Source organism: Micromonospora sp. BQ32 (assembly GCF_059358895.1).
The window spans coordinates 1-57,671 of record NZ_JCADBI010000024.1; the positions used below are offsets into that span (position 1 = coordinate 1).

Sequence of the window (57,671 nt, forward strand, 5' to 3'; positions counted from 1 at the left end):
AGCAGGTCATCGACATGCACCGGGAACGCTTCGGCGACGAGTACCGCATCGAAACCGAGGGCCCGCACCCGATCGAGGCGCTACGCGCCGAGGGAGGCAAGATCACTCGCCGAGTGAGTGTCAGCGCCGCGATTGAGGCGGCGCTGACAACACGCCCGATACACCGACGCGCAGTGGGCCACCCTGACCTTGCGCGGTCTGTAGCTGTGAGACAGCCCCCGAAGGTTCCTAGATTCGTTGGAGTTTGAATCGCTGGTTGGCGCCGGTGCCGGGTGTCCACTGGGAGATGCGGGCACCGTCGGCGGTCGAAGCCTGCCAAACGTCCATTGCCAGACCGCTTTGCCGGTTGATGAGCCTGACTACCCCCGCGCCCTGGTCGTCGACCCGCCATTGCTGGCTAGCGGCGTTGGATGTGTCGGGTTGCTGGGTGATGTCGGCACCAGTGCTGTTGCTGGCGGCCTGTAGGAACAGGCCGCTGTGCCGCGCCCTGATCCGGAAGTGGCCCCCGTCCGCCGGCACAAACTCGAACTGCTGGTTCTGTCCGCTGGAGCTCTGCCACTGGATCAGCAACCCACCGGCGGCGGTGGACGCACCGTTGATGTCGGCGGCCTTGCCGCTGTGCTGGGCCACGAGCCGGTAGTACGCGCCAGCCTCGACCGGCCCCGAGTTGACCCCGGACGCGCGGTAGGTGTGGCCGGCCTGGCCGGTGAACTCCACGAGATCGGCCTCGATCCGCGTCGGCTGGACGGCGCTGCCGCTCGTCTCGTCGCGCAGTTCGAAGGTGCCGGCGAAGATCCGGTTGCGAACGCGGATGGGTCCGGAGCGGTCGGGAGTGACGACGAGCTCGATTCGGCTGCTGCTCCAGGCGGCGCCGACGGTGTATCCGCCGCGGCCCCGGAGCCCGGTGACCTGCCCGGTCGGCCAGGCCGATGGTAGTGCGGGCAGGAGGTGTAGTTCGCCGGTGTGGCTGTGTAGCAGCATTTCGGCGATGCCGGAGGTGGCGCCGAAGTTGCCGTCGATCTGGAAGGGCGGGTGCAGGTCGAACATGTTCGGTGCGAGCCGGTCGGTGCGTACCAGGTCGCCGAGGAGCTTGTGGGCGCGGGTGGCGTCTTCCAGTCGAGCCCAATAGTTGATCTTCCACGCGAGTGACCAGCCGGTGCCGTCGTCGCCGCGCAGTTCCAGGGTCTGTCGTGCGGCCTGGTGCAGTTGTGGTGTGCCGCGTTTGGTGATCTGGTTGCTGGGGTGCAGCCCGTACAGGTGGGAGACGTGCCGGTGAGTCCGCTCGGTCTCCACCCAGTCGGCGAGCCATTCCTGGATGTTGCCGCGGGACCCGACCCGCGTCGGCGGTAGCCGGTCCCGGGCAGTCAGTACCTGGGCGCGGTAGGTGGCATCCACGTTGAGGACTTCGGCGGCCCGTGCGACGCCGTTGAACAGGTCACGCAGGATCTGGTTGTCCATCGTCGGTCCCGCGCACACGCTGGCGTTCGTGTGATGACGCAGCTCAGGCGAGTTCGACGGATTGGTGACGAGGTAGCCGAGCGTCGGGTGGCTGACCAGTGTGTCGAGGAAGAACTGGGCGGCGCCTTTCATGGCCGAGTAGTTGGCGCGCAGGAACTCGACGTCTCCGGTGAACTGGTAGTGGTCCCAGATCATGGTGGCCAGCCAGGCGCCGCCGGTTTGCCACATTCCCCACAGGGCTTCGTCGACCACCGACGAGCCGCGCCACGCGTCGGTGTTGTGGTGGGTGACCCAACCCCCCGCGCCGTACTGCACCTGAGCGGTGCGGGCGCCGGTCACCGTCAGATCTTTGATCATGTCGAAGACCGGCAGGTAACACTCGGCCAGGTTGGTGGTGTCGGCCGGCCAGTAGTTCATCGGCAGGTTCGCGTTGATGGTGTACTTCGAGTCCCAGGACGGGGCCATCTGGTCATTCCAGATTCCCTGCAGGTTCGCCGGCTGGCTGCCCGGCCGCGAGGAGGAGATCAGCAGGTAGCGACCGTACTGGAACAGCAGCGCGGAAAACTGCGGGTCGTTGACGCTCGCGTGCTGGGCGATCCGCACGTCGGTGGTTTGGTCGGCCGCCGTCGTGCGTCCCAGATCGATCGACACCCGGTTGAACAGCGCCTGATAGTCGGCCACATGGCGACCGCGCAACTGGTCGAAGCCGATGGTGCGGGCCGCGTCGAGGTGCCGCCGCGCGATGCCCTGGTAGTCGCCGTTGACGGTCCGGTAGTTGACGTAACTGGAACCGATCGACACCAACAGGGTGACGCTGGTCGCGCCGGAGACCCGCAGCGTGCCACCGGAGCTGCTGACCGTACCGCCGCTCACGGCGGCATTGGCCAGAGCGAGGAACCGAACCTGCCCGGTGATGCCCTCCATGTTGGCGGAGACACCGTCGAGGCCGATCGTGGCGGCGTCCGGGCTGGACACGGTCGTCCGTTGCGGGCTGCCGAACGTGGCGGTAAACGTGATCGCGTTTGCCCGGTCAGCGGTCAACCGGATCACGATCACCTGGTCCGGTGCGCTGGCGAACATCTCACGCTGAAACCGCACCCCGTTGAGCACGTAGGTGGTGGTAGCGGTGGCCGTGGTCAGATCGAGGGTCCGCTGGTACTGCGAGGCCCCGCTGGCACTGCCGAAAGCGAGCCGCAGGTCGCCGACCGGCTGGTAGGCCAACTGCCCGACCGGACTGCCCAGCATGGTCTGGTTGATCAGATCCTGCGCCTGCGTCCACTGATCGGCGAAGACCCGCCGCCGAATCTCCGCCAGGTTGGCCGCACCACGGGTGTTGGCCGAGTCGTACGGGCCACCGGCCCACACGGTGTCCTCGTTGAGCTGCAGCCGCTCGGTGTCGACATTCCCGAACACCATCGCGCCCAACCGGCCGTTACCGATCGGCAGAGCCCGTAACCAATCCGTACCCGCCGGCTCGTCGTACCACAACGCCATGTCGTTGGCTGCCAACACCTGTGGGGGTGCAGTCGACCCGGCCCGAGCGGCTGCCGTCCAACCCCCCGGCAGCAGCATGACACCAGCCCCAGCCGCCCCGGCTCCGAGCAGTCCCCGTCGTGTCACTTCAGACATCTTGGCTCCTTCATCCAGCCGAGCGGCGCAGCGGCGGCCCCAGCCGCCCCGGTCGTGACGACCGCAGGGCGGAAGAAGCGGAACGTCGACGAGGACGTCGCCTGAGTCCTTCGAGGGTGTCGCGGCATCCAACATTCATCAGACGTCACATGTTAACTACACAAATCAGAGATGGTCAATGCGTAACCACGGGACCACACGCGATGCTGTCGTCCCGACCGTCCACGCAGGCCACACCGTTCGCGCCATCGCCCTGAGGAGTCGGCGCGCACGAGGCGATCGACTGACGGGTGCTTCCCTAAAGGTCGGACGTACCCTCCAGGCCGGGCCCCGCAGCCGACCCGGCGCCGCCGCCGTACGCGGCACCACGCACGCCGGTGGCCGAGACCCACCCGGCGTAGCGGCGCCTGCCGTGGCGCAGGTCCTGGCGGCCCATCGCCCGGAGCCGCCGCGACCAGTGCCTCTGACCTTCCGCCTCAGGCATCAAGGATCTGCCATTCCTGGCTGATCTCGCCGCTGACCGGTTGCTGGACCACCCTGGCGCCGTCCGCGGTGGAGCCGCCTTCGACCCCGACACACCAGCCATTGCTCACATTGACGAACCGGTGGTATCCGCTGGTCGTCGCCGGTACGAGATTCCACCACTGGTTACGTCCGCCGTTGTCGGCCCATTGAACGAGTGCCGCGCCCTGGCCCGAGCCAACTGGACTGTCCAGGACCTTCCCGCTTTTGACCCCGGCCAGCCGGAATGAGCCATCGCTGTTGGGCAGCAGCCGCCACTGCTGGTTGGTCGCGCCGGTCCACGGCCACTGGATGACAGTTGCCCCGTCCGTGGTGGAGCCGCCGTTGACGTCCAGCACCTTTGCGCTGCGCCGGTTGACCAGTCGAACGTTGCCGCCGCCGGCGGCGGCTGGCAGGCCTACGACGACCTGTATCTGTTGCCCGGCCGTCAACGAGATCACCCGGGCCTGCGGCCCGAGCGGCGAGGGGGCGACCGTCGCGGACGTGGTGATGGATGCCATCCCGCGCCGGCTGATCAGGGTGATCGCCTGGGTGATCGTCGAGGTGAGTGCCACGGTCACCGAGCGACCAGGAAGATCCCAGGAGAGGCTGTGGATGCGGACCTGGTTGCGTCCGCGTACGCCGGTGATGGTGCCCCTGGCGAGCTGGCCGGGCACGGCGGGCAGCAACTCGATGATGCCGGGCCTGGTGTACACGAGCGCTTCGCTGAGCACGGCCGGCAGCGTGTTGGCGGCATCGGCGTTGTAGGTCTCCAGATTCGGGTTGTGTGCGGTCATCAGCGACCGGAAGATCATGTTGTTACCGATGATCTTCCGGAGGTTGCTGTAGACGCCGGCACCGTCCTTCAGCCGAGCGGAGGCGAGGGCTCGATGCAGGCTGCCGTGCGCCGAGGTGTTCTCGTCACCGCGCAGCGCCAGGGCCCTGAGCGCGGCGGTGACCAGCCCGGGAGCCTCCTCGGGATTGATCTCGTGCAGGGGCCACGCGCCGTACAGGTGGTGGACGTGCCGATGGTTGTAGCGGTCCGTGAGTCCCGGCCATGACCATTCGGCGAGGGCGCCGCTGCCGTTGACCGTGTAGGGCGGGAGCTTCGCCAGCAGGGCCGTCCATCGTGCGACACCCTGGCCGGCGCCCTGCTCGACACCGAGCGCGTTGGCAGCCTCGACGGCCGCCCGCAGGGCGTGTCTGCCGGCCTGGATGTCGCCGGTGGCGTTGATCGCCAGCAGGACGTTCGTGCTGGCAGGTGAGTTCTCCATCGAGAACGACGGCACGAACACCACACGGCCGGCCGAGTCGGTGCGGGTCAGGAAGTCCTCGTAGAACAGCGCCAGCTCCATCAGCGCCGGTCCCAGCTTCTCAGCCAGAAACGTCCGGTCCCCGGTGACCTGGTAATACTCCAGCAGCGGGTAGAGCAACCAGTCCGCGCCACCGGTCCAGCACTGGCCGGGGAAGCCGGGGTCGAAGTGCAGCATGTACCCGTACTCGCCGTCGGTTCGCGACGGGGCCAGGAAGCCGCGGGCGCCGTACAGGTTGCGAGCGTTCGTGCGCCAGTGCGCGAGCTGACCGAGGATCAGGTTGAAGTAGCCCTGCATGGCATCGGTGAGGTCGAGAATGTTGCCGCCGGCGACCTGCAGGTTGATGTTGGCATCGGTGGTGAAATCGTCGGCCCAGGCGCCATTCCAGGTGCCGGCCCAGATTCCGGTCAACCGCGGCGGCAGTACGCCGCTGGAGCTGATGAACAGGTAACGGCCGCTGTCGTATAGGCGCTCCAGTAGGGCCACATCGATGGTGTTGCGGTTGGCGTTCTGCCGGGCGATCAGCGCGGTGGTCGACAGCTGCCGGTCGGCGGCGGAGACGTTCAGGTCCAGGCGGGAGCGATCGAACATCGCCGAGTGCAGGGTGACGTGCCGGGTCCGCAGCTCGGCATAGTCGGCGCGAACCGCGGCCAGCGCCGCGTGCAACGGCTTGCTGTCCCAGGCCGTCGACGACTCGTACCTGTCGAGTTTGGTCAGCAGGAGGAGCCTGGTCGCGCCGGTGACGACGATGCTCGACCCGTTCGCGGCTACCGTGCCACCGGTGGCGACGACCCGGGTGACGCCCTCGAAGCCGAACGCGCCCTGCCCGGACGGGTAGGTGCCGCGCAGGTTCAGGTAGCCGGAGCCGTCGATGACGCTGGCCAGGGTGGTGAAACGGACCGAGGCGGGGACGCCCGCGAGGGAAGTGTTGACGCTCAGCGTCGCGTCGATCGATCGGCCGGATGCCGGGGTCAGTTCGTGTACGACGACCTTGTCGGCTCGGGAGGCGAAGGCGCGACGAGTCCAGGTGCCGTTGCTGTCGGTCCAGGTGGAGGTGACCTCCCCGGTCCGGAAGTCGGTGACGCGGGCGTACCCGTTGGCGGTGGTCATGCCGGGCGTGCTGATCTGCAACTCGAAGCCGGGGTGGTAGGTCTGGGTCCAGCGCAGGCTCCAGCCGGCCGCGAAGTCCGCGTTGGCTCCGGCGTAGTTCCCGGCCAGCGCCTTGTCTCGTACGCCGGCCAGCCGCCCGGAGATCACTGGCGGGGTAACACCCCGGCTGCCGTTGGGCATCACGAAGCGGTGGTGATTGAAGATCACCTTCTCGAGGGTCGGCGTTCCGTACAGGACGGCGCCGTACTCGCCGTTGCCGGTGAGGAACCCGTCCGTCCAGGTTGTCGCCGCGGTCGCGTCGTAGATCCCGCGCTCGGGCAGCGTGACCAGAGGCGCGGCGGCCGCGGCCCGTCCGGCGCCTACGGCTGGGATCAGGGCCGCCGATCCGGCGGTCAGCGCGGCGGTGGCGAGCAGGCGCCTACGGCTCACGGGCAGGTCTGACATCCGAAGTTCCTCTCGACACCGAGGCTGAAGGGTTGTCCGTCAAATCGTTCGGCACCCGCAGCCCGTCGGTTCTGGGCTACGGACAACGGTCCGCACTCTCGAAGCGATTCGGCAAGAACACGGGTCACATTGATGTGCGTCATCTGCTGACGTCGTTGACCACCCGGGAGGGTAAACACGGCCGACACGTAGATGTGATTAACCGGCAACACGGGTGCCGAGTCAAGGATTTCGGCTCATCTATCTCGTGCCGAAGCCTGAAATGCTGCCAATTCTGGCAAACGCCGCAGCAAAGGTAGGATGAAAGACCCGACGGCACCACCGTCGACGCACCGGCCTCCGGCTGAGGCGCCTGCGGGACGATCAGCCTGCGGCGTTCGTCGGTTGGCCGGAACTTCTTCGGCGCCGGCGTCGACTACAGTGCGCGACCCGGAGTGGCCGGGCGGCGCCGCACTCCTGACGGGTGAGCACGGAGAGAGAAGTGGCGATGCCAGCGGCAGGCAGGCGGGCCGCGACGGTCAGCGTGGCCCCGCCGCCGTCGTACGAGTCGAGGGGGTCAGTTCTCAGCCACGGCGTGAAGGCCGGCCGCGACGTAGCTGGCAGCAGCGGCTGGTCCGGTGGAGGGGGCGTGTCCGGCGTCTGCTCGGGTGAGGGCAGGTCCGCTCCGTCGGCGGCAACCGCGAAGCGTCCGACTTCGCGGCATCCCGTCGATCGATGCAGCACCACAGGTATCGGCCGCTGGCAGGTCTTCGAGCGTGGCCGACCTGAGGCCCGAGGCGGTCGGGCCGCCGACCGAGGTTGCGCGCCCCAGGCCGCGCCCGCTCAGGTTGGACGGCGCCTGCTGCCGGCCTGCAGGTCGCCAAGGCGCGGGCGGGCGCATGGAACCCGTCGCCGCCCCGTGCTGATCGTGACGACCTCGGCGCCGAGTTTCCGCATCGCGGCGAACGCCTGTTCGCACAGCACGGGTGCCTGCGCCGAGCGGGCGGTGCTCCGCAGAGACGTCGAGGATCGTGACGCTGTTTGCGTGCGCCCCGCGCCGCAGAGTGCCCGGCGTCCTACGGGGGCACGGAGGCTCGGCGCGTTCCACCTATACGCCCACCTTGACCCGCAAACATAATACGAATTATTTTGAAGGGCGTCTATGTTGCGTGCTCAGCGCTCCGCCACCACCGCTAAGGATCGCGATGAAACCGATTTCTGGCTCGGCCGTTGACCGCCGCACCCTCCTGCGAGCAGCCGGTGCCGTTCCGGCGGCAATGGTAGGAGGATCGGTCGCGGCGACTGTGATGCCGACGAGCGCCGTTGCCGCGCCCGTCCGCTCGGACTTTGGCGTCTCAGCGTTTCCGTTCGCACTCGGTCAGGCGCGGCTCACCGCCGGCCGATGGCTCGACAACCAGAACCGGACGCTCGCTTACCTGCGGTTCATCGACGCGGACCGGATGCTGCACACGTTTCGTACCAACGTCGGGCTGGCCAGCTCCGCGCAGCCGGTTGGGGGTTGGGAAGCCCCGGGCGTGGAGCTGCGCGGGCACACGATGGGGCACCTGCTGACCGCCCTGGCGCAAACGTACGCGATCACCGGCGACTCCACGTACAAAACAAAGGGCGACTATCTGGTCAACGCCCTCGCGGCCTGCCAGGCGGCCTCGCCGAGTAAGGGGTACCGCACCGGCTATCTCTCGGCCTACCCGGAGACCTTCTTCGATCGGCTGGAGAGAGGCCAGCAGGTCTGGGCGCCCTGGTACACCCTGCACAAGATCATCGCGGGTCTGCTCGACCAGTACCAACTCACCGGCAACAGTCAGGCGCTCACCGTCCTCACCAACAAGGCCGGCTGGGTGGACTGGCGCACCGGACGACTGAGCTACGCCCAGATGCAGTCGGTCCTCGGCAATGAGTTCGGCGGCATGAACGCCGCGCTGACGGACCTGTACCAGCAGACCGGCGACTCCCGGTGGCTGACGGTGGCACAGCGCTTCGACCACGCCGCCGTGTTCAATCCGCTCGCGGCCAACTCCGACCAGCTCAACGGCCTGCACGCCAACACGCAGGTCCCGAAGTGGATCGGCGCGGCCCGGGAGTTCAAGGCGACGGGCACCACCCGTTACCGGGACATCGCAACGAACGCCTGGAACATGACGGTCAACGCCCACACCTACGTTATCGGCGGCAACAGCCTGGCCGAGCACTTCAAAGCCCCGAACGCGATCGCCGGTTACCTGGGCACCGACACCTGCGAGAACTGCAACACCTACAACATGCTCAAGCTCACCCGAGAGCTGTTCACGCTCTACCCCGAGCGCGCGGACCTGTTCGACTACTTCGAGCGGGCGCTGCTCAATCAGATGATCGGCGAGCAGAACCCGGCCGACAGTCACGGCCACGTCTGCTACTTCACTCCGCTCAACCCCGGGGGTCGCCGCGGGGTCGCGTCCATGAATGGCGGCTACAGCACCGACTACATCACCTTTTGGTGTTGCCAGGGCACGGGCCTGGAGATGCAGACCAAGCTGGCCGACTCCATTTACTTTTATGCCGACACCACCCTGATCGTGAACCTGTTCGCCCCGTCGGTGCTCAACTGGTCCCAGCGCGGCATCACCGTCACCCAGACCACCTCCTATCCGGTCAGCGACACCACGACCCTGCAGGTCAGCGGGAATGTCAGCGGCTCGTGGTCCATGCGCATCCGCATTCCGAGCTGGGCCACCGGGGCCACGATCAACGTCAACGGCGCTGCACAAGCCGTCGCCACCACCCCGGGTAGCTACGCAAGCCTCACCCGGACGTGGGCCTCCGGCGACACCGTCACCGTCCGCCTGCCAATGCAGGCCAACCTCCGACCCACCACCGACAGCCCGAACATCGCCGCGATCACGTACGGTCCGGTCGTCCTCGCCGGCAACTACGGCAACACCGCCCTGTCAGCACCGCCGAGCCTGACCACAACGTCGATCACCCGGACCAGCACCAACTCGTTGGCATTCACCGCGACCGCCAACGGGGCCTCCGTCAGTCTGCTGCCGTTCTACGACGCGCACGCCATCAACTACAGCGTCTACTGGAATACCGGCGGCGGGACCATCCCCACCGGCTACCTGCGCATCGCCAACGTCGCCACCGGCCTCGTCCTGGACAGCGGTGGAAACGCCGCCTCCGGATCGGTGCTCCGGCAGCGGAACTGGGACGGCAGCACCAACCTGCAGTGGCAGCTCGTCGACCTCGGCGGCGGCTTCTACCGGATCGTCAACCGCACCAACGGCATGGTCATCGACAGCTGGGGCAACACCACCAACGGCGCCAACGCCCTCCAGGGGCCCTGGAATGGTGGCAACAATCAGCAGTGGCGGCTGAACAGCCTGGGCAACAACCGCTACCAGCTCATCAACCGAGGCACCGGCACCGCACTCGACGGGATGGGACGGACCACCGCCGGCTCCGCCGTGGGCATGTGGACCGCCAATTCGAGCACCAACAACCAGTGGACGATCATCAGCCTCTGACGGAAGCCCACGAGTCGGCGGCCGGCAGTCTGGTTCGGGGCCTGTGGAGCTGGTATCAACAATGATTCACGCGGCAGCACAATCCGATGAATCACTTGTGACATCAACTCCACAGCGTCCCGACCAGACGGCGCTCCAACTGGAGCGCCCGCCCGGGTGGACCGGGCGTCAGGGGTTACGGGCGACGCCGCTGTGACCGGTAGGGTCGACCTCCGGATCCTCCACTGACCGGTACTCGGCCGATTCGATCTGGTACGTCCATGTACGTATCGCCCGCTACACAGGGCGATCGTCAGTCGTCCGCTCCTGCTTGCAAAGCCAGGCCAACCAACGGATCCTCACCGACCACAGCCGTAGCAGACCGTCGACACGCACCCGGTATTCACGGAAAGTCTTCATCGCGGCGGGCGAGCGAGCTACCAGCTGCTGTCGCGCCGTAGCCTGGCGGGTCGAGCTGGCCCACCCTTGTCCGCGCCTTCGTCGCGGTTCTCGACGAGCCGTCGCATCGGCACTGGGGGCCTGACGGCCAGTGGCGTCGCGGGCTGCGGCAGGAACCTGTGCAGGTGCAGGACCGTAGCGGGTTAGGGAAACTTCTACTGGCCCCGCTTGGGCTTCGGCACAGCCAGCGGCCCAGTGGGTCGTCGCTGCGAGGTCACGCCCTGGCTGCCACCCATGGCACCGTTGCCCGCCAACACCGACGTCGGCGACGGCGCTTCACGACCCGCCTAGCGGTGAGTTCCACCGCGGCGTGAGGTTGCCCCTCCGCGCCCCTGGCGGGGAACCGCTGCTCGCTCTCGGCGGCGGCCAGCGGGTGGGGTTGGCCGGTGAGGGCCGGTGGCGATGCCGCACAGGTGTCGGACGGCGGCCGGTAGGGGCAGCTCCTCGCGAGTGCCCACGACGTGCGCGCCGTCGGCGGCCGGGGTGATCAGGATCGCGCCGGTCACGACGTCGACGTGCAGCGTGAGGCCCGGTGTCCAGCCCAACGCCCGCAGCAGCGCCCGAGCGGTGACCCGGCCGGCGGCGTCGGGGCGGCCCACCTCGACAGCACGCCATCACTCGTGCGGGCGGTGGGCGCGAGCAATGTCGGCCTCCTTCGCCGGGTCGCCGCCGGCCTGGATCCGGGTGGCCCCGATCGCCGCCGAGGTGGACAGCTGACTCGCCGTCAGTGAGATTTCGCTGTGCGCCGACTTCGCGCCCGTCTCGCCTACCTCGCGTGGCGCGATGACTGCACTACCTGCTCGACATAGGCCCGTCGCAGATGGTGCCGGCGAATGGCTTCGTTGATCAACTTGTTCTCGACGAAGGTCTGGTGCACTCCGCCGTGCACGGTGCCGCCGGTGCCCTCCACCCGGGCCTCCACTTCGACGAAGTGGTCCGGGTGCAGACCGGAGTAACCAGCACTGATCACGTCGTTGAAGATCCATCGGCCGTCAACCTGATCTTCCGCTCAACGACGGCGGAGTCTGAATCTAACGGCACCTCTCTTGTCAACCCGCAGGCGGGGTGATCAGGATTGCGCCAGTCACGACGTCGACGTGCAGGGTGAGGCCCGGTGCCCAGCCCAAGGCCCGCAGCAGTGCACGAGCGGTAACGCGGCCGGCAGCGTCGGGTCGGCCCACGTCGAACAGCACGCCATCACTCATGCGGGCGGCAGGCGCGGGCAATGTCGGCAGCGGCGCCGGCTCCGGCGACGCGACCGGCAGCGGGATGGGTACGAGCGCCTCGACGAGCTGCTCGTCGTCCCGGAGAGGGCGCGGCCTGCCGGGGCTCACCTACGCCCCCACCAGCGCGGATGCGGCGGTGTCAGTGCAGGTGGCAGCGACTCTCGAAGGCTCGCTATGCACACAAGGGACAGGTGGACTCGATGATCCACACGAGAGGAGTTGATCTCGCGTGGATCTCCACACGTACTGGTGTCCGAGGGGGGACTTGAACCCCCACACCCTATACGGGTACTAGCACCTCAAGCTAGCGCGTCTGCCATTCCGCCACCCGGACCTACACGTTCAGCCTACCTCGCCGACCAGATGATCTTTCATCCAGTGGTCGGCACAGCGGGCCGCACGGGGAGTTACTGTACACGCCACTCGTGGATCATGCACATCGCCTTCCGGTGCCTCTCTCCTGGCGCTTCCGCCGCTGCTCAAGCCGCCTCAAAACGGCCGCACCGACACACCATCGGGGCGTGTCCGGGTAGCGTCCGGCGGCCCTCTGACGGCAGCATTGCCACGTGTCCCATCCCTCCCCCCTGGCAGCCGCCCAGCACCGAGCCCTCGCCCTGCGCGCCGCGGGCGACCTCAGCGCCGCCCGGCAACTGCTCGCGGAGGCCGTCGAATCCGCTCCCCCGCCGTACGGTGTCGACCACCCCGAAATGCTGCACACCGCGCATCTGCTGGCGCGGCTGCACCGGGAAGGGGACGACCCGCTGGCCGCCCGCCGGGTGTTGGAGGAGGCGTTCGCGGCGGGCGAGCGGCGCTGGGAGCATTCCGACCCGCTGATGCTCGCGCTCGCCTTCGAACTCGCCGAGGTAGCGGAGGAGTTGGGCAACCGGCACGAGGCCCGCCGCAACTACACCCGCGTCGCCACCGCCGGGCCCGCCGCGCTCGGGGAGAACCACCCGGCGGTCCGCGCGGCCCGCGACTACCTCGGCCCACCCGCGTCGACGCCGGGCGAGCAGCACCCCGCGCCGATGCCCGGCCCGGCCCCGGCCGCCCCGGTGACCGAGCCGAGCGCCCGGTCGGCGCTGTCCGGCCCGACCCTGTCGCTGGCGACCCTCGCCGCGATGCGGCCCTCCGCCGGCGGCACGCCGCCCGCCGTCTCACCCTGGGCGCCGCCGCAACCGCCGGCCGCGCGCCCACCAACCCCTTCAGCGGTACGCACACCAGCCGCGCCCCCATCGCCCAGCAACGCCACCGCGGCTCCGGTCCCAGCCCCTCGGGCAACGCCCGTTCAGCCGACGGCTTCCTCGATCGCGGCGGCGCAGCCCGGCCCGCAGGCGGCCGCACCCCGACCCGCGACGGTGGCGCGCCCGCGCGCCGACGCGCCTCCGTCGGCGGATGCGATGTCGCTCGGCTCACACGTCAGGGGGCAACCTCCCACGAATGCCCAACCGCCGCTTCAGCGCCTCGACGACCGACCACCCGAGCGTGCGATGCCGCCCCGTCAACGCGCCAACGCGCAACCATCCGGACCAACGCGCCCGAGCCTCGGCCAGCAGTCGCCCGAGCCCGCGACGCCGCCTCGCCAACGCCCCGACGAGCAACCGTCCAGACCGTCCCGGCCAGCGGTCGGCCCGATGCCCCGGCCGAGGGCTGAAGGCCCACCGACAACACCGGCCGGGCAGCGACCGCCGTCCGGGCCAGCCGTGGCCCCACATCAGCGGGTGGGTGACCGGGCGATCCCTCCGGTGGTCGAAGCGCCACCCTCGCCGTCGACCTCGACCGCCCCGACCCCAGCCGCCCCGGCTTCGACCGCCCCGGCGGCAACACCGGCGGTGCCGGCACCTCGCTGGGACACCCCCACGATCCGGGTACGGCAGATCGAGCCGCTGCTCGCCGAGGAGGCCGCCCGAGCCGCCGCCCGGCCACCCGCGCCGAGCGAGTCGCACAATGTGTCCGACACCGAGGCGGCATCACCGGGCAGGTCCTCCCCGCCCGCTGACCAGCCAGGGCCGGCGTACCCCGTGAGCGGACCACCGGCCCAGCCCATCAGCGCACCGCCGGTGACCCCGCATCCGATCTCCGCACCACCCCACCAGCCGTACCCGGTCTCCGGCCCACCGGCCCAGCCGTACCCGGTCTCCGCACCACCCGGATACAACGCACCCGCCTCCGGATCGCCCACCTACGGCCAGCCCGACTCCGCACCACCCGATTATGGCCAACCCATCTCCGCACCACCCGGGCACACCTACCCGGTGTCCGCACCACCCGGTTTCGGGCCACCTGTCTCCGGGCCGCCCTACGGACCACCCGTCTCCGCGCCTCCGGTGAGCGCACCACCCGTGCCACCGTGGGGGCTGACCGCACCGCCCTGGAGCAGCAGCGCCCCACCGCAGCCCCTGCCAGCTCCCGGCGCCGACTCCCCCGCCCAGGCCACGACGCCTACGCAGACCACGGCGGCTGCGCAGGCCGTCACCGTTGGGCAGAGCACGCCCGCTGGGCAGACCATGATGGACGCGGGTGGCACCGGTGCGGACGGTGACTCCGGGCTGGGCATCCTCGACGCCCCGGTAGTGCCGACTCAGCGGGCCCGGAGCACGCTGTCCGACCCGACCGTGGTGTTGCCGTCCGTTCCGGCGGATGACGGCCCGGCCGGGGACACGGCCAGTCCGGGCTGGCGAGCCGCCGCCCAGCCCGCCCCGACATCCGCCCAGGCGAACCCCGCCCCCGCGCAGGCGAGCCCTCTTGCCGCTCAGGCGCACCTCACCGCCCAGGCGAACCCGAGCATCGCTCAGGCAGGCCCCAGCGCCGCGCAGCCGGGCCCCGCGGCGCAGCCGGCCTGGTCACCGAACGCCGACCCCACGTTGGCATCCTCAGCCGCACCGCCACCGGTCCAGCAGTACCACCATCAGCCACTACAGACGCCGTACCCGACCCAGGACCAGCACTCGATCCAGGCGCCGTACCCGGGTCAGCAGTACCGCCCGGACGCGTACCGGCCGGCGTACGCCGATGAGGGTGGGTCGACGGGCCGCAACCGGGCGGCGCTGATCGGCGCGGTCGTGGCGGCCGGGGTGGCCGTCGTGGCGGTGGCGGGCCTGGGTGCGGTGGTGCTGACCCGCGACGACCCGCCGCCGACCGGGACCGCGCCGACGGCGGCGGCACCGGCACCGACGGCGGCCGGGCTTCCACCGGGCGACCTGAAGCTGCGGGACGATTCGGCCACGATCACGTTGACCTGGACGGACCCGAGCGGCGGTGCGGTGCCGTTCATGGTCGCCGCGGGTAGGGCTGGGCAGGCGTTGGGCGTGATCGCCACCGTGGACCCGGGCCGGACCAGCTACACCGTCAACGGGTTGAACTCCCGAGTGGATCACTGCTTCACCGTGTTGGCGGTCTACTCCACTGACAGCTTTGCGACTTCCGGGCAGGTCTGCACCGCGCGGGAACGCGAAGCCACGTCGAGCGGAGGGCCGTCCGGTCGACCGTCGCCGCGCTGAGGCGAGCCGAAACCGCGCTGAGCCGAGTGAGAACCGCCCTGAGTGGAGCTGAATCCGGGCTGAGCTGGACGTCCACAACGCACACGCTCGGTATCCACAGGGGTGACCGTGCGGGTTCCCCCGCCACCACCAGCGCCATATGATGGCACCCGGCTCAGGGGAGGGGTCGCCGGAAGGCGCGCCACCTGCCACGACTCAGGGGAGGCAGCCGGCTGTGGCCAGCATCGACGACGCCGTACAGACCGAGGCCCCCCGCTCCCGGTCCCGGCTGCGCGGTGGGCTGGTGACCGTCGGCACGGTGTCCGCGCTGCTGGCCGCCATGGGGCTGACCGTCCTCGGGTTGGGCGCGGCGGACAACGCGGTGGCCAACTACGACGCGAGTTCCTGGCTGTGGAGCGCGGCGCGCAGCGAGCTGGCCCGGGTCAACGGGGTCACCGCCCGGGTGGACACTCGCACCGAGATCCCCGGCGCCCGGCAGCATCCGATGCAGATCACCCAGACCGACCGGCTGCTGCTCCTGCGTGACCTGCAGACGGGGCAGGTCAGCTCCCTGGACCTGGCCACCCTCCAGCTCAGCGCGACCACCCGGACCACCCCCGGCCTGGGCGTCAGTGTGGCCCTGCACGAGGACGCGGCGTTCGTCGTCGACGCCGTGCAGGGCATCGTCCGCCAGCTCGACCCGCGATCATTGACCCCGGTCGGTGAGCCGGTGCGCTATCCGCCGGGCATCACCGGCGGCACCTTCGACGGTAAGGGTCGACTCTGGATCGCGGTGCCCAGCGAGGGCACCGTCTCGGCGATCACCGCCGCCAAGCTGCCGTCCGCGCCCGCATCGGCTCCGCCGGCGGGCGCGGGGCTCAGCCCGCAGCGGGTCGAGTCGTACGACGTCGCCGACGCCAGCCACGAACTGGTCGTCTCCACCCTGGACGACGGGGTGGCGGTGCTCGACCGCACGGCCGGGAAGCTGGTGCGGGTGCAGCACGGTGAGGTGCACCCGACGCCGCTGACGCTCTCCGGGCCGGCGGCGCTGCCCGCACGCACCAGCGGCCCCCGGGTGCCGGTCACGGTGACCGCCGACCGGCGGGTGCTGCTGGTGGGTGACGGTGGGCAGGAGAGCGGGTTCACCGTGCCGGGTGAGGGGGATCGGCTCAGCCCGGCGGTGGCCTGGGCCAACCGTTTCTACTGCGCCGACGAGGCCACCGGCACCATCTACTCCTTCGACGCCGCCGGTCAGCTGGTCGAGACCATTCGCGGGCGGGCCAACGGGCCGCTGGAGCTGGAGGTCCGGGAGAATCACCTGTTCATCAACTCCCCCGACTCGGCGACCGCCCGGGTGGTGGACGACAAGCACCAGGTGCGCGAGGTCAACAAGTACGCCAACGACGTGCTCGGCGGCGACCCGCCGCCGGTTCCCCCGCCGCCGCCTCCGCCGAAGAAGCCCCGGGTGGGCAAGCCGAGCGCGCCGCGCAGCGTCACCGCCGCCGCCGGTAATGCCCAGGCGCGGGTGAGTTGGCGGCCGGCCGCCGCCAACGGCGCCGAGATCATCAAGTACGTGGTGCAGGGTGCCGACCAGCGCCTGGAGGTGGGCGCCAACCAGCGGGCGGTGGAGGTCAAGGGCCTGACCAACGGCGAGACGTACCGGTTCGCGGTGCACGCCGTCAACGCCAAGGGCGACGGCCCGCCGCGCACCAGCAACCCGGTGACGCCGACCGCCGCAGTGCCCGACCCGCCGGCGAGCGTCACCGCGCAGGAGCGGCCGGACGGCACGGTGCTCGTCAAGTGGCCGGCGGCGAACGGGCAGGGCAACACCATCGCGAGGTACGCGGTGACGGCCAGTTCGGCGGGGACGAACGCGCCGGCCGGCGAGTCGACCAAGACGGAGCTGGTGGTGCCCGCCGGTGAGCTGGAGTTCGGCACCCAGTACGCGTTCACCGTGGTGGCGGTCAACAGCAAGGGCGCCGGTTCGGCGGCGTCCCCGGTGAGCAACACGGTGGTGCCCTTCGCCGCACCCGGTCGACCGCTCAACCTGCGCGCCGGCACGGTCGCCAACCAGCCGGGCGCGGTGACGGTGCAGTGGGCGCCGGCCGAGGCCAACGGTCGACCGGTGACGAAGTACCTGGTGGACGTCGGCGGGCGGGTCAGCGAGGTGACCGACACCCGCACGACCGTCACCGGGCTGGGCAACGGCCAGAACGTCACGGTGAAGGTGAAGGCGGTCAACGAGGCCGGGCCGGGCCCGGAGGCCACCGCCACCGCCCGCACGGTGGCCGAGCCACGGGTCACGGTGACCGGCTCGTCGTCGACGGCCACCGGGGCGACGGTGACGTTCACCGTGGACGCCGGTGGCGGTCAGGCCACCTGCACCCTGACCACGGCCGGTGAACCGGCGAAGGCCGGGGCGTGCTCCAGCATCACGATGCCCGGTCTGACGCCGGGCACCAACTACACGTTCACGGTGACGGCGAGCAACGCCGCCGGCAAGGGCACCGCCAAGAAAGCCCAGGCAACCCAGCCGCTGTACGGGATCGCGACCTGCAACAACGGGCCCGACAGCGACCAGCGGACCTACTGCAACAAGGACGTCGACGGCCGCAACGGCAACGAGGTCTTCAAGGTCACCCGGCAGGACAACGACCAGCAGGCCGGCTGGGCCAAGCCCGGCACCCGGCTGAAGGCGTATTGCAAGAAGTCGGGCGAGAACGTCGACTCGTGGATCTACAACAACCAGAAGCAGAGCAACTGGTGGGTGCAGGTCGAGTACAGCGGGAAGAACTACATCCCGTGGGCCTGGCTCAACCTGGAGGGCGGCGACAACATCAATGTCCTGCCCACCTGCTGAAACACCAGGCGAGGAGCACCACCGACCGTGAACACCCACGAGCCGCTCAGCCAGCCGGAGGTGCAGGGTTTCGCCGCCCTGGCCGCCCGACTGGCCGAGAACGTCAACGCGGTGGTGCTCGGCAAGCCGCAGGTGGTGCGGCTGGCGCTGACCGCGCTCTTCGCCCAGGGTCATGTGCTGCTGGAGGACGTGCCCGGGGTAGGTAAGACGACCCTGGCACGGGCCATCGCCGCCACGGTGAAGGGTGAGTGGCGGCGTATCCAGTTCACGCCCGACCTGCTCCCCTCGGACGTGTCCGGCGTGACGATCTTCAACCAGGCGACCCGGGACTTCGAGTTCCATCCGGGGCCGGTCTTCGCCAACATCGTCATCGCCGACGAGATCAACCGGGCGTCGCCGAAGACCCAGTCGGCGCTGCTGGAGGTGATGGAGGAACGGACGGTCACCGTGGACGGAGTCCGGCACCCGGTGCCGTCGCCGTTCCTGGTGGTCGCCACCCAGAACCCGGTGGAGATGGACGGCACCTATCGGCTGCCCGAGGCGCAGTTGGACCGTTTCCTGGTGAAGCTCTCCGTCGGGTACCCGGACGAGGCGGTCGAGGTCGAGGTGCTGCGCGGCGCGACCGTACGGTCCCCCGAGGCCCTCGCCCCGGTCACCGACACCGCCACCGTCGGCGAGATGGTCCGGATGGCCCGCCGGGTGCACATCGCCGAGCCGCTCTACGCGTACGCGGTCCGGTTGGCCGCGGCCACCCGCACCCACCCGCAGGTGCGCGTCGGGGTCAGCCCCCGGGGCGTGATCGCGTTGACCCGCGCGGCGTGCGCGTACGCGCTGATCGACGGGCGGGGCTGGATCATGCCGGAGGATCTGAAGGCGCTCGTCGAGGCGGTGTTCGCGCACCGGCTGCTGCTCACCCCGGACGCCCAGGTGCGCGGGATGACCGCCGCGGAGGTGCTGCGCCAGGCCGTCGCCTCGGTGCCGGTACCGCTGCCGTCGGGGCAACCCGCTCCGGTGCAGGGCTGACCGGCAGCAGCGCGATGGGGATCACCGCCCGTGGGGTCGGGCTGCTCGTCGCCGCCGTGCTGCTGCTGGGGGCGGGTTTCCGGTTCGCGTACCCCGAGTTGACGCTGCTCGGCGCGGCGGCCGGCGCGGCCGTCGGCTACGCCGCGTTGGTCGCGGTCTGGCGGCCCCGGCTGACGGTGACCCGCCGCGCGGACCCGGACCGGGTGGCGCGCGGCGAGCCGGCGGCCATGACGTTGACCGTGCGCAACACCGGGCGGCTGCGATCGGCGAACCTGCTGGCCGAGGACCGGTGCGGGGAGCGGACGGTACCCGTGCCGGTGTTGCGCCTGCGGCCCGGCCGGGACACCGAGGTCCGCTACGACGTGCCGACCGACCGTCGTGGGGTGGTGCCGGTCGGTCCGCTGCGGGTGACCCGACGCGACCCGCTGGGGTTGGTGGCGCTGGCCCGCCCGTACGGGGCGGCGGTGCCGGTCTGGGTGCACCCCCGGGTCCATCCGCTGACGGCGGTGCCCCGAGGCGCGGGGCGCAGCCTCGACGGCCGGGTGGACGGGGTCCCGCACGGGTCGATCACGTTCGACTCGCTGCGGGAGTACGTGGTCGGCGACGAGCTGCGCCGGGTGCACTGGCGCACCAGCGCCCGGGTGGGTGAGCTGATGGTGCGGGAGAACGTGGACACCAGCCTGCCGCGCCTGGTCGTCCTGCTGGACAACCGTGCCGCCGCGCACCCGCTACGGGTCGGCGGGGTGGCGGAGTCGTTCGAGTCGGCCTGTGAGGCGGCGGCGTCGATCGTCACCGCCGCGCACCGCGCCGACCTGCCGGTGCTGTTGCTGTTGGCCGCCGCCGAGCCGGCGGAGGTCACCACGCCCGACGGCGAGGCCGACGGCCCTCTCGGGCCGCTGGACCGGCTCGCCGCCGCCGACCTGTCCGACGACGGTGACGCGGTGCGGGCGGCCACCACCCGGCTGCGGCAGGACCGGCTCGGCGACACGCTGATCTTCCTGACCGGGCCGGGTGGCCGGGCCGAGCTGGGGCACGTCGGGGCGCTGCGCGGGGCGTACCCGTCGGTGGTGGTCGGGGTGTTCGGTGCGGCCGAGCCGACGCCGCCAGGCGCCGCCGGCCTGGTGGTCGTCGACGCGGCCGACGGTGCGCAGTTCGCCGCCGAGTGGGACGGGGTACGCCGGTGGTGACGGGCGCCGTGCGGGTGCTGCGGGCGGCGGTCCTGCCGCTGGCGCTGATCGGGCTGACGGCGCTCGCCGGGGTGGTGCTCGGCCGGGTGTACGCCGGTGGCCTGCTGACCTGGCTGGTCATCGGCGCGGCGGCGGGTTCGGTACTGGTCAGCGTGGCCGCGCGGCGGCTGCCGTCGTGGCTGGTGGCGCCGGTGTCGGTGGCCGCGATGGCCGGCTGGACACTGTGGTCGCTGCGGCTGGCCGCGACTCGCGCGGACGTGCCGGGCGGCCTGCTGGAGGTCACCGCGGACGCCGCCCGCAACGGCATTCCCCGGCTGCTCACCGCGATGATCCCGGTGGAGCCCACCCCGGACACGGTGCTGGTGCCGGTCGTCGCCGCCTGGCTGGCCGGGCTGGCCGGCGCGGAGGTGGCGCTGCGCACCGGCCGGGTGCTGCTGGGTTACCTGCCGGCGGCGGGGCTCTACGCCGCCGCCCTCTACGTGGTCGGCCCGAACGCCGAACCGGCGGTGAAGGCGACGCTGGCCTTCGTCGCGGTCGCGGCCCTCGGCCTGGCCACCCCCACCCGGACAGCGCCGGGCGGCGGCGATCCGAGCGCCGACCTGACCCCCCGGGTACGCGCGGCGGTGCGGCTGCGGCTGGCCACCAGCGCGGCGCTCGGGGTGGCCCTGGTGGTCGGGCTGGTGGCGTTGCTCGGCCCGGTTGTCGCCGAGCAGGTCGACGGTCGGCCGGTGGACCCACGCCGGTACGTGGAGCCGCCGCAGGTGCAGACGCTCGACGAGAACCCGTTGATCCGGATCTCCGGCTGGGCGCTGCACCCGGAGCAGAAGCTCCTCGACGTGAGCACCAAACGCCCCGCCGCACCGTCCGCCGACGCCCCGCCCGAGGCTGACCCGGCGGCGGACACCGCGCGCAGTGTGCGGATCCGGTTAGCGGTGCTCAACGACTACGACGGGGTGACCTGGCGGGTCGGCGCGACGTACCGCAACGCCGGGCGGATCCTGCCGGCCGCGACTCCGGCCCGGGACAGCACCGTGCGGACGGTCCAGCAGCAGATCAGCGTGGCCGAGTTGAGCGGTCGGCTGCTACCCGCCGTGGCGACGCCCCGGGAGGTCAGCGGTGCGCGGGTGGCGTACGACCCGGCGAGCGGGACACTGATCCGGCCGGAAGGGCTGACGCCGGGGCTGCGGTACACGGTGACCTCCGCCGAGGAACGCCCGGACGTGAACCTGTTGGCCACCGCGAACGTGCCCGCCGGCGAGGAGGTGGCCCGGGTGCTGCGGGTCGCCGACGGGGTGCCCGACCCGATGCGCCGGCTGGCCACCCAGTTGGCCGAGGAGAACGGCGCGCCGTTCGCGCGGGCGTCGGCGATCGAGCAGTTCCTGGCCGAGCACTACCGGGTGGTGGCGGACGCGCCGAGCGGGCACGCGTACCCGAATCTGGGTTTCTTCCTGTTCGGGCCCCGCAACGGCGGCGGGCAGGAGGGCACCTCGGAGCAGTTCGCGGCGGCGTTCGCGGTCCTCGGCCGGCTCTCCGGGCTACCGACGCGGGTGGTGGTGGGCTTCCGGACCAGCGGGCAGGGGCCGGTGCTGGCCGGCGACGCGTACGCCTGGCCGGAGGTGCTCTTCGACGGGCTGGGGTGGGTGGCGTTCGACCCGCTGCCCCGCCCGAACGACGAGCCGCGACCGGTGGAGGAGGATTTCCGCCCGACGCCGGAGGACCCGCCTCCGTCGGAGGCGCCGGCACCGACCGCGGAGCCGAGCGCCTCACCGGAGCCGGTGGCCGCCCCCGACGGCCCGCCCGGCCGGGACGGGGTCTCCACCCCGGTGCTGGTCGCCGGCGGCAGCGGCGGTCTGCTGCTGGTGGTGGGGGCACTCCTGCTCGCCCTGCTGGCGATGCGCCGTTCCCTCACCCGCAGCCGGCTCGTGCGGGGCGACCCCGGCCAGCGCATCGCCGGCGCCTGGCGGGAGGTCACCGACGCGCTCCGGCTGGCCGGGAGACCGGTCGGGGACGACCTGGCCGCCACCGAGGTCGCCGGGCACGCCCGCCGGACCCTCGCCGACGCCCGAGCGGGCACGACCAGCGACGACACGGCGGCGGCCGACGCGTCCCGCCCGGCCGTGGACGAGTTGGCGGCCCTGCTCAATCAGGTGGGCTTCGCCCCCGGCGCCGCTACGCCCGACCAGGCGGCTCGGGCCGCCGAGGTGGCCACCGCCTACGTGGCCACCCTGCGCTCCGCCCGCCCCTGGTGGCGCCGCCTGCTCTGGTCCGTGCACCCCGCACCCCTGCGCCGCGCCCGCCGCTCCCCGCGCTGATCAAGAGCTTTGCGTCGGCTGCGGGTCCACTTCTGACGCAAACCTCTTGATCACCGGCGGAGGCGGCGCCCATCTGCTGGCCGCCGGGCGCGTTCCGGAGCGGTAGCGGGTCAGGCGGTCAGCCGGCGGATGAGTTTGCGCATGCCGGCCTGCCAGCCGTCCGGGTCCTCGGCGCGGCGGCGCGCGTAGTCGGCGACCTCGGGGTGCGGCAGGATCAGGAAACGTTCCTCGGCCAGCCCGGCGACGGCCGCGTCGGCGACCTGGTCCGGGGTGAGCACCGCACCGGACGCGGCGACCACCCGGGCGCCGAGGTGACCCTCGGCGAGCCCGTCGGCGAGCATCGGGGTGTCCACCCCCTGCGGGCAAAGCGCGCTGACCCGGATGCCCCGGTCCCGGTAGGTGATGGCCAGCCACTCCGCGAACCCCACCGAGGCGTGCTTCGTCGCGGTGTACGCGGCGTCGCCCACCGCGGTCAGCACACCCGCCGCGGAGCAGGTGTGCAGCAGGTGCCCGCCGCCCCGGGCGAGCATTCCGGGCAGCACCGCGCGAGCCGAGTAGACGTGGGCCAGCACGTTGACCCGCCAGGAGCGGTCCCAGCCGGCGTCGTCGACCTCCACTCCCCCGCCGGTGGTCACCCCCGCGTTGGCGCAGAACAGGTCGATCCGGCCGTACCGCTCCTCGGTGTCGGCGACCAGGTCACGGACTTGCTCCTCGTCGGTGACGTCGAGGGCGATGGCGTGTGCGACCGGGCCGATCTCCTCGGCCACCGCGTCGGCCGCGTCGGCGTCCAGGTCGGCGACCACCACGGCGGCGGCCCCCTCGGCGGCGAACCGGCGCGACAGCGCCGCCCCGATGCCGCCGGCCCCGCCGGTGACCACCACGATCCGGTCGGTGAGGTTCACGCGGACACCTCCACGGAGTTGGTGCCCAACCGGGCGATGAGGCTGAGCAGCGCGGTCGCGCCGCCGGCGGTGACCTCGGGGGTGGGCAGCAGCGCGACGATCGGCACGTCCACCCCGTTGTCGGCGTAGCGGCGCACCTCGGCGCGACACCGCTCCGGCGAGCCGTGCAGCACCAACGCGTCGACCACCTCGTCGGGCACCGCCGCGCTGGCGCCGCGCCGGTCACCGGCGGACCAGGCCGCCCACATGGGCGCGAGCGCCTCGTCGCGGCCGAGCCAGCGGTGGAACTCGGCGTACGCCGGGACGGTGAGGTAGCTGGTGATGAGCCGGCGGCCCAGCGCCCGGGCGTACGCGGCGTCCTCGGTGGGGCAGACGAAGATCCGGGCGGCGACCTCGAAGCCGGCGCGCCGCTCGCCCAGCTCGGCGAGGGCACGCGGCACGTCGTCGGCGCTGAGCCAGTTGAGGATGACCCCGTCGGCCTCCGCACCGGCCAGCCGGAGCATCCCCGGACGCAGCGCGGCGAGCAGGATCGGTGGCGGCACCGCCGGTGGTCGTTCCAGCGTGAACCGGCGGACGGTGAACGTGTCGTAAACCTCGTCGACGGTCTCGCCGCGCAGCGCGGCGCGCAGGAAGCGCAGGACGTCGCGGGTGCGACGGAACGGCTCGTCGAACGACAACGCGTTCCAGTCCCGCACCAGCACGGGTGAGGACGCGCCGATGCCGAGCGAGAACCGCCCCGGCGCGGCCTCGGCCAGCGCCGCCGCGCTCATCGCCAACAGCCCGGGGCCCCGGGTGAAGACCGGCGTGATCGCGGTGCCCAGCCGCAGCCCGGGCTGCCAGGCCGCGGCGAGCGCCAGCGGGGTGAACGCGTCGGTCCCGGCGACCTCGGACGACCAGACGTCGGTGAACCCGGCCCGGTCGAGGGCCGCGTAGGCCGCGTCGTGCTGCGCCAACGCGATCCCGCCCAGCGGCACCGTCATGCCCCATCGATTCGTCACCGATCGATCGTGCCCGTTGACGCCGGCCCGAGCAAGATCCCCGGGTTGGGCAGAATCGCCGGTTTCCAGTCGTCCGGGCCGGTGGGAGGTGCTACCACTTCGAGGTGGACCGGACCGACGGCGCAGGCCGCTGACCATGGGTTCCAGGGCGGCGGGACACCTGGAGCCGGTCCCGGCGGCGACCACGCCCGGTCGGGCGACGTTCCTGGAACTCTTCTTCGACCTGGTGTACGTCTTCGCGCTCACCCGGATCTCCGCGCGCGCGTTCGAGGATCTGACCCAGGAACCGGGCCGGGAGCACGGCTGGGGGACGGTCACCGGCGGCGGCAAGACACTGCTGTTGCTGCTCGCGCTCTGGGCGGTCTGGCAGGGCACCGCGTGGACGACCAGCCGGTACGACCCGTACCGGGCGCCGTTGCAGACCGTGGTGCTCACCGCGCTGGTGTGCAGCATGGTGATGGGGGTGGCGGTCCCCCGGGCCTTCAGCGACACCGCGCTGATGTTCGCGGTGGCGTACGTGGTCGCGCAGGTGACCCGGCCGGTGATCCTGTCGGTCGCGCTGGGGGCGCACCCGTACCGCCGGTTGAAGGTGCGCATGGCGGTGGTCTACGCGTTCAGCGGGCTGTTCTGGATCGGCGGCGCCATGTTGCCCACCAACGCGCAGGTGCTGCTCTGGTCGGCGGCGCTGTTCATCGAGTACCTGGCCGGCCGCTGTGGCTGGCCGGTGCCCGGCCTGGGTCGTTCGACGGTCTCCAAGTGGGAGATCGCCGGGGAGCACCTGGCCGAGCGGTACCAGCAGTTCTTCCTCGTCGCGCTGGGCGAGACGATCCTGGTGGCGGGTTTCGCGTACAGCAGGGGGCCCTACGAGAAGGGGCACGCGTGGGCGTTCGCGCTGGCGCTGGCCACCTCGATCATGCTGTGGCGCATCTACGTGCAGCGGGCCGGGCGGATCCTGGGCGAGGCGGTGATGAAGGCCCGCCACCCCGCCACCATCGGCCGCTCGGCGGCCGACACCCACCTGCTGATGGTGATCGGTCTGGCTGCCACCGCGATCGGATACGAGCTGATCATCGAACATCCGCTGGAGCGGATCCCGGGAGCGTGGCTGGCCATGGTGCTCGGCGGCCCGGTGCTGTTCCTGGCCGGCCGGGCCCGTCTCGAGTACGAGGTGTTCGCGTGAATCTCCCCGTCCCGGTGGATCGCCCTCACGGTGCTGGTGGCCTCGTCGGTGCCGCTGCTCTACCTGCCCGGGGTGGTCGCGACCGCGGTCGGGGCGCTGGTGCTGGCGGGGGTCGCGGTGGTCGACGCCCGTCGGGCCCACGGCGCCCCACCGGAGCCCGCCGCGCCACCGTTCTGAGCCTCGCGCGCCGATGTCACGCCGGCCCGGAAGGTTACTCTCGGCCGGTGACCTTCTCGCTCGTCGCCCGCTCCGCCGACGGCCGCCTGCACGGCGTGGCCGTCGCCAGCAAGTTCCTCGCCGCCGGGGCGCTGGTGCCGGCGGCCGCCGCCGAGGTGGGCGCGCTGGCCACCCAGGCCCACGTCAACCTCGCCTACCGCCCACAGGGCCTCACCCTGCTCCGGACCGGGGTGGCCGCCGCCGACGTGGTGGCCGGGTTGATCGCCGCCGATCCCGAGCGGGAGCACCGTCAGCTCGGCGTCGTGGGGGCCAGCGGTCCGGGTGCCAGCTGGACCGGGCCGGCCTGCCATCCGTGGGCCGGCGGGCGGACCGGCGACGGCTGGGCCGCGCAGGGCAACGTGCTCACCGGGCCGGAGGTCGTCGACGCCCTCGGCGCGGCCTGGCAGGACGGAGCGGCGCTGCCGTTCGCCGAGCGGCTTCTCGCCGCGTTGCGGGCCGGCGACGCGGCCGGCGGTGACCGGCGTGGCCGGCAGAGCGCCGGCCTGCTGGTGGTCGAGCGCGGCGGCGGGTACGGCGGCACCAGCGACGTGGTGGTGGACCTTCGCGTGGACGACCACCCCGACCCGGTCGGCGAGCTGGGTCGCCTGCTCACGGTGCACACCATGCTGTTCGGCCGGCCCGACCCGGCCACCCTGCTCGACCTGAGCGGCGCGGTCGCCGCCGAGGTGGCGGCGTTGCTCGGCGCACTGGGCCATCCGGTGCACGAGGACGGCACCGAAGCGGCGTTGATCTCCTGGGCCGGGTTGGAGAACCTGGAGGAGCGGCTGGTGCCGGGGCGGATCGACCCGGTGGTGCTGACGCACCTGCGTGGTGTCGCCCCGCATGTGCCCGCGCCGCGCTCCGCGAGCTGACCCCGACCGGCCGCCCCGCGCGCGACGGCGGCGGCTGGCTCAGCCCTTGACCCGGGGCACCAGCCGGTGCACGACGGTGAGCGCCAACGCCATCACCACGGCCATCGTGCCGGCGATCCCGGCGGCGCTGCCCGCGTACCCGACGAACAGGGGGCGGCGGGCCAGTTCCTCCGGCCCGATGTCGCGCAGGTCGAGCAGCCAGGACAGGGACAGCCCGCAGGCGACCAGGGCGAGCACACCGCCGAGCCCGAGCACCAGCGCCGCGACCCGGTGCGCGTCGCCGGGGGCGATCTCGGCCTGCTCCCGCTGGCTGACCAACAGCAGCAGCCCGGCCAACGCCGCCCACACGCCCACCACGAGGTACGCGGCGACCGCGTCGCTGGGCCGGTGCCAGCCGGCGGAGAGGGTGGCGACTCCGGCGACGGCGGCGTACCCGGCACCGATGAAGGCACCGACGGCCCGCACCTTGCGCGGCAGCACGAGCATCAGCGCGACCGCCACCGAGGCGGCCACCGTGGCGTGCCCGCTGGGCAGGCTGTTGCCCACCGCGGCGCGTTCCGGGTCGACACCGAAGTCGGGCCGGCTCAGCCCGTACTTGAGCAGTTGGGTGGTGACGTTCGCTCCGGCGATCAGCAGGGTCGCGGTGATCGCCAAGGCGATCCGCCCCCGGATCAGCGCGATGAACCCGATCATCGCGGTGGCTGCCAGCAGCGACACCACCGACATCGCGTTGAGGATCCGGTCGACCGGACCGTCGATGGTGTCCTGCCCGATCCGGTTGCCGGTGAGGGCGACAGTGTCCACCCACTGGCCGAGCTCGACGTGCACGGCCACCCGCCACACGGCGAGGAAGGCGCCCGCCTGGACGAGGGCCAGTACGACCAACCAGACCGCGGTCCAACCCCGTGCCGTCGCGCGCATCCGCACACCGTAGCGGCAGGTGTCGGCGGTCCGAGCGGGGCCCCGCCGCCAACCGCCGGTTAGGTTGTGCCGGAGGCGAGGAGGCAGCGGTGAGCGGAAAACCGGAGCGCGACAGCGGCCCGGCCGAGCCCGGTCCGGAGCAGCGCAGGGGCGACGATCCAGGGTCGGCAGGGTCGGCGCGGGTCGGCGCCGACACCGGTCCGGGCGGGCCGACGCGGGCCGAGTCGCTGACGGATCTGCTGGGCGGGCGACGCGGAGCCATCGACGCCACCCTGCCGCCGCTGGCGTTCGCGGTGGGCTGGCTGCTCGGCGGTGAGTCGCTGTGGGGCGGGGTCGGCGCGGCGCTGGCCGTGGGCGCGGTGGTGGCCGGCGTACGGCTGCGTCGGGGTGACCGGCCGCGTTCGGTGTTGATCGGGCTGCTGGCCGTCTGCGTCGCGGCGTTGATCGCGGTGCGCACCGGTCGGGCCGAGAACTTCTTCCTGATCCAGGTGTTGTCCAACGCCGCGAGCGCTCTGGCGTGGACGGTCAGCATCGTGGTGCGGTGGCCACTGCTCGGTGTGCTGGTCGGCGCGGTGCTGGGCCAGCGCGCCCGGTGGCGGCGCGACCCGGCGCTGCTGCGCGGGTACGGCCGGGCCAGTTGGGTGTGGGCGGCGACCTACCTGCTGCGGGTCGCCGTGTTCGTGCCGCTCTACCTGGGCGGGCAGGTGCTCGCGCTGGTGGTGGCCCGGGTGGCGTTGACCTGGCCGCTGGTCGCCGCGGCGCTGGCACTGAGCTGGGTGGTGCTGCGGCGCTCGCTGCCGGCCGGGCACCCGGGGCTGCGTCACCCGGTCACGCCGCCTCGCTGACCCGGGCGGGCTCGGGCGGGCTCGGGCACGAAAGGCAGGCGGGCTCGGGGCAAAAAAGTGGAGAGGCCGCCACGGGGGGAGCGGCCTCTCCGGTGACGTACGTTACTCCGTCACGGACCTCGGTGTGATCCCGCGAGGGCCCGAATTTCTGGGCTTTTTCGCGGCTGGCTTCAGTCCGGACGGTGGGGTGGGCCGGACGATCCGCTGCGTCGGCCAGATCGCCGGCCCACCCCGGCCTGACCGTGGGTGTCAGGCCGTCCGCCAGCCCCGGTCCGTCGTTCCCTCGGACCCGGGCCGGACCCCGGGGTGGGCGGTGCACGCCACCCACCCCGGGTCGTCTCAGCCGTTCGGGAACAGGCTGCCGTAGTCGGCGTACGCCATGGCGACGTCAGCCTGTGCCCAGAACCGGTGGTAGTTGAAGGTGGGCTCCGGACCACCGTCCAGGTACGCCTGCACCTTGGGCCAGTCCGGGTCGTTCTTGTAGAAGGACCGGATGTCCAGGAAGCTCTTGCCTGCGGCGATGGCGTCGCCGTTCGGCATCGTCCCGGTCCAGCCCGCCGGGACGTAGAGGCCCTGCCCGGTGGACGCGTTGTAGACGTCGTCGAAGCGCCGGTAGTCGCCACGCTTCTCGGTGGTGGAGACACCCTTGGCGTCGCTGGCGGCCGACAGCGCGTCGAGCAGCCCCTTGGCGGTGTCCTTCGCCGCCACGTTGCCCGACTTGGCCGCGTAGGCGATCAGGATCCGGGCGTAGCCGGCGGTGACACCGACGTCCTGGCCCTTGCTGATGACCTCGACGTGCAGGCCGGTGTTGGGCTGCGGGTTGGACGGGTTCCAGGTGGTCGGCTGACCGGTCCACGCCATGTCCGACGGGATCGACCAGTTGGTGCCGAGGGTGGTGTTGGCGATCGCCCATGGCACCCACTTGTCCAGCAGCGCCTTGGCCTTCGCGTTGCCGGTCTGCAGGTACAGCTCGGCGATGCGCTGCATCGACCATGCCTGCATGCCGAACCACTGGTTCGACGGCGGGTCGTTGTAGACCGGGTCGACGTCGTAGAACATGCCGTAGAAGGTGCTGGTGCCGGCCGGCGGCTGGGCGTAGCTGCCGTCCCAGCTGTTGGTGGCGCCACCGGCGATGCCGCCCTCGGCGGACTGCAACCAGGTGTAGAACTCCAGCTGCCGCTCGAAGCTCTTGGTCCAGTCGGCGACCGCGGTCGACGACTGCGGCTTGAGCTCCGGGGTGTTGGTCAGCGCCCAGGCCGCGAACGGGTTCTGGTAGCCGAAGTGGTTGTGGCTGGAGCCGATCCGCCAGGACCAGTTCTGGCTGGCGTCGTACGCGCCGCCCCAGGCGTAGTACCAGGACAGCAGGTAGTGCGCGGAGTCCTTGCCGCTGCCGGCGGGGCAGGTGCTGGCCCCGACGCAGTTGCCGATCTTCTTGAAGTACTTGTCGAACATCGCGTACCGCAGGTAGTCGCCCATCTTGGCGGCCTTGGTGATGGTGGCCGCGACGTCGGCCTGCTTGTTCTGCGCCTTGGACCAGGTCAGCGCCCAGTACGCGGCCTGCACGGCGCGGGCGTCGGCGTCCGGGGCGTTGGTGTACTTCCACTGCTTGGCGGGGGCGCCGGTGTCCTTGACGAACAGGTCGAGGTAGCCGTACTGACCGCCGTGCTCGAAGGTGTCGCAGGAGGGCTGCGGAACGGTCTCCCAGACCGACTCCTGGGTGCCCCGCTGGAAGGTGTTGATGTAGGCCGGCTTGGTGGTGCCGTCACCGCAGCGGCCGAAGCCGTAGGTGTTGTCGACGTCCATCAGCCAGTGCATGCCGTAGATGTCGCCGGTGCCGTAGGTGGACTGCAACTCCGCGCGGAGCGGGTCCTGCCCGACCGGGACGTTCGGGTTCAGCGCCGAGGGGTACTGGCTGGGCAGGTTGTACTCCGCGGCGTACTGCGGGGTGCCCGCGGAGCCGGCGGTCGGCTGGTCGGCGTGCGTGGGGATGATGTACTTCTCCATCACCGTCCAGGCGTTGTTGAACGGGGCCCAGTTCTGGGTGACCTTGCCGTAGTAGGCCTCCAGCCAGAGCCAGAAGCTGAACGCCTCCGAGGTGGTCTCGTGGCCGTGGTCGGGCGCCTCGACGATCAGCGTCTCCACCGAGTGGTACGGCACGCCCTCGGGGCTGAAGTAGCCCGAGTTCTTGATCTTGCCGTACTGCTCGAGGAACTTCGCCGTGTAGGCGTTGTCGCCGCCCGGGGCGTCGTTGTCGATCTCGGTGGCGCTGACCGCCAGCGAGGCGAGACCGGTGGCGGAGGCGGTGATGGTGGCGGCGCCGCCGACGGTGTCGGTGTCCTCCGCCGCGGCGACCGTGACGGTGACCCCGGTGTTCCAGTTGCTCGGGGTCAGCGTGGCGGTGGCCGGCGAGACGGTGACGTCGGTGTCGCCGGTGCGGGTGAGGGTGACCGGCACGTTGGCCGTCGGGGCGGCGCTGAGCTTCAGGTTGAAGGTGCCGGTGCCCCCCTCGTTGACGCTCACCGCGGACGGGGTGGCGACCAGGGTCGGGCCGTTGGCAGCGCCGACGGTGAACGCCTTCTCGTCGACCCCGATGCCGTTGGCGTTGTCGTACGCCTTGGCCTGGACGGTGTAGCTGCCGGCCGGCAGGTCCTCCTGGGTGTACGCGTACGGGGCGGAGGTGTCGGTGTTGATCAGCAGGCCGTTGCGGTAGAACTCGACCTTGCTGATCGTCCCGTCCGGGTCGCTGGCGGTGGCGGTCAGCGGCACGTCGGCCGGCGCGGTGAACGGCCCGGCCGGCAGGCCGAGGGAGACCGTTGGCGGCAGGTTGGCCGGGGTGCCGTTGCAGGGCGTGCCGTTCAGGGTGAACGAGGTGGGCTTCGGGTTGCTGCCCGAGTGGGCGCCGTTGAAGCCGATGGTGGTGGAGGCGCCGGTGCCGAGGTTGCCGTTGTACGACTCGTTGGTCGCGGTGACCTCACTGCCGGTCTGGCTGAACCTGGCCGACCAGCCCTGGGTGACCCGCTGACCGCTGGTCGGGAAGGTCCACTTGAGCGTCCAGTTGCTGACCGGGTCGCCCAGGTTCTTGATGGTGACGTTGGCGGTGAAGCCGGTGTTCCAGTCGTTGGTCGCGTAGACCACGTCGCAGGCGGGCGCGGCCTGTGCGGCGCCAGCGGGCAGGGTCACCCCGCCGATGACGAGCGCGGCGGCGGCGACTATCGCCACTCGACGGCGTCGTGCCAGTTGTCTCATGTGCGCGGTGTCTCCTCGGACCAGGCCGGGATGGTCCCCGGCGAGGCGCCTGCCCGCGAGGGTGGTGGTCCGCGGGGATGTCGAGGCGCCGGGAAGGTGGTCTTCCCCGGGCCCGGCCGGGGTTACGGCGGTGCGGCCCGCACGGGAGGGGGTCCCGCCGGCTGATCGGGTGACCGTGACCGGAGCTGGTGCTGCCGGCTGCCCTCGGTGGACCCGCACTCACGCGATCTGGCTCCTGTCGCGTTGAATCGACAGTGTGCCATGGAAGCGCTCCCACAACAAGCGCGAGGAGCGCCGGATCAGCTCCTTGTTTCGATCTCGTTTTGGGGCTTTCACAAAGGCGTGACGGGCGTTACAGTCGCAACATCGGTCGATGGGAGCGCTTCCATCGACAAGGTTCCAACAAGAAGATCGCTGGGGTCATCTCTGACGAGCCCAGGGAACCAGACCGAGGGCCGACGACGGGCCAGCCCGGACGCCGTCGTCAGCCATCGTCCCGCCACAGGGAGGGAGGTGGAACCAGAGCCACTCGCGTGGCCCGGCTCCCGCGCGACACGCACGGCAGGACCCAAATTCCGCCCGTGTGTGTGCAGTTACGGTGGGGACGGGGGTTGCCCTCCCCCGTCCCCACACTAAACCCCCGTACACGATAGGAAAAGAGGCCGACGGGACAGGCGCGCCGCGCCGCCCGGACGGCCTCGTTCGCTGCTCGGGGCCACACCCGTCTCTCACCCGCCAGCGCCGGCCGTTCTCATGGCCGGCTGACCGGCTGGCAGCGCCTGCCCTATCATGGGAGCGCTCCCGAACCTTTCGGCGGTGGCCCCGTATCCATGAGGAGAATCCATGTCGATACCTATTGGGCCCGCCGGCCCGCTGCGCTTCCCGGAGAACTTCGGCTGGGGCGCGGCCACCTCCGCGTACCAGATCGAGGGCGCCGCCAAGGAGGACGGGCGCGGCGAATCGGTCTGGGACACCTTCAGCCGCGTCCCGGGGCGCACCCGCAACGGCGACACCGGCGACGTGGCCATCGACCACTACCACCGGTACGCCGAGGACCTCGACCTCATGCGCGACCTCGGTCTGCGCAGCTACCGCTTCTCCATCTCCTGGCCCCGGATCCAACCCGACGGCACCGGCACGCCCAACCAGCGCGGCCTGGACTTCTACCGCCGACTCCTCGACGGCCTGCACGAGCGCGGGATCACCCCGATGGCCACCCTGTTCCACTGGGACCTCCCGCAGGCGCTCCAGGACGCCGGCGGCTGGGAGTCACGCGACACCGCCCACCGCTTCGCCGACTACGCCGACGTGGTCTTCCGCGCCCTCGGCGACCGGGTGCCGGCCTGGCTCACCATCAACGAGCCCAAGACCGTGGTGCAGAACGGCTACCTCACCGGCCACCACGCCCCCGGCCGGCAGGACCCGGACGCCGCCTACCTGGTCGCCCACCACCTGCAACTGGCCCACGGCTTCGCCGTCGGCGCGCTGCGCGCCAGCGGCAGCGACAGCCGGATCGGCCCCGCGCTCAACCTGCACCCCTGCTACCCCGCCGACGACTCCCCCCAGGCGGCCGCCGCCGCCCACCTCTACGACGCCTACGAGAACCGCCTCTACCTCGACTCGCTGTTCAAGGGCAGCTACCCCGAGGACCTGCTGGCCGACCTGGGCCCGCAGAGCCGGATGGTCCAGGGCATCCGCGACGGTGACCTGAAGGTCATCTCCGCGCCGGTCGACCTGCTGGCCGTGCAGTACTACACCCCCATCTACGTCACCGCCGACGGCGGCACCGCGCACCGCTGGGCGACCTCCGAGGCCGAGTGGCAGCAGATCTACCCCGAGGGCATGTACGACCTGCTGACCCGGATCACCCGCGACTACGGCCCGATCCCGCTCACCATCACCGAGAACGGGCTGCCCACACCGGACACTCTGGCCGCGGACGACACCGTCCAGGACACGGGCCGGATCAACTTCCTGCGCGACCACCTCACCGCCGCACACCGGGCCATCGCCGACGGGGTGCCGCTGGAGAGCTTCCACGTCTGGTCACTGCTGGACAACTTCGAGTGGGACCAGGGCTACGAGCAGCGCTGGGGCCTGGTCTACGTGGACTACGCCACCCAGCGGCGGGTGCTCAAGAGCAGCGCCACCTGGTACCGCTCCGTCATCGCCGACGGCGGCTTCTGAAGGCGCCGCCACCCGGACGGCCGGGCCCGGACGGCTCGGCTCGGGTGAGCCGGTGACGTCCGGGCCTCGGCCGGTGCACTCAGCGGGGCAGCGCCTGCTGCAACTCCGCCCGCAGAGCCGGGGTGAGCATCTCCCCCGCCTGCTTGGCCAGCCGGGCCATCTCGTAGCCCACCACACCGATGTCCGCGTCGCCGGCGGCCAACGTGGCCAGAATCGAGCCGTCGCGGATCTGCATCACCAGGAAGTAGCCGCGGCCCATCTCGACCACCGTCTGCTTGACGATGTCGCCGTCGAACATCTGGGCCGCGCCCGCGGTGATGCTCATCAACCCGGAGGTCACCGCGGCGAGCTTGTCCGCGTTGTCACGGGGCAGGTGATCGGAGATCGCCACCAGCAGCCCGTCGGAGGAGACCACCACCGCGTGCGCCACACCCGGCACCCGCTCCGCGAACGCGCTCACCAGCCAGCTCAGGTCACGCGCCTCCTGGCTCAACGTCGTCACTGTCGTCGTCCCCCTTCGTCGTGCCCCCCGGACGGTGGCACGGGTATCTCGGTGGTGTCCTCAGCCTCGGCGCGCCGTACTCCGCTGTAGAGCCGCGAGAGCATGCCGCCGACCGCCTCCGGGTCCGGGTCGGTGCGGGTCGGTGCCGTCATCGGTTGTGCCGAACGGGTGACCGCGCTCAACTGCGCCATCGGCACCCGCACCGGCAGCCCCCGCTCGTTGGTGCCGGCGGTGACCGGGATGGTCGGCGGCGCCGCCGGTGCGGGCACCACCGGCGCGGTCGGGCCCTGCCGCGAATACCAGCCCCCGCCGTTACCGCGAGCAGCGGCCGGGGTCAACACGTCCTCGGCGCGCACCGGCATCGGGCGGCCCTGACGCGGCACGCCGACGCCCGGCGGGCGACCGGCGACCGGCAGGTCCCGCGCCGCGACACCCGGCACCGGGGCGGCGGCCTGCCGGACCGCCCCGGACGGGGGCGCCGACCCGCGCGCCGCGCTCGCCGCCAGCATCCGCGCCGACGGGGGCGCATCCAGCTCCACGGTGCCCGGCGCAGCCAGCAACACCGCGGGCAGGGCCAGCCGGGCGACCAGGCCGTCCTCGCCGCCGTCCAACCGCACGCGGACACCCAACCGGGCCGCCAGGTGGCTGACCACGAAAAGCCCCATCCGCTCCACCGCCGCGACGTCCGCCGCCGGAGGGCTGGCCAGCACCTCGTTCGCCTGGACCAACGCGGCCGGGCTCATGCCCAGACCGCGGTCGACGATCTCGATCAGCGGCGCCCCCGCCTCGACCCGGGCGGTCACCACCACGACGGTGTCCGGGCGGGAGAAGGCCGTGGCGTTCTCCAGCAGCTCGGCCAGCAGGTGCACCAACTCGCCGACCGCGTGCCCGACCACGTGCACGTCGGCCACCGACTCGATCCGGACCCGCTGGTACTGCTCGATCTCGGCGGCGGCGGCCAGCAGCACCGCGCCGAGGCCCACCGGCCGGTTCCACCGCCGGGTCGAGTCGGTGCCGGCGAGCACCAGCAGGCTCTCGTCGTTACGGCGCATCCGGGCGGCCAGGTGATCGAGCTTGAACAGGTTCTCCAGCTGGTCCGGGTCGCTCTCCTCGCGCTCCAGGTCGTCCAGCAGCTCCAACTGGCGCTCCACCAGCACCTGGCTGCGGCGGGCCAGGTTGACGAACATCGCGTTGACGTTGCGCCGCATCAGCGCCTGCTCGACGGCGACCGTGACCGCGCTGCGGTGCACCGCCACGAACGCCTCGGCCAGCTCGCCGATCTCGTCGAGCGAGCGGACCACCGCCGGCGCGACCTCGATGCGGGGCACCCCGCCGGTGACGGTCTTCAGGCGGTCCAGAGCGTCCGGCAACTCGACCTGGGCGATCCGCAGCGCCTGACTGCGCAGCAACCGCATCGACCGGGCGACCGACCGCCCGATCAGCAACGAGATCAGCAGGGCGGCCAGCAGGACCGTGACCACCCCGCCGACGACCAGCAGGGTCGTCCGCAGCTGATCGTCACTGGCCTCCTCGGCCTGGCGTACGGCGTCGTCGAGCACGCCCGCCTCAAGCTGGCGAAGCAGCTCCTGACGCTGCTGGCTGGCCGACCACCACTGCTCCGACGGCAGCACCTGCGGCGACGCGCCGCCGGAGGACAGGCTGCGCTCCTCCAACCCGGTGGCGAGCAGGAACATCGGCGACACCGACGTCTCGTCGTAGCGGCGGATCTGCTCAGTGGTCGCGGCCACCCGGAACGCGCCGAGCGCGGTGAGTTGCTGCCCGCGCAGGTCGGCGAGGACCACCCGGTCCTCGGTGCCGTACCCACCGGCACGGGAGGCGGCGTAAAGCTGGGCCCGCACCCGGGAGGAGAGCTCCTTGACCCGGGCCAGCTGGACGTAGCGCAGCACCGCGTCGTTCAACGCCGGCTGGTTCTGACCCGGCGTCGGCTCGGCGAGCAGGTCGAGCAACGCCCCGACGGCCCGGTGGTAGTTGCTCAGGATGGTCTCAGTGCTGAGCACCGCCGGCGGAATCGCCGAGCGGATGTCCACCACCTGGTCGTACGTCTCCAACGCCTCGGAGAACGCGACCCGCCAGGACGCGTCCGCGTCCGCCAGTGGCTCGGCGGCCCGACTGAGGTCCACGATGGCCTTGTCGGTGGCCGCCTGCAACGGCTTCAGGTCGTTCGCGGCGCTCTGCCGGTCACCACCCTTGCGCAGCTCACCCAGCTCCCCCGCCGAGCGATCGCGCTCCTGCTGGAGCTGGTGCACCGCCGCGGTGATCTGCCGGCCGATGCCGACCTGACTGGAGAAGTCGTTCAACGCCGTCGTCCGCCCCACCAGCGTGCTGGTCTGCACCCCGGCGAGCAGGAGGAACGCCATCGACGGCACCACCAGCACGGTGGCGAGCTTCGTGCTCATCCGCCAGTCGCGCAGCCGGAACGGCGACCGCCGTCGATGCGGAACGACTCGGACGTCGAAGCGGCGTCGGCGATGGTTCGACACCGCGCCGATCGCCGGGTCGGGACCTGCCGCCACCCTGCCTCCTCCGTCCTACCGCGTCCACCGCGGTCGGGGGAGCGCAGTCCATCCAACCAGGCTCGGTACCGCTGTCAACGGCCCGGGCGAGGCCGAGGTTCAGGAAGGATACTGCGGGTGCGAACGTCCTGCCGTGGTCGGTAAAACCAGCTCGTCCGTCCGGCCGATGTCGGCGAGCCCAATCGCGTCACCGAAGCGCCCCAGCGCCACCAACGCGGCACCGGTGGCGCCGATTTCCGGGTTGCGTTGATGCGACACCGGTCGCGGTGCGAGCGCGGTGGCGAACGCCTGCCGCCACCAGACCGAGGCGGCCACCGCGCCGCCACCCAGCACCACCCCGACCGGTTTGTCGATGGTGGACTCCAGCACCCCGAGATCCTCGGCGACCAGCTCACACAACCCCTGCATCAGCCCGGCCAGGATGTCGACCGAGGTCGTGCTGAAGCTGAGCCCGCTGAGCACACCGCTGCCCGCCGGCGCCAGCCCGGGCGCCCGGTCCCCACCGAAGCGGGGGTCCGCCGTTCGGCCACCGCCCGCCGGCACCAGCGCCAGCGCGGCGTCCAGCTCGGCGCCCCGGGGCAACCGCAACTCCCGGTCCGCCCAGGCGAAGAGGTTGCCCCCGTTGGCGTACGCGGCACCGGTCACCACGTGTTCGTGGTCGACCCGGTAACGCCACAACCGCTCCGGCAGCCGGGGCATCGGCTCGCCGGCCGGGATCCGCTGCATGAGCCGTACCGCCGCGGAGGTGCCCACGGTGACGGCGGCCCGGCTCGGATCGACGCAGCCCGAGCCGACGTTCGACGCCCCACCGTCGCCCACCGGCGGTGACCACCGGGCCTGCGCCAACTGCGGCCACCGACGAGCCAGGTCGACCCGCAGCCGACCGTGCCAGTCCAGCTCGCCCAGCGGCGGCAGGTCCGCCGGTCGCGCCTCGGCCAGCGTCAGCGCCTCCTCGTCCCAGCGCAGGGTGCGCAGGTCCAGCAGACCGGTCCCGGATGCCTGGGAGATCGACATGGGCGCCGTGTCGAGCAGCTCACCCAGCACGTACTCGGGCAGACCAACGAACCGGGCGATCGGGGTGCCGGACTGCTCCCGCAACCAGGGCAACCGCATCGACCAGTACGAACGGTGCCACCAGCAGCCGGTGCGCTGGTGGAAACCGTCCGGGTCCGCCGGACCGGCGGTGCGCCCGACCGGGGCGGGCCGGGTGTCCAGCCAGGTGACCACCGGGCCCAGGGGAGCGCCGTCACGGTCCAGCGGGAGCACCGAGTGCCACTGGGCGGAGATCGCCACCAGGCCGACGTCGTGCAGGTGACCCGCGCCGGCCAGCTCGTCCAGGCACTCGACCAGACTGGCCAGATAGTCCCGACCGGACAGCGTGCCGGTGCCGTCGTCGCCCATGGCGAGGTCGACCTTGCGGCGGGCCAGGGCACCCGGCATCGGCTGGGTGTCCGCGTCCAGCACCAGCCCGCGTACCGAGGAGGTGCCCAGGTCGAGCGCGAGAATGTTCATCGCCGGTCAAGTTACCCCGTGCCAGCCGGCCGACGGGCGCGTAGGGTGGATCACATGCTCGCGCAACTGACCAGTTGGTGGCCCGCCGACCCGGCGGCCATCTCCCGCGCGTAGCTCCATCCACGCGGCCGCCATCGAGGCGGTCGCCGGATCTCCCGGCCGGAGGGCCGCCCGACGGCGGCACCCAGCCCGACGGAGACTCCGATGACCCACCTGACCGACCTGCTCGCCGCCGTCGCGCACGGCGTCGACCCCGGCCCCTTCGCGCTGCTACGCCGCGACGGCGCGGACGACCTGGACCTGTTCACCGGCCCGGTCGACACCGTCGAAGGGCTCACCGACCTTCCGCTGCCGCCGGGCACCCCCGGGGCACGGACGCTGGCCCTGGTGCCGTACCGGCAGATCACCGAGCGCGGCTTCGCCTGCGTCGACGACGGCGCCCCGCTGGAGTTCCTCCAGATCCGCGAGCACCAGCGGATCGCGCTGCCCGACGCCCTCGCCGCACTGCCCGACGAACCGGTCCACACCAGCGACGCCGGCTTCGACATCAGCGACGAGGAGTACGCGCGGACCGTGCAGCGGGTGCTCTCCGAGGAGATCGGCCGCGGCGAGGGCGCGAACTTCGTCATCCACCGCGCCCTACACGCCACCGTGCAGGGCCCGCCGCTGCGGGCCGCGCTGGCCGCGCTGCGCCGACTGCTCACCGCCGAGCGCGGCGCGTACTGGACGTTCGTGGTGCACACCGGCACCCGCACGCTGGTCGGCGCCAGCCCGGAGCGGCACGTCAGCGTCGACGACGGGCTGGTGATGATGAACCCGATCAGCGGCACCTTCCGCTGCCCCGGTGGCGTCGCGGACCCGGCGGCCCTGCTCCGCTTCCTCGCCGACCCGAAGGAGACCGAAGAGCTGTACATGGTGCTCGACGAGGAGCTGAAGATGATGGCCACCGTCGCCGAGCACGGTGGGCAGGTGATCGGGCCGTACCTGAAGGAGATGTCCCACCTGGCGCACACCGAGTACCTGCTCGCCGGGCGGGGCACCCGCGACGTGCGGGAGGTGCTGCGCGAGACGATGTTCGCCCCCACCGTGACGGGCAGCCCGATCGAGAACGCCTGCCGGGTGATCGCCCGACACGAGCGCCGGGGCCGGGGCTACTACGGGGGCGTGCTGGCGCTGCTCGGCCACGACGAGGCCGGCCGGCAGACGCTCGACGCCCCGATCCTGATCCGGACCGCCGAGATCTCCCCCACCGGACGACTGCGGGTGCCGGTCGGCGCGACCCTGGTCCGGCACTCGACGGCAGCCGGCGAGGTGGCCGAGACGCACGCCAAGGCCGCCGGGGTGCTGGCCGCGCTCGGCCTCGGGCCGGCGGCGACCGTCGGCGACCGCGGGCCGGTCGCGCGGCTGGCCGACGACCCGGCGGTACGCGACGCGCTGGCCGCGCGCAACGCACCGCTGGCGCGGTTCTGGCTGGACCAGCGGTCACCGGACGCCCCCGGCCTGCCCGGGCTGGTCGGCCGCCGGGTGTTGATCGTGGACGCCGAGGACACCTTCACCGGCATGCTGGCCCATCAACTGGGCGCATTGGGTCTCGCGGTGACCACCCGGCCGTGGCACGCGAGCGGCCCGGTCGACGACTACGACCTGGTGGTGGCCGGTCCGGGGCCGGGCGACCCGGGCAGTGCGGGCGAGCCGAAGGTACTGGCGCTGCGGGGTTTGCTGACCGGGCTGCTGGCCACCGGCCGTCCCACCCTCGCGGTCTGCCTCGGCCACCAGGTGCTGGCCGGGCTGCTGGGGCTGACGCTGCACCGCCGGGACGCGCCCTATCAGGGATTGCAGCGGGAGGTGCCGGTGTTCGGCCGGGCCCGCCGGGTCGGGTTCTACTCGACGTTCACCGCCCGCGCCGAGACCGACCTGCTGGCCACCGCGTACGGGCCGGTGGAGCTGGCCCGGGACCCGGGTGACGGCGCGGTGCACGCCCTGCGGGGGCGCGGCTTCGCCGGAGTGCAGTTCCACGCGGAGTCGGTGCTCAGCCCGGACGGGCTCGCCGTGCTGAGCGAGCTGGTGACCGAGCTGCTGCCCGCGTCGCGCCCGGACGAGCTGTCCGCGACGCTCGGCGGCGCATAGTCGCCCCGGCCCGGGGGTAGGGCTGGATGGACCGGTGGCGCGGACGGGCCGAGAGCCCCCGCCCGCGCCACCGGTCACCTCGTCCGTCAGCGGGTCAGCCGGCCAGGCCCGCCTTCAGCGCCGCGCCCAGCTGCACCGCACGCCGGGCGGTGAGCGCGCAGGCCCCGAGCGCCACGGCGTCCGGGGCGATCTCCCCGTTGTTGCTGGTGTGCGAGGCACCGTACGGGTTGCCGGCGATGAACTGGCTGGTGTCGGTGTAAGCGGGGGTGACCACCACACCGCCCCAGTGGTAGAAGACGTTGAAGAGCGAGGTCAGCGTGGTCTCCTGCCCGCCGTGCGAGGTGCCCGCCGAGGTGAAGGCGGAGTAGACCTTGTTGACCAGCCCGCCCTGGCTCCAGAGCGGGCCGGTGGTGTCGATGAACTGCTTCAACTGGGCGGCGATCATCCCGTACCGGGTCGGCGCGCCGAAGATCGCCACGTCGGCCCAGGTGAGGTCGTCGAGCATCGCCTCGGGCACGTCCTGGGTCTCCAGGTGGTGCGCCTGCCAGCCGGAGTTGGAGCGGATCGCCTCGTCCGGCGCCAACTCGCGCACCTTGCGCAGGCGCACGTCGGCACCGGCGTCCCCGGCGGCCTCGCACACGGCCTGCGCCATCTGGTAGGTGGTGCCGGTGGCGCTGTAGTAGATCACCGCTACCTTGGTCTGGGCAGCCATCAGAGTGTCCCCTTCTCGTCTCGGATCAGCTCCCGCGACTACCCGCTGCGGGCGCGCTCTAACGACCGCCCCCGGCGCTCCTGGATACCGGCCCGCCGGCTCAAGTTTTCCGCAACTTCCCGGTCGTTCCGGCCCGCCGCCGCGCGCGGACGGCGATCCTGATGCCATCGGTGCCGGCGGGATCGAGCCGCCGCCCCGCACCGAGCACCTGAACGGGGGATCGCGCTCCGCCGGCAACGGCGCTGGCGTAGCGCGATCAGGGGACGATCACCGCTCCCGCGCCCCGGCCCCAGCTCAGCGGACCAGGGTCGCCATCAGCCGGTCCAGCTCGGCCGCCGGGTCGGCGGTGAGACCGGTGTGCACCGGCCCCGTCTGGATCATCGTGCTGCGCGGCGCGGCCAGCCAGTGGAACCGCTCGCCGAGCCGCATCCGGGTCGCCGGCCCGTCACCGGAGCAGGTCCGGTCCCAGGAGTCGAGCACCGCGGCCACCGCCGGCAGGTCGACGTCGGGCGCCAGCGCGCGAACCCGGTCGGCGTCCAGGTACGTCCGCGCGGCCAGGAAGTCGCGCTGCTGGCAGTAGAGCAACACCCCGACGTTGATCTGCTCGCCGCGCTCGATGCGGGGCACGAGCCGGATCAGCGCGTACTCGAAGGGTTGCCTCATGCCCCGCTCCCCGATGGCAGCCAGTCGGCCGTACGGGCGATCCGGCGGGACAGGTGATCCAGGTACGCGTCACGCGCCGCGTCGGCCGTCTCGAAGTCGGCGGCGGTCAACCACTCCCCCGGCACCAGGGCCAACACCTCGGTGAGCAGCTCCGGGGTGACCTGGGGAGCCAGCTCGGCGTCGGCCTCGGCCAGCCGCGACGCGTACGGCGCCAGCACGTGATCCTCCGCGCGGTAGGCCCGGTGCACGGCGGCCTCGGCGCGCGGCCAGTTGTGGTGGAAGTACAGCGAGGCGCCGTGGTCGATCAGCCACAGCTCCCGGTGCCAGACGAGCAGGTTCGGATTGCGCCAACTCCGGTCGACGTTCTCCACGTACGCGTCGAACCACAGCACCCGGGAGGCCAGCGCCGGGTCGACGGGGTGCGCCACCGGGTCGAAGCCCAGCGCCCCGGGCAGGAAGTCCATCCCGAGGTTGGCGCCACCGCTGCTGCGCAGCAGCTCCTGCACCTCCTGGTCGGGCTCGGCCCGCCCGATGACCGGGTCGATGTCGAGGACCACCAGCGGCGGCACCCGCAACCCCAGCCGGCGGGCCAGCTCACCACAGATCACCTCGGCGATCAGCGCCTTGGGCCCCTGCCCGGCGCCGCGGAACTTCGCCACGTAGGTGCCCAGGTCGTCGGCCTCCACGATGCCCGGCAGCGACCCACCCTCGCGCAGCGGGGTGACGTAGCGGATCGCGGTGACCTGGCGGAGCACGCCGCCCACCCTACTGTGGCCGGCCGGGACGGGTGGCGGGCCGGCCCAGACCGGCACGCGAGGGTCAGTCGAGCCTGTCGCGCAGCTTGTCGACCTGGGTCTGCAGGCGGTCCACCGCGTTCTCGTTGTTGACGAACGTGGTGATTCCGGCGGCCAAACCAAGACCGATCAGCACGGCCAGGATGCTGAGGACCAGGCCGCCGATCGACACGCCGCGACCGGTGACCCCGGGTCGGCGCGCCATCTTGAGCCCGACGATGCCGAGGATGATCCCGATGATGCCGAGCACCAACCCCAGCCAGGCGAGGATCGCCGTCAACACGCTGAACAGAGCGGCCACTCCGAACACCAGGGCGAAGGTCGCCGCGGCGCTCGTCTTCGCGCGGGCGTCCCCCCGATGGGTGCGGGATCCGGCCGTTACGCCGGCGCCCCGGGCCGGCTCGCTTGCGGCAGTCATGAGATTCCCTTCCGTACACGCGGCGCGCGTACTTTCGGCGAGCCGCATTCCCCCGACGACCGCCGTTACGCCTCCCACCAGCAAAAGTGTCGGTGGCCGGCCCTAGGCTGGCCGCCCGGCCACGGAAAAGGAGCGCCCATGCCTGTCGACCTCAGCGCGGCCGACGCGCTGGCGCTGCGGATGACCAGCCTGCTGCTGCGCCCGCACCCGGGCACCCGGCCCGGCACCGTCGCCGAGGTGGTCGAGTGGTTCGGCGCGATGCAGGCACAGGACCTGGCCAGCGGGCTGTGGTCGCTGGGCGCCCGGCTCCCCGGTCGCGGCATCGCCGACGTGCAGGCGGCGTTGGAGCGGCGGGAGGCGCTGCGCACCTGGCCGATGCGGGGCACCGTGCACCTCGTCCCGCCCGCCGACGCCCGCTGGATGCTGGAGCTGACCGGCGTACGGTCGCTGGCCGGCGTGGCGACCCGGCGGGCGCAGCTCGGGCTCACCGAGGCCGACGCGGACCGGGCGGTGGACGTCCTCGGCGCCGCGTTGGCCGGCGGTGGTCGGCTCACCCGCGCGCAGTGCCTGGCCACCCTGCGGGCGGCCGGGCTGGGCACCGACGGGCAGCGCGGCTACCACCTGCTGTGGTATGCCAGCGTTCGCGGCGTGACCTGCGTGGCGCCGAACGTCGGCACCGAGCAGACCTTCGCCCTGCTCGACGAGTGGGCACCCGAATCTCACCGACTGGAGCGGGACGAGGCGCTGGCCCTGCTCGCCCACCGCTACGTTCGCGGGCACGGCCCGGTCACCGACCGCGAGTTCGCCGGGTGGAGCGGCCTCACCCTCACCGACGCCCGCCGCGGCCTGGCCGCCGCCGACGACGCGCTGAGCGCGGTACGGGTCGACGGCACGCCGATGTACGTTGACGCCGCCCTGGCCGACGCGCCACGCACCGCGTCGGACGACGTGCTGGCGCTGCCCGGCTTCGACGAGTACCTGCTCGGCTTCCGGGACCGCACGCTGATGCTCGACTCCGCCCACCAGGCGGCCGTGGTGCCGGGCAACAACGGCATCTTCCAGGCCACCGTGGTCCGCGCCGGTCGGGTGGTGGGCCTGTGGAAGCGCAAGGTCGGCCGCACCGCGGTCACCGTGACGATCCAGCCGCTCACGACGCTCGACGTCGCCGCGCGGGCCCGGGTGGAGCAGGCGCTCGGGCGCTACGCCGACTTCCTCGGGCTGCCGGCCCGCTTCGACTGGCTGACCTGAGCGCGCCGCGTCACTCCTCGGCGGCCGGCGTCGGGTCGGCCGGTCGTGGGCGGGCGGCGCTGAGCAGGTCGACGATCCGGGTCACCCGGGGGTCCGCGCGGATCTGCGCCACGCTGGCCGGCAGCGGCAGCCGCCAGTTCGGGTACTCGTCCACCGTGCCCGGCATGTTGGGTTGGCGCACCTCTCCCAGCACGTCGTAGAGGGAGACGCCGAGCAGCCGGGTCGGGCTCGCCGCGAGCGCGGCGTGCATCGCCACCACCACCTCGCCGTCGTCGGGTGCCGCTGTCGCCTCGGGCAACGCCGGATCGGCCTCCGTCCTTTGCTCTGCACCCCCGGAGGCGACAGTCACGGTCGGTAGCTGCGGTGTCGGCTCGGGCAGCAGGTCCTCGGCGCGCAACATCGTGAGCAGCCGCTCCCGGTCGGCGGCGGCACGGGCCCGCTCCACCGCCACGTCGGTGCCGAGCAGTTTCAACTCGTCGCGCACCCGCACGTGCTCACCGGTCAGGAAACCCGGCGCGGTGGGCAGGTCGTGGGTGGAGATCGTGGCGAGGGCCTTGCGCGGCCACCGCGCCGGTGACACGAAGTCGCCATTGTCGTCACGCGCGAACCACAGCACGGTTGAGCCGAGCATGTTGCGCCCCCGCAACCCTCTGGTGACCGCCGGTTGGACCGTGCCGAGGTCCTCACCGACCACCACCGCGCCGGCCCGGTGCGCCTCCAACGCGAGGATGCCGAGCATCGCCTCGGCGTCGTAGCGCACGTAGGTGCCCTCGGCCGCGCCGCCGCCCGGCGGCACCCACCACAGTCGCCACAGGCCGGCGACGTGGTCGACCCGCAGGCCACCCGCGTGCCGCAGGGCGCGGCGCAGCATCTCCCGGTAGGCGGCGTAGCCGGTGGCGGCGAGCCGGTCCGGGCGCCACGCGGCGAGCCCCCAGTCCTGGCCGAGCTGGTTGAAGTCGTCCGGCGGCGCGCCGACCCGCACGCCCTGGGCCAGCACGTCGGCGAGCTGCCATCCGTCCGCGCCGCCGGGGTCGATGCCGACGGCCAGGTCGTGCACGACGCCGACCGGCATCCCCGCCGAGCGGGCCGCCGCCGTGACGGCGTCGAGCTGCTCGTCGCAGAGGTGTTGCAGCCAGGCGTGGAAGGCGACCCGGTCGGCGAGGCGCCGACGTTGCTCGGCGACCGCCGGGGCGTCGGGGTGGTGCAGTTCCGCCGGCCAGGCACGCCAGTCGTTGCCGTGCCGCTCGGCGAGCGCGCACCAGGTGGCGAAGCTGGTCAGCGCCGGGTCCGCGGCCAGGTCCACCGGCTGGGCGTACGGGTGCAGCAGCTCCAGGGCGCGCCGCTTGGCGGCCCACACCTCGTCGTAGTCGATCAGGGGACCCCGGTCGGGACGCAACGCGTCGACCACCGCACGGGTCGCCGGGTCCGCCGCCCGGTACGCGGCGGTGTCGCCGACCCGCAGGTAGAGCGGGTTGACGAAGCGTCGACTGGCAGGCGAATACGGTGAGCTGGCCACCGGGTGCGCCGGCCCGACCGCGTGCAGCGGGTTGAGCAGCACCAGGCCCGCCCCGGTGGCACCGGCCCAGCCGGTGAACTCGGCGAGGTCACCGAGGTCGCCCATGGCCCAGGAGCGCTCCGAGGTGAGCGCGTAGAGCTGGAGCATCCACCCCCAGGTCCGCGGCGGCACCGGCAGCCGGCGCGGCACCACCACCACTGTCACCTCCCGGTCGGCGCAGGCCAACCGGTGCCAACCCAGCGGCAGGTCCGCCGGCAGCTCACCGTCGACCGCGCGGCGGCCACCGTCCTCCAGGGTCACCACCCCCGGGCCGGGCAGCGCCCGGGTCGCACCCTCGGTGAGCACCACGGTCGGCGGCAACGCGGAGCGGTCCACCGCACGGGCGGCGGTGAGCGCGTCGGCGATCGCCGACGGGCTGGTGGCGTCCACGCCGAGCAGCCCCAGCACACCCACCACGGTCTCCGGTGCGACCTCGACGCGGCGGTGCCGCCAATCCTCGTACCAGGTGGAAACACCGTGCGCGTTGGCCAGCGCGGCCAATCGTCGGTTCATCCCGTCCCCCGCTTCACGACGCGACCTGCGACCACCTTGCCACGCCCGCCCCCACGCCGCAGAACACGGCAGGCCGCTCGCCCCGCGCCCCGCCGCCCGCGGCGCGCCGCGTCGATCTTGCCCTTTTGTCCCGACACAAGGGGCATTCCACCCATGTCGACAACTGAAAGTGCAAGATCGGCGCGATCGGGCGCTGTCAGTCGGCGAGCGCGCCGGCGGCTCGGCCCTCGTGCAGGGTGAGGTTGCGGCCGTTGGCCGGGTCGAACAGGTGGATCTTCTCCAGGTTGAACCAGACTCGACGCGTCTGCCCCTCGGCTACCGGGGACTCGGCGGACAGCCGGGTCACCAGGTTGCCGCCGGCACCGGCGAAGTCGGCGGCGCCCGCGTCGGCGGCCAACTCCTCCAACTCGGCGGCGCTGGCCTTCTCCCCCTCGACGGTGAAGTAGACGTACTTGTCCGAGCCCATCGACTCGACGATGTCCACCGGCGCCTCGAACTCCATGCCCCGGCGGCGGGTGTCGTCGTCGACCAGTTCGGCGTCCTCGAAGTGCTCGGGACGGATGCCGAGGATCAGCTCGCGGGGCGCGTCGGCCGCCTCCAGCTCCCGGCGGACCCGGTCACCGAGCGGCACGTCACCCAGGGCCGTGTGCAGGCTGCCGTCCTGCACGGCGGCGTGCAGGAAGTTCATCGACGGCGAGCCGATGAACCCGGCCACGAACAGGTTGCGCGGGTGGTCGTACAGCTCCTGTGGCGGCCCGACCTGCTGCACCGCGCCCCCGCGCATGATCACCACGCGGTCGCCGAGGGTCATCGCCTCGGTCTGGTCGTGGGTGACGTAGACGGTGGTGGTGCCGAGTTGCTTCTGCAGACGGGACACCACCGTACGCATCTGCACCCGCAGCTTGGCGTCGAGGTTGGACAACGGCTCGTCCATCAGGAACGCCTTCGGCTGGCGGACGATCGCCCGGCCCATCGCCACCCGCTGACGCTGGCCACCGGAGAGGTTGGCCGGCTTGCGGTCCAGCAGCGAGGTCAGCTCCAGCACCTTCGCCGCCTCGTCGACCTTACGGTCGATGGTCTCCTTGTCGAGCTTCGCCAGCCGCAGCGGGAACGCCATGTTCTCCCGCACGGTCATGTTCGGGTACAGCGCGTACGACTGGAACACCATGGCGATGTCCCGGTCCCGGGGGGCCTTGTCGTTGACCCGCTGCCCGCCGATGCGCAGCTCACCGGAGCTGATGTCCTCCAACCCGGCGATCATGTTGAGGGTGGTGGACTTTCCGCAGCCCGAGGGTCCGACCAGGATCACGAACTCGCCGTCGGCGATCTCCAGGTCGACGTCCTGCACGGCGACGGTCCCGTCCGGGAAGCTCTTGCTCACCTTGTCCAGCACGATGTCAGCCATGACTACTCACCTATCCCTTGACTGCGCCGGAGGTCAGACCGGACACGATGCGACGCTGGAAGAAGAGGACGAACAGGATGATCGGTACGGTGATCACCATGGCGGCGGCGCAGATCGCCCCGGTGGGGTCCTCGAACTGCGACGCGCCGGTGAAGAACGACAACGCGGCCGGCACCGTGCGGGACCGCTCGGTCGAGGTCAGCGAGATGGCGAACAGGAAGTCGTTCCAGCAGAAGATGAAGACCAGGATCGCCGTGGTGAACAGCCCGGGCGCGGCCAGTGGCGCGATCACCCGCCGGAACGCCTGCCCCTGGGTGGCGCCGTCCATCTTCGCGGCCTTCTCCAGGTCCCACGGGATCTGCTTGAAGAACGCCGACAGCGTGTAGATCGCCAGCGGCAACGCGAAGGTGATGTACGGCAGGATCAGCCCCAGCCAGGTGTCGAAGATCTTGAGCTGACGCTCGATCTCGAACAGCGGCGACACCAGTGACACCTGCGGGAACATCGCGATCAGCAGGGAGACGCCGACCAGCAGCTTCTTGCCGGGGAAGTCCAGCCGGCTGATCGCGTACGCGGCCATCGCGCCGAGCACCACCGCGATCAGCGTGGCGATCAGCGCGACGCCGATCGAGTTGACCAGCGCCCGGACGAACTGGTCGGTGTCGAAGATGGTCCGGTAGTTGTCCAGCGTCCACTCCCGGGGGATGAAGTTCCCGTCGGTGAGGGTGGCCGGCGTCTTGAACGACAGCGACGCGATCCACAGCACCGGGACCAGCGCGAAGACGACCACGAGGACGTCGAGCAGACCCCAGCGCAGCTTTGCCCTGGTAGTGGTTTCGGCAGCCATGTCAGCGCCTCTCTCCGTCGTCGCTGCCCGGGGCAGCGGTGCCGAACAGCTTCACGAAGACGAAGGCGATGATCGCCACGGTGATGAAGATCAGCACCGACATCGTCGAACCGATGCCGAGGTTGAGGCCCCGGATCAGGTTGTTGTAGGCGAGCATCGACACCGACGACGTCTCGTTGCCTCCGGCGGTCAACACGAAAATGTTGTCGAAGACCCGGAACGCGTCCAGGGTGCGGAACAGCAACGCGACCAGGATCGCCGGCTTCATCACCGGCAGCATCACCTTGGTGAACTTCTGCCAGGCGGTCGCGCCGTCGGTGGAGGCCGCCTTGAGCAGGTCCTCCGGCACCAGCGCCAGCCCGGCCATCAGCAGCAGCGCCATGAACGGGGTGGTCTTCCAGATCTCCGCCAGCATGATGATCGCCAGGGAGCTGGCCCGCTCGGTGAGCGGCGCGCCGTCGCTGAACAGGTCGGCCAGGTAGCCGGTGCCGGGCGTCCAGGCGTACCGCCAGGAGAAGGCGGCGACCACGGTGACGATCCCGTACGGGATCAGCGCCGAGGTCCGGACCAGGCCGCGCCCGACCAGGGTGCGGTGCATGATGATCGCCAGACCCATGCCGAGCACCAGCTCGACGGCGACGGTGACCACCGTGATCAGCATGGTCACCCCGAACGCGGTCCACCAGAACTCGTTGGTGAGCACGGTGACGTAGTTGTCCAACCCGATGAACTCACGCTGGTCGGGGAAGCGCAGGTCGAAGCGCTGCAACGACAGCCAGACCGAGTAGATGATCGGGTACGCGGTCACCGCGATCATGACCAGCGCGGCCGGCGCGCAGAGCAGCAGACCGAGCTTGCGTTCGGCCTTCTTGTTCTCGCTCAACGGGGGCTTGCGACGGCCGCCACGCTGGGTGGGCACGGTGGCACGCTGGCTGGCCGATCCGCTGGTCTCGTCGGCGGCGACATCGGCGCCGGTCGGCGTGGCGTTGATGCTCATGGCAGGACCCCCTTGGACTGGAGGGCGTCGGCGATGGCGCCGCGCAGCTCGTCGGCGGTCTGCTGCGGACGGATCCCGGACGGCGGCGACAGGATCGCCGACATCACGGTGGAGATGCTCTGGTAGGCGGGGGTCAGCGGACGCGTCGCCGGCTCCTTCAGTTCCTCCAGGATGGTGTCCTTCATCGGGTACGCCTCGGTCATCTCCGGGTCGTCGAAGACCGCCTCGATGGTGGGTGGCACGCCGTCGTTGATGGCGGAGAACTTCTGGTGCTCGGCGCTGCGGATGCACCGGGCCGCCTCGAAGGACATCTCCGGGTGCTTGGAGTAGGAACTGACCGCCAGGTTGACCCCACCGATGGTGACCTTGCTGGGGGTGCCCTCGTCGATGCCCGGGATACGAGCCCAGCCGACCTGCTTGGCCAGCTCCGGGTTCGCCTCCTGAAGGGCCGGGTAGACGAACGGCCAGTTCACCTGGAACGCGCCCGCGCCGGACTGGAACTCCAGCCGAACCGGGTCCTCAGTGGCGTTGCTGAACGACGGCGAGGTCACGCCCGACGTGGCGAACTTCTTCAACTGCTCCAACGCCCGGACCGTGCCCTCGTCCATCACGGCCTGCGTACCGTCGTCGTTGAGGATCTTCCCGCCGGCGCTCTCGGCGAGGGTGTTGTAGAGGACGACCAGGCCCTCGTACTGGGCGCCCATGGTGAGCACCTGGTACGGCTTGCCCTGGTCCTTGAGCTGCTGGGCCGCGCTGATCATCTGGTCCCAGGTGGTCGGCGGCTGCGGCACCAGGTCCTTGCGGTACCAGAGCAACTGGACGTTGGTGTTCTTCGGCGCCGCGTACAGCTTGTCCTCGTACCGGGCGGTGTCCAGCGGCCCGGCGAGGGTGCCCTGCTCGACCTCGGCCTTGTCCTGGCCGGTCCACTCCCGGATCCAGTCGGCGCTGGCGAACTCCTGGGTCCAGGTGACGTCCAGCCCGAGCAGGTCCATCCCACTGTCCTCGGCGGCCAACCGGCGCACCATCTGCACCCGCTGGTCGTCGGCCTGCCGGGGCAGCACCCGATAGGCGATCTCGTACCGTCCCTGGGCCTGCGCGTTGCAGTCGTCGACGACCTTCTGCAGGTTCTGCTCAGGCGGGTAGTACAGGTTGATCGTCGGTGGGCCACCAGCGTCGTCCGCGCCGCACGCGGCCAGCGGCGCGACGAGTGCCAGCGCGGCGGCGGCCGCCCCCAGCCGAACAACCGGCCGGCGTCGGTGTCGAGCCGTTTCGGGGTCCGTCATCGCCCTCCCCCTTTCCTCGGCGGAAGACCGGGGAGGGCATCCGTGCCCCGGCGCACGGCGAGACATTCCGGGTCAGCGGCCTGCGGAAACATCCCGGCCCGGATGCTCTGTGCGGCTACTCTGCCCCACCCGCGAAGCCACGAAACCTGACTGTCACAGGGAGAGTGCGCACAGCGACCGGCCGTCTCGCGCCCTGCGCTCCGACGCCGCCCGCGTGATCGACTCGGCCGCCCTGGAACGACCGCCCCAGCGGGCGTGATCGACTCGGCTTCCTGGAAGTCGCGCTGTCACCACGCCAGGAAAGCCCCGCCTGTCAGAAAGCCGAGTCGATCACGCGCGGGGACCGCGGGGCCCTGGCCCAGGAGAGGAAGCGCTCGGTCATCCGGACCGGCGGATGATCCGGGTGGAGTTGAGTGAGCTGGTTCGTCGCCTCGTGCATCAGAGTGCCGAGGTAGATCAGCAGTGCGGTCCGGCTGGTCCGGTACTCCGTCAGCAGGGCGAGCTTGGCCGGTTGGCAGGGCCACTCGGCGCCACAGTTGCGGCACCGCCACAGCGGGCGCATGGCGACGTGCGGGACGGGCGGCCGGATCACCATCACCGCCACCGCGCCGAGGGCTGCTGGGCTATCGGGGTGAGCACATCGACCTCCTCGGGGGCGGGGACGGGGCCGCTCCCGCAAGGGGGAAACGGGAGCGACCCCAAGGGCAGGGGCCCACCGCCGCCATTCCGGCCACCAGCAGACCCGCCACTGGTGACAGTGTGGTGATGAGGCGACTACCGTCGATACGTGCTCGCGCCATTTGTGCAGCTCAGCGGTTCAGGTGAGCACCCATGAGGGACACGCCGAGCCAGACCGAGCGAAGGTTGGGGAATCAATGGGGACCGTTACCGACTACGTACTGGAGGAACTGCGTCTGTTCCGGACGGGGTCTGGGCTCAGTCAGGACGACTTCGGCAGGGGCATCGGTTATTCGGGTTCGCACGTCAGCTCGGTGGAGACCGGTGGGCGGCCGCCCACGAAGGAGTACATGAGGGCGGTCGACACCCACCACCAGACCGGCGGACGCTTCCTCCGCATGCTGGACGGGTTGGCCCGGCTCGACGCCGAGCCGGCCTGGCTGCGCGAGTGGATCGAGTTCGAGCGGGAGGCGACCACGCTGCGCTGGTTCGAGTTGGCGTACGTGCCGGGCCTGCTCCAGACCGAGCGGTACGCCCGCGCGACGCTGGCCGGTGGCCGGTTCGACGCCGAGGACGTGGACCGGATCGTCGCCTCCCGACTGGAGAGGCAGACGATCCTGCACCGCCCACGCCCGCCGCAGCTCATCGCTGTGCTGGACGAGGCGGTGCTGCGCCGGCCGGTGCTCGACCAGCCGGGCCTCATGGTCGAGCAGTGCGAGCACCTGGCCCAGTTGGCGGCGGCGGACCATATCCAGGTGCACATCGTCCCGGTGGATGCTGGGATGTACCTGGGGATGGGTGGTCAGTTCATCATCGCCGAGATGCCGGATGGCGAGCGCGTAACGTACGCCGACAACCAACTCAGTGCGCAAATCGTCGATGCATCCGCCGACGTCGCTAAGCTGGCGAAGACGTGGGAGATCGTGCGGAGCGAGGCGCTCCCCCGCCGGCAGTCAACCGAGCTGATCAAGGAAGTGGCGAAGTCATGGGCATGCTGACCCCGCAGTGGCGCAAGTCGACCCGGTCCGGCGGCAACGGCGGAGCCTGCGTCGAGGTCGCCGACAACCTGCCGACGGTGGTGCTGGTGCGCGACACCAAGGACCGCGACGGCGGCACCCTGCACATCGACCCGACAGCCTGGAAGACCTTCGTCGAGTACGCCAAGCAGCACTGACCCGGAGAAGACACGCCCCGACCGGCCGCCCACGCCGATCTTGCACTTTAGGTCGCCGAGAAGCGTGGAATGCCCCTTACGTCGGGACAGTAAGTGCAAGATCACGGCCGGGTCCGGTCGATCATGGAGTTATGGTGCCTGGTTTGGGGTTATGCGCAGACTTTGTCACCCACCACAACTCCATGATCGACGAGGCGCCGAGCGGCACTGACTCCGCCACGCGGTGCTCGTTCCCCGGGCGCCCCGCTCGGACCGGGCATGCTGGAAGCATGATCGCGCGTTTCAAGGACCTCTGTCTGGACGCCGCCGACCCGCTCGCCCTGGGTGCCTTCTGGGCCCGGATGCTCGACGGTGACGTGGCCGATGCCGGTGACGACGACACCCGGGTGGACCCGCGCTCGGCCCGCTCCGACGCCGAGTCGATCTGGGTGAACAAGGTGCCCGAGCCTCGGGTCGGCAAGACCCGCGTACACCTGGATCTGCGGTTGGCCGGCGCGGACCCGGCGGCGCTGCTCGCGGACGGCGCCCGGCTGGTTCGCGAGCCGGCCGGCGAGGCGACCTGGTGGGTGCTCGACGACCCGGAGGGCAACGAGTTCTGCGCGTTCCCGGCCCGCGAGGGCACCCGACCCGGCCCGTTCGAGCTGGTCGTCGACTCGGCCGACCCGGCCGCCCAGGCGACCTGGTGGGCCGGGGTGGTCGGCGGCACCGTCGAGCACGAGTCGAGCACCTCGTCGGTGGCCGGCGCGGCCGGGTTCCCGTGGGAGTACTGGGTGTTCGTCGGGGTGCCCGAGCCCAAGACGGTCAAGAACCGCCTGCACTGGGACGTCGACCTGGTCGACCCGGAGCCGATGGCGCTGATCGCGGCGGGCGCGACCCTGCTGCGCGAGCCGCTCGACGACGCGCACTGGTGGTGGGTGCTGGCCGACCCGGAGGGCAACGAGTTCTGCGCCTTCGCCCCACGCCCCACCGGGTGAACGACCGACTACCGAGCGCGGGCGTCGTCGGCTAGCGTTTTCCTAGCGCCGTAGCCGGCGCGTTCGCCGCCGCCGTCGACACGCCTCCGGCCGACCCCTGCCTGCCCGATCGGTTGGTAATCGCGGGAACGTCCCACCGCCGCGCCCCCGGTTCGGCAGGATCGTCCCAACGAGGAGGTGCCGTCGTGCAGGACACCCGCGCTCTCGCCCTGACGTTCGAGGTGAGCGGCCTGCCACCGGTCAAGACCGAAGCGTTGTCCATCTTCGCCGCCGGGCACCGGCAGGCGACGAGGGTCCGCACCCTGCTCCAGGCCGCCCTCGCCGCGGCCCAGCGCACCGGCTGGACGCCGTTGCCCGGGCCGATCGAGGTGGACCTGGTGTTGCGTTGCCCGCCCGGGCACCGTACGTCCGACGCCAGCACCCTGCTCGGCGGCGTCTGCGCGGTGTTGCAGGACAAGAAGCGGGTGTCGACCATCGGCCTCGCCCACCTCGGCGTCCTGGTGGACGTCGCCCTCTACGACGACGACCGGCAGATCCGCCGGTTGTCTTACCACGAGGAGCCGGCCGAGGACTTCTCGTACCAGGTGCGGGTCGCCGCCGTACCGACCGGGGTTTGACCGACGTCCGCGGTGGGGTATCGCGGACGCCGACGAAGGGAGCACCGATGTCGGAGCCACATGTCACGCTCGACCCACGCGGGCTCGATCCTGTGCAGCAGAAGCTGCGCGGCCCGCTGGAGGAGCAGCTGACCTCGGCGCTCCAAGCGGCCACCGACCGGGTTCGGGCCGACTACACCGGTGAACCGGTCGAGCAGGTCTGCCAGCGACTGTTGGAGGAGACCCGCTCCGGGTTGCATCCCGACATCGCAGCCGGGTTCAACCCGGACATGGACGAGTTCTGCCGGGTGGCGGTGGCGATCGTCCGACGCGAGGCCGGCTGAGCCGCAGCGCTTCTCAGTCTCGGCGGAGCCGACCCGGCGCGCGGTCTGCCCCGCTCGGCACGGTGGAACGACTCGCTGGCCGGGTCAGGACCGGGTCCGCAACTACCCGGCCCTGACCCTCGGCTGTCCGGCAGGGAGCGGACAGCTCCGGCACCCCGCCGCGCGGGCGTGGCACGACGCCACGCGCCAGAACGGGGATGAGCCGGCCGCTCCGCACTCAGCTCCACGGTGCTCACCCGCCGAACGCCGTCGCGCCCCCGGCACACCCCGAAGGACCGTGAGCGCCGGCCCAGATTAGGCGGGCCCCGACCGGCCGGACAAGCCGCGCCGGATGGTTGGCGGCAGGACTGATCCCACGGTGAAAATCAGGCATCTCGGCGTAACGCGACCATGATCGCTGACGCTGTTTGGCGTCGGTACGGTCAGAAGTGCCGCAGCAGGTCCCGGAACGCGGCGAGCCGCAGCACCCCGGCGTCGGTCGGGTCCAGCTCGTCGTCCTCCAGCACCCACGTGTTCGCGTTCGGAATGAACACCGCGTTCAACCCGGCCGCCCGCGCCGGCAGGATGTCGGACTTCGGGGAGTTGCCGATCATCCACGCGCCGGCCGGCGCGAAGCCGTGCTCCCGAGTGAGCCACCGGTACGTGTCGACGTTCTTCTCGGCGACGATGTGCGCGGCCCCGAAGTGGTGCAGCAGACCGCAGGCGTCCAGCTTGCGCTGCTGCTCCGCCTGGTCACCCTTGGTCAACAGCAGCAGCTCGTGCCGGCTGGCCAGCTCGTCGAGGGCGTCGGCCACCCCGGGCATCAGCTCCACCTGATGCTCGACGAGGGCCACCGCCAGCCGGTCGATCTCCTGGCGTTCGGAGTCGGTGGCCGGCCGCTCGCGCAGCCGCTCCAGGCACTCCGCCAAGCTGCGCAGGAAGACCTTGCTGCCGTACCCGTGCGCCACCGCGTTGGCCCGCTCGATGTCGTCGAGGACGGCCCGCAGCTCGGCCCGGTCCAGGGTGGGGTGGTCCAGCCAGCCCAGAAAGTCGTCGATCACCCGCTCGAAGACGACGTTGTTCTCCCACAACGTGTCGTCCGCATCAAAGATCAACACCTGTGCCTGCCGCCGCGCCGCCACGCCGACCGCCATGCCATCCCCTCCCCATGCCCACCGCCCGGCGGGCCGAGGGCCAGGATAGGCGGGAGATGGATGTCAGATCTTCCGGATTTTCCGTGAACCGCGTCAGGCGCGGCGGCGGGGGTCACGGCCATCGCAGCAGCCGTTGCGCGATCAACGCTTCGCGTTCCTCCTGCCCCTCGGGTCGGAGCCGGCCACCGCGGGTGAGCATCACCACGCCGTGCAGCAGGCTCCAACCCACCTCGGCGAGGGTGTCCGGGTCGCGGCCCTCAGCCAGCGGGGTCAGCGCCGCCCGCAGCTCGGCGAAGACCGCCCGCGGCGCGGCCGGTACCCCATCCACGCCGAGGGCCAGGTCGGGGGTGAGCGCGACCATCGCGTCATAGACCTCGGGGTTCGTGTACGCGAAGTCGAGGTACGCGCTCGCGACCGCCGGCCAGACCCCCTCGGGGCTGCCGACGGTCTCCGCGTGCGCCTCGGCGAGGTCGGCGGCCAGATCGGCGAAGGCGCACACCGCGACGGCGGCGATCAGCGCCTCCAGATCGGCGAAGTGCCGGTAGATGTCACCCATGTCGATTTCGGTCCGTTCGGCGAGCCGTCGGGTGGTCACACCCGCCCAGCCCTCCGTCTCGGCCAACTCTCGCGCGACCGTGACAATGAGGTCACGCCGGTCCTGTTCAGTGGCCTTCTCGGCAGGTCCGGGCACGTCCACGAGCGTAGAGGCGTACACCTGCCGTAGCCGTCGGATGACGGATTGGTGACTGTTGTGGTCGACCGCCCCCGCGCTCCACGTGCCACAGCCGCCCCCTGGCTCGTTAGGTGAGGAGATCACCGCGACGGGAGGGCACGTGGTCGTTCGCCGGCACCGGCGGGTGGCGAGCCGATGAGGAACGAGCGCGGCGGACTGTTGCGCAGCGAAGCCACCCGCCAGCGGGCCACCTTCCTGGAGCTCTTCCTCGACCTGGTCTTCGTCTTCGCCCTCACCCGGATCTCCGCGCGGCTGATCGACGACTTCACCGACGGCCAGCGCGGCGTGTACGCGGGCCTGGGCCAGGCTCTGCTGCTGTTCCTGGCGCTGTGGGCGGTCTGGTCGGTGACGGTCTGGTCGACCAGTTGGCTGGACCCGGACGCCCCGATCGTCCAGACCGTCATCATCATGACGTTGGTCGGCGCCATGACGATGGCCGTCGCCGTGCCGCAGGGCTTCGGCGCACGGGCCGCACTCTTCGCCATCACCCTGGTGACCCTCCAGATCGGCCGGGTGGTGTTCTTCCACGTCGCCGGGCACGGCCGGCCGGACCCACAACAGTCCAGCCGGATCCTGTTCTGGTTCGGCCTGAGCGCACCGCTCTGGGTCGTCGGCGGGCTGGTCAGCGACGGCACGGCCCGCGGGGCACTCTGGACCCTCGCGGTGCTGATCGACTACACCGGGCTGTTCCTCGGCTGGCCGACCCCCCGACTCGGCGCGCAACGGATCGGCGTCCAGATGATCGCGGCCGAGCACCTGGCCGAGCGGTACCAACAGTTCCTCCTCATCGCGCTCGGCGAGGCGATCTTCGTCATCGGGCTCGCCTTCAGCGGCAGCGAGTTCCACATCGACCAGACGGGTGGGTTCGTCCTGGCGTTGGCCACCACCGTTCTGCTCTGGCGGATCTACTTCCACCTGGCCGGAGGGGTGCTGGGCACGGCCGTCGACCGCTCCCCCAACGCTGCCCGGCTCGCCACCGACATGGCGTTCGCCCACATGGTCATGATCGCGGGGATCGTGCTGACCGGCGTCGGCTTCGAGCTGTTCATCGCCGAGCCGACGGGGCACGTTCCGGCGACCTG

Annotated in this window: 41 protein-coding genes, 1 tRNA gene and 1 pseudogene (1 of these 43 running past the window's edge); 19 read left to right on the plus strand and 24 right to left on the minus strand. The window is 71.6% G+C overall.

Translation table 11 applies throughout. The features are described from left to right. Nucleotides 1–228 precede the first annotated feature (228 nt). Nucleotides 229–3,087, minus strand: a complete 2,859-nt coding sequence (locus AC5L30_RS30380; RefSeq protein WP_494871485.1) for a glycosyl hydrolase family 95 catalytic domain-containing protein — start codon at nt 3,085–3,087, stop codon at nt 229–231. Nucleotides 3,088–3,563: 476 nt separating this feature from the next. Further along, nucleotides 3,564–6,455 (minus strand): glycosyl hydrolase family 95 catalytic domain-containing protein, encoded by a 2,892-nt coding sequence (locus AC5L30_RS30385; RefSeq protein ID WP_494871487.1) that lies wholly within the window; start codon nt 6,453–6,455, stop codon nt 3,564–3,566. A gap of 1,286 nt (nt 6,456–7,741) precedes the next feature. Here AC5L30_RS30385 and AC5L30_RS30390 point away from each other — a divergent pair. Further along, nucleotides 7,742–9,958 (plus strand): beta-L-arabinofuranosidase domain-containing protein, encoded by a 2,217-nt coding sequence (locus AC5L30_RS30390; RefSeq protein WP_494871489.1) that lies wholly within the window; start codon nt 7,742–7,744, stop codon nt 9,956–9,958. A 1,204-nt stretch (nt 9,959–11,162) separates the two neighbouring features. On the opposite strand, the gene AC5L30_RS30395 is transcribed toward AC5L30_RS30390, so the two are convergent. The 3 genes from AC5L30_RS30395 to AC5L30_RS30405 all read right to left on the minus strand — a co-directional run bounded on the left by AC5L30_RS30395 (nt 11,163) and on the right by AC5L30_RS30405 (nt 11,956). After that, nucleotides 11,163–11,366, minus strand: a complete 204-nt coding sequence (locus tag AC5L30_RS30395) for a hypothetical protein (RefSeq protein WP_494871491.1) — start codon at nt 11,364–11,366, stop codon at nt 11,163–11,165. A gap of 79 nt (nt 11,367–11,445) precedes the next feature. After that, a complete protein-coding gene (locus AC5L30_RS30400) occupies nt 11,446–11,730 on the minus strand; it encodes a hypothetical protein (RefSeq protein WP_494871492.1) in 285 nt (94 codons plus the stop codon). A gap of 139 nt (nt 11,731–11,869) precedes the next feature. Then, nucleotides 11,870–11,956, minus strand: a tRNA-Leu gene (locus AC5L30_RS30405). Nucleotides 11,957–12,188: 232 nt separating this feature from the next. Between AC5L30_RS30405 and AC5L30_RS30410 the strand changes: the two are divergent. The 5 genes and pseudogenes from AC5L30_RS30410 to AC5L30_RS30430 form a co-directional block, all read left to right on the plus strand. Further along, a pseudogene (locus AC5L30_RS30410) lies at nt 12,189–12,605 on the plus strand (tetratricopeptide repeat protein); the annotation flags it as partial. Between the two features lie 2,728 nt (nt 12,606–15,333). After that, the gene (locus AC5L30_RS30415) at nt 15,334–17,958 is read left to right on the plus strand and encodes a fibronectin type III domain-containing protein (RefSeq protein ID WP_494871493.1); all 2,625 of its coding nucleotides are present in this window, start codon (nt 15,334–15,336) and stop codon (nt 17,956–17,958) included. A 27-nt stretch (nt 17,959–17,985) separates the two neighbouring features. Beyond that, on the plus strand, nt 17,986–18,981 hold the full coding sequence (locus AC5L30_RS30420) for an AAA family ATPase (protein WP_494871494.1): 996 nt from the start codon (nt 17,986–17,988) through the stop codon (nt 18,979–18,981). Nucleotides 18,982–18,995: 14 nt separating this feature from the next. Then, on the plus strand, nt 18,996–20,168 hold the full coding sequence (locus tag AC5L30_RS30425; RefSeq protein ID WP_494871496.1) for a DUF58 domain-containing protein: 1,173 nt from the start codon (nt 18,996–18,998) through the stop codon (nt 20,166–20,168). Further along, nucleotides 20,162–22,480 carry a transglutaminase TgpA family protein gene (locus tag AC5L30_RS30430; protein WP_494871497.1) on the plus strand — a complete coding sequence of 773 codons (2,319 nt, stop codon included), beginning with the start codon at nt 20,162–20,164 and terminating at the stop codon, nt 22,478–22,480. Before AC5L30_RS30425 ends, AC5L30_RS30430 begins: the two co-directional genes overlap by 7 nt. Nucleotides 22,481–22,590: 110 nt before the next feature. On the opposite strand, the gene AC5L30_RS30435 is transcribed toward AC5L30_RS30430, so the two are convergent. Further along, nucleotides 22,591–23,382, minus strand: coding sequence for an SDR family oxidoreductase (locus tag AC5L30_RS30435; protein ID WP_494871498.1), 792 nt, complete (start codon nt 23,380–23,382; stop codon nt 22,591–22,593). Further along, the gene (locus AC5L30_RS30440; RefSeq protein ID WP_494871562.1) at nt 23,379–24,362 is read right to left on the minus strand and encodes an LLM class F420-dependent oxidoreductase; all 984 of its coding nucleotides are present in this window, start codon (nt 24,360–24,362) and stop codon (nt 23,379–23,381) included. The genes AC5L30_RS30435 and AC5L30_RS30440 overlap by 4 nt, the downstream gene beginning before the upstream one ends. A gap of 154 nt (nt 24,363–24,516) precedes the next feature. Between AC5L30_RS30440 and AC5L30_RS30445 the strand changes: the two genes are divergently transcribed. Genes AC5L30_RS30445 through AC5L30_RS30455 form a run of 3 tightly spaced genes read left to right on the plus strand, consistent with a single transcriptional unit; the run spans nt 24,517 to nt 26,648 of the window. Next, entirely contained in the window at nt 24,517–25,560 is a 1,044-nt protein-coding gene (locus AC5L30_RS30445; RefSeq protein ID WP_494871499.1) for a low temperature requirement protein A, read from the plus strand. A 30-nt stretch (nt 25,561–25,590) separates the two neighbouring features. Further along, complete coding sequence (locus tag AC5L30_RS30450; protein WP_494871501.1) at nt 25,591–25,737, plus strand: hypothetical protein; 147 nt, start codon at nt 25,591–25,593, stop codon at nt 25,735–25,737. Nucleotides 25,738–25,784: 47 nt separating this feature from the next. Continuing rightward, nucleotides 25,785–26,648: a DUF1028 domain-containing protein gene (locus tag AC5L30_RS30455; protein WP_494871503.1), complete on the plus strand. Its 864-nt coding sequence runs from the start codon at nt 25,785–25,787 to the stop codon at nt 26,646–26,648. Nucleotides 26,649–26,687: 39 nt separating this feature from the next. On the opposite strand, the gene AC5L30_RS30460 is transcribed toward AC5L30_RS30455, so the two are convergent. After that, nucleotides 26,688–27,575 carry a phosphatase PAP2 family protein gene (locus tag AC5L30_RS30460; protein ID WP_494871505.1) on the minus strand — a complete coding sequence of 296 codons (888 nt, stop codon included), beginning with the start codon at nt 27,573–27,575 and terminating at the stop codon, nt 26,688–26,690. 230 nt (nt 27,576–27,805) lie between these two features. Between AC5L30_RS30460 and AC5L30_RS30465 the strand changes: the two genes are divergently transcribed. Beyond that, nucleotides 27,806–28,414: a DUF3159 domain-containing protein gene (locus AC5L30_RS30465; RefSeq protein WP_494871563.1), complete on the plus strand. Its 609-nt coding sequence runs from the start codon at nt 27,806–27,808 to the stop codon at nt 28,412–28,414. Between the two features lie 339 nt (nt 28,415–28,753). Here the strand turns inward: AC5L30_RS30465 and AC5L30_RS30470 are convergent, their stop codons facing one another. Continuing rightward, nucleotides 28,754–31,660 carry a glycoside hydrolase family 48 protein gene (locus AC5L30_RS30470; RefSeq protein WP_494871507.1) on the minus strand — a complete coding sequence of 969 codons (2,907 nt, stop codon included), beginning with the start codon at nt 31,658–31,660 and terminating at the stop codon, nt 28,754–28,756. Between the two features lie 843 nt (nt 31,661–32,503). Between AC5L30_RS30470 and AC5L30_RS30475 the strand changes: the two genes are divergently transcribed. Further along, on the plus strand, nt 32,504–33,847 hold the full coding sequence (locus AC5L30_RS30475; protein ID WP_494871509.1) for a GH1 family beta-glucosidase: 1,344 nt from the start codon (nt 32,504–32,506) through the stop codon (nt 33,845–33,847). Nucleotides 33,848–33,926: 79 nt separating this feature from the next. On the opposite strand, the gene AC5L30_RS30480 is transcribed toward AC5L30_RS30475, so the two are convergent. From AC5L30_RS30480 to AC5L30_RS30490, 3 genes are all read right to left on the minus strand, one after another. Then, a complete protein-coding gene (locus AC5L30_RS30480; RefSeq protein ID WP_435826665.1) occupies nt 33,927–34,349 on the minus strand; it encodes a roadblock/LC7 domain-containing protein in 423 nt (140 codons plus the stop codon). Then, nucleotides 34,346–36,883 (minus strand): sensor histidine kinase, encoded by a 2,538-nt coding sequence (locus AC5L30_RS30485; protein ID WP_494871511.1) that lies wholly within the window; start codon nt 36,881–36,883, stop codon nt 34,346–34,348. The genes AC5L30_RS30480 and AC5L30_RS30485 overlap by 4 nt, the downstream gene beginning before the upstream one ends. A gap of 99 nt (nt 36,884–36,982) precedes the next feature. Further along, on the minus strand, nt 36,983–38,395 hold the full coding sequence (locus tag AC5L30_RS30490; protein ID WP_494871513.1) for an FGGY family carbohydrate kinase: 1,413 nt from the start codon (nt 38,393–38,395) through the stop codon (nt 36,983–36,985). Nucleotides 38,396–38,599: 204 nt separating this feature from the next. On the opposite strand from AC5L30_RS30490, the gene AC5L30_RS30495 reads away from it, so the two are divergent. Beyond that, on the plus strand, nt 38,600–40,522 hold the full coding sequence (locus tag AC5L30_RS30495) for an anthranilate synthase family protein (protein WP_494871515.1): 1,923 nt from the start codon (nt 38,600–38,602) through the stop codon (nt 40,520–40,522). 94 nt (nt 40,523–40,616) lie between these two features. On the opposite strand, the gene wrbA is transcribed toward AC5L30_RS30495, so the two are convergent. The 4 genes from wrbA to AC5L30_RS30515 form a co-directional block, all read right to left on the minus strand. Then, nucleotides 40,617–41,234 carry an NAD(P)H:quinone oxidoreductase gene (gene wrbA, locus AC5L30_RS30500; protein ID WP_494871517.1) on the minus strand — a complete coding sequence of 206 codons (618 nt, stop codon included), beginning with the start codon at nt 41,232–41,234 and terminating at the stop codon, nt 40,617–40,619. A gap of 294 nt (nt 41,235–41,528) precedes the next feature. Beyond that, nucleotides 41,529–41,897, minus strand: coding sequence for a DUF3037 domain-containing protein (locus tag AC5L30_RS30505; protein ID WP_444948143.1), 369 nt, complete (start codon nt 41,895–41,897; stop codon nt 41,529–41,531). Beyond that, nucleotides 41,894–42,652, minus strand: a complete 759-nt coding sequence (locus AC5L30_RS30510; RefSeq protein ID WP_494871519.1) for a HipA family kinase — start codon at nt 42,650–42,652, stop codon at nt 41,894–41,896. The genes AC5L30_RS30505 and AC5L30_RS30510 overlap by 4 nt, the downstream gene beginning before the upstream one ends. Before the next feature lie 64 nt (nt 42,653–42,716). After that, nucleotides 42,717–43,157 carry a hypothetical protein gene (locus tag AC5L30_RS30515; protein WP_494871521.1) on the minus strand — a complete coding sequence of 147 codons (441 nt, stop codon included), beginning with the start codon at nt 43,155–43,157 and terminating at the stop codon, nt 42,717–42,719. A 90-nt stretch (nt 43,158–43,247) separates the two neighbouring features. Here AC5L30_RS30515 and AC5L30_RS30520 point away from each other — a divergent pair, with 90 nt between their 5' ends. Then, a complete protein-coding gene (locus AC5L30_RS30520; RefSeq protein WP_494871523.1) occupies nt 43,248–44,357 on the plus strand; it encodes a winged helix DNA-binding domain-containing protein in 1,110 nt (369 codons plus the stop codon). A gap of 10 nt (nt 44,358–44,367) precedes the next feature. On the opposite strand, the gene malQ is transcribed toward AC5L30_RS30520, so the two are convergent. The 6 genes from malQ to AC5L30_RS30550 form a co-directional block, all read right to left on the minus strand. Then, nucleotides 44,368–46,425, minus strand: a complete 2,058-nt coding sequence (malQ, locus tag AC5L30_RS30525) for a 4-alpha-glucanotransferase (RefSeq protein WP_494871525.1) — start codon at nt 46,423–46,425, stop codon at nt 44,368–44,370. Between the two features lie 196 nt (nt 46,426–46,621). Continuing rightward, a complete protein-coding gene (locus tag AC5L30_RS30530) occupies nt 46,622–47,830 on the minus strand; it encodes an ABC transporter ATP-binding protein (RefSeq protein ID WP_494871527.1) in 1,209 nt (402 codons plus the stop codon). Nucleotides 47,831–47,840: 10 nt separating this feature from the next. Then, entirely contained in the window at nt 47,841–48,677 is an 837-nt protein-coding gene (locus AC5L30_RS30535) for a carbohydrate ABC transporter permease (RefSeq protein ID WP_494871529.1), read from the minus strand. Between the two features lies 1 nt (nt 48,678). Continuing rightward, the gene (locus AC5L30_RS30540) at nt 48,679–49,674 is read right to left on the minus strand and encodes a carbohydrate ABC transporter permease (protein ID WP_494871531.1); all 996 of its coding nucleotides are present in this window, start codon (nt 49,672–49,674) and stop codon (nt 48,679–48,681) included. Beyond that, nucleotides 49,671–50,957, minus strand: coding sequence for an ABC transporter substrate-binding protein (locus AC5L30_RS30545; RefSeq protein WP_494871533.1), 1,287 nt, complete (start codon nt 50,955–50,957; stop codon nt 49,671–49,673). The genes AC5L30_RS30540 and AC5L30_RS30545 overlap by 4 nt, the downstream gene beginning before the upstream one ends. Before the next feature lie 313 nt (nt 50,958–51,270). Beyond that, nucleotides 51,271–51,552: a flavin reductase gene (locus AC5L30_RS30550; protein WP_494871535.1), complete on the minus strand. Its 282-nt coding sequence runs from the start codon at nt 51,550–51,552 to the stop codon at nt 51,271–51,273. A gap of 280 nt (nt 51,553–51,832) precedes the next feature. Between AC5L30_RS30550 and AC5L30_RS30555 the strand changes: the two genes are divergently transcribed. The 5 genes from AC5L30_RS30555 (at nt 51,833) to AC5L30_RS30575 (ending at nt 54,723) form a co-directional block, all read left to right on the plus strand. Next, entirely contained in the window at nt 51,833–52,633 is an 801-nt protein-coding gene (locus AC5L30_RS30555) for a helix-turn-helix domain-containing protein (RefSeq protein WP_494871537.1), read from the plus strand. Further along, the gene (locus AC5L30_RS30560; RefSeq protein WP_494871565.1) at nt 52,627–52,809 is read left to right on the plus strand and encodes a DUF397 domain-containing protein; all 183 of its coding nucleotides are present in this window, start codon (nt 52,627–52,629) and stop codon (nt 52,807–52,809) included. Before AC5L30_RS30555 ends, AC5L30_RS30560 begins: the two co-directional genes overlap by 7 nt. A gap of 269 nt (nt 52,810–53,078) precedes the next feature. Continuing rightward, a complete protein-coding gene (locus tag AC5L30_RS30565; protein ID WP_494871539.1) occupies nt 53,079–53,783 on the plus strand; it encodes a VOC family protein in 705 nt (234 codons plus the stop codon). A gap of 185 nt (nt 53,784–53,968) precedes the next feature. Continuing rightward, nucleotides 53,969–54,400, plus strand: a complete 432-nt coding sequence (locus AC5L30_RS30570; RefSeq protein WP_238657005.1) for a RusA family crossover junction endodeoxyribonuclease — start codon at nt 53,969–53,971, stop codon at nt 54,398–54,400. A 47-nt stretch (nt 54,401–54,447) separates the two neighbouring features. Next, nucleotides 54,448–54,723, plus strand: a complete 276-nt coding sequence (locus AC5L30_RS30575; protein ID WP_494871541.1) for a hypothetical protein — start codon at nt 54,448–54,450, stop codon at nt 54,721–54,723. A 422-nt stretch (nt 54,724–55,145) separates the two neighbouring features. Here AC5L30_RS30575 and AC5L30_RS30580 read toward each other — a convergent pair whose 3' ends face one another. Both AC5L30_RS30580 and AC5L30_RS30585 read right to left on the minus strand, forming a co-directional pair. Then, nucleotides 55,146–55,856 carry an HAD family hydrolase gene (locus tag AC5L30_RS30580; RefSeq protein WP_494871543.1) on the minus strand — a complete coding sequence of 237 codons (711 nt, stop codon included), beginning with the start codon at nt 55,854–55,856 and terminating at the stop codon, nt 55,146–55,148. A gap of 112 nt (nt 55,857–55,968) precedes the next feature. Next, complete coding sequence (locus tag AC5L30_RS30585; RefSeq protein ID WP_494871545.1) at nt 55,969–56,547, minus strand: TetR/AcrR family transcriptional regulator; 579 nt, start codon at nt 56,545–56,547, stop codon at nt 55,969–55,971. 177 nt (nt 56,548–56,724) lie between these two features. On the opposite strand from AC5L30_RS30585, the gene AC5L30_RS30590 reads away from it, so the two are divergent. Next, on the plus strand, nt 56,725–57,671 hold the 5' portion of the coding sequence (locus AC5L30_RS30590; protein ID WP_494871547.1) for a low temperature requirement protein A. Its footprint extends 253 nt past the window's final position; only the first 947 of its 1,200 coding nucleotides appear in the window; the start codon lies at nt 56,725–56,727; its stop codon lies beyond the right edge, outside the window.

What these genes read in the sequence shown, in the direction of transcription:
- AC5L30_RS30515 (WP_494871521.1), bottom strand. Translation starts at nt 43,157, where the DNA reads ATGCGGCTCGCCGAAAGTACGCGCGCCGCGTGTACGGAAGGGAATCTC.
- AC5L30_RS30425 (WP_494871496.1), top strand. Translation starts at nt 18,996, where the DNA reads ATGGGGATCACCGCCCGTGGGGTCGGGCTGCTCGTCGCCGCCGTGCTG.
- AC5L30_RS30495 (WP_494871515.1), top strand. Translation starts at nt 38,600, where the DNA reads ATGACCCACCTGACCGACCTGCTCGCCGCCGTCGCGCACGGCGTCGAC.
- AC5L30_RS30565 (WP_494871539.1), top strand. Translation starts at nt 53,079, where the DNA reads ATGATCGCGCGTTTCAAGGACCTCTGTCTGGACGCCGCCGACCCGCTC.
- AC5L30_RS30440 (WP_494871562.1), bottom strand. Translation starts at nt 24,362, where the DNA reads ATGACGGTGCCGCTGGGCGGGATCGCGTTGGCGCAGCACGACGCGGCC.
- AC5L30_RS30490 (WP_494871513.1), bottom strand. Translation starts at nt 38,395, where the DNA reads ATGAACATTCTCGCGCTCGACCTGGGCACCTCCTCGGTACGCGGGCTG.
- AC5L30_RS30385 (WP_494871487.1), bottom strand. Translation starts at nt 6,455, where the DNA reads ATGTCAGACCTGCCCGTGAGCCGTAGGCGCCTGCTCGCCACCGCCGCG.
- AC5L30_RS30560 (WP_494871565.1), top strand. Translation starts at nt 52,627, where the DNA reads ATGCTGACCCCGCAGTGGCGCAAGTCGACCCGGTCCGGCGGCAACGGC.
- AC5L30_RS30505 (WP_444948143.1), bottom strand. Translation starts at nt 41,897, where the DNA reads ATGAGGCAACCCTTCGAGTACGCGCTGATCCGGCTCGTGCCCCGCATC.
- AC5L30_RS30575 (WP_494871541.1), top strand. Translation starts at nt 54,448, where the DNA reads ATGTCGGAGCCACATGTCACGCTCGACCCACGCGGGCTCGATCCTGTG.
- AC5L30_RS30530 (WP_494871527.1), bottom strand. Translation starts at nt 47,830, where the DNA reads ATGGCTGACATCGTGCTGGACAAGGTGAGCAAGAGCTTCCCGGACGGG.
- AC5L30_RS30555 (WP_494871537.1), top strand. Translation starts at nt 51,833, where the DNA reads ATGGGGACCGTTACCGACTACGTACTGGAGGAACTGCGTCTGTTCCGG.
- AC5L30_RS30470 (WP_494871507.1), bottom strand. Translation starts at nt 31,660, where the DNA reads ATGAGACAACTGGCACGACGCCGTCGAGTGGCGATAGTCGCCGCCGCC.
- AC5L30_RS30390 (WP_494871489.1), top strand. Translation starts at nt 7,742, where the DNA reads ATGCCGACGAGCGCCGTTGCCGCGCCCGTCCGCTCGGACTTTGGCGTC.
- AC5L30_RS30540 (WP_494871531.1), bottom strand. Translation starts at nt 49,674, where the DNA reads ATGAGCATCAACGCCACGCCGACCGGCGCCGATGTCGCCGCCGACGAG.
- AC5L30_RS30535 (WP_494871529.1), bottom strand. Translation starts at nt 48,677, where the DNA reads ATGGCTGCCGAAACCACTACCAGGGCAAAGCTGCGCTGGGGTCTGCTC.
- malQ (WP_494871525.1), bottom strand. Translation starts at nt 46,425, where the DNA reads ATGAACCGACGATTGGCCGCGCTGGCCAACGCGCACGGTGTTTCCACC.
- wrbA (WP_494871517.1), bottom strand. Translation starts at nt 41,234, where the DNA reads ATGGCTGCCCAGACCAAGGTAGCGGTGATCTACTACAGCGCCACCGGC.
- AC5L30_RS30550 (WP_494871535.1), bottom strand. Translation starts at nt 51,552, where the DNA reads ATGGTGATCCGGCCGCCCGTCCCGCACGTCGCCATGCGCCCGCTGTGG.
- AC5L30_RS30545 (WP_494871533.1), bottom strand. Translation starts at nt 50,957, where the DNA reads ATGACGGACCCCGAAACGGCTCGACACCGACGCCGGCCGGTTGTTCGG.
- AC5L30_RS30445 (WP_494871499.1), top strand. Translation starts at nt 24,517, where the DNA reads ATGGGTTCCAGGGCGGCGGGACACCTGGAGCCGGTCCCGGCGGCGACC.
- AC5L30_RS30380 (WP_494871485.1), bottom strand. Translation starts at nt 3,087, where the DNA reads ATGTCTGAAGTGACACGACGGGGACTGCTCGGAGCCGGGGCGGCTGGG.
- AC5L30_RS30580 (WP_494871543.1), bottom strand. Translation starts at nt 55,856, where the DNA reads ATGGCGGTCGGCGTGGCGGCGCGGCGGCAGGCACAGGTGTTGATCTTT.
- AC5L30_RS30520 (WP_494871523.1), top strand. Translation starts at nt 43,248, where the DNA reads ATGCCTGTCGACCTCAGCGCGGCCGACGCGCTGGCGCTGCGGATGACC.
- AC5L30_RS30475 (WP_494871509.1), top strand. Translation starts at nt 32,504, where the DNA reads ATGTCGATACCTATTGGGCCCGCCGGCCCGCTGCGCTTCCCGGAGAAC.